Annotated in this window: 59 protein-coding genes (1 of these 59 running past the window's edge); 25 read left to right on the top strand and 34 right to left on the bottom strand. The window is 64.4% G+C overall.

Going from position 1 to position 53,779, the window contains the following annotated elements:
• Together gpt and SO156_RS08490 are read right to left on the bottom strand one after the other, a co-directional pair.
• On the bottom strand, positions 1-392 hold the 5' portion of the coding sequence (gene gpt / locus SO156_RS08495) for a xanthine phosphoribosyltransferase (protein WP_458145461.1). It extends 133 nt beyond the left edge of the window; only the first 392 of its 525 coding nucleotides appear in the window; it begins with the start codon at positions 390-392; its stop codon lies off the left edge, out of view.
• Between the two features lie 31 nt (positions 393-423).
• The gene (locus tag SO156_RS08490) at positions 424-1,161 is read right to left on the bottom strand and encodes a competence/damage-inducible protein A (RefSeq protein WP_498534468.1); all 738 of its coding nucleotides are present in this window, start codon (positions 1,159-1,161) and stop codon (positions 424-426) included.
• A 295-nt stretch (positions 1,162-1,456) separates the two neighbouring features.
• On the opposite strand from SO156_RS08490, the gene SO156_RS08485 reads away from it, so the two are divergent.
• The 3 genes from SO156_RS08485 (at position 1,457) to SO156_RS08475 (ending at position 4,776) form a co-directional block, all read left to right on the top strand.
• A complete protein-coding gene (locus tag SO156_RS08485) occupies positions 1,457-2,875 on the top strand; it encodes a circularly permuted type 2 ATP-grasp protein (RefSeq protein WP_458145459.1) in 1,419 nt (472 codons plus the stop codon).
• Between the two features lie 5 nt (positions 2,876-2,880).
• A complete protein-coding gene (locus tag SO156_RS08480; protein WP_458145458.1) occupies positions 2,881-3,825 on the top strand; it encodes an alpha-E domain-containing protein in 945 nt (314 codons plus the stop codon).
• A gap of 108 nt (positions 3,826-3,933) precedes the next feature.
• The gene (locus tag SO156_RS08475; RefSeq protein ID WP_458145457.1) at positions 3,934-4,776 is read left to right on the top strand and encodes a transglutaminase family protein; all 843 of its coding nucleotides are present in this window, start codon (positions 3,934-3,936) and stop codon (positions 4,774-4,776) included.
• 60 nt (positions 4,777-4,836) lie between these two features.
• Here the strand turns inward: SO156_RS08475 and SO156_RS08470 are convergent, their stop codons facing one another.
• Entirely contained in the window at positions 4,837-5,223 is a 387-nt protein-coding gene (locus SO156_RS08470; protein ID WP_498534467.1) for a hypothetical protein, read from the bottom strand.
• A gap of 158 nt (positions 5,224-5,381) precedes the next feature.
• Between SO156_RS08470 and SO156_RS08465 the strand changes: the two genes are divergently transcribed.
• Positions 5,382-6,140 carry a proteasome-type protease gene (locus SO156_RS08465; protein WP_458145455.1) on the top strand — a complete coding sequence of 253 codons (759 nt, stop codon included), beginning with the start codon at positions 5,382-5,384 and terminating at the stop codon, positions 6,138-6,140.
• A 23-nt stretch (positions 6,141-6,163) separates the two neighbouring features.
• Positions 6,164-6,922 carry an SDR family oxidoreductase gene (locus SO156_RS08460; protein ID WP_458145454.1) on the top strand — a complete coding sequence of 253 codons (759 nt, stop codon included), beginning with the start codon at positions 6,164-6,166 and terminating at the stop codon, positions 6,920-6,922.
• Positions 6,923-7,023: 101 nt separating this feature from the next.
• On the opposite strand, the gene SO156_RS08455 is transcribed toward SO156_RS08460, so the two are convergent.
• On the bottom strand, positions 7,024-8,244 hold the full coding sequence (locus tag SO156_RS08455; protein ID WP_458145453.1) for an MFS transporter: 1,221 nt from the start codon (positions 8,242-8,244) through the stop codon (positions 7,024-7,026).
• 179 nt (positions 8,245-8,423) lie between these two features.
• Between SO156_RS08455 and SO156_RS08450 the strand changes: the two genes are divergently transcribed.
• Complete coding sequence (locus tag SO156_RS08450) at positions 8,424-9,674, top strand: NupC/NupG family nucleoside CNT transporter (RefSeq protein WP_498534466.1); 1,251 nt, start codon at positions 8,424-8,426, stop codon at positions 9,672-9,674.
• A gap of 155 nt (positions 9,675-9,829) precedes the next feature.
• Here SO156_RS08450 and SO156_RS08445 read toward each other — a convergent pair whose 3' ends face one another.
• Positions 9,830-10,363, bottom strand: a complete 534-nt coding sequence (locus SO156_RS08445; RefSeq protein WP_498534465.1) for a cupin domain-containing protein — start codon at positions 10,361-10,363, stop codon at positions 9,830-9,832.
• Positions 10,364-10,543: 180 nt separating this feature from the next.
• The gene (locus SO156_RS08440) at positions 10,544-10,831 is read right to left on the bottom strand and encodes an usg protein (RefSeq protein WP_498534464.1); all 288 of its coding nucleotides are present in this window, start codon (positions 10,829-10,831) and stop codon (positions 10,544-10,546) included.
• A gap of 374 nt (positions 10,832-11,205) precedes the next feature.
• Here SO156_RS08440 and groES point away from each other — a divergent pair, with 374 nt between their 5' ends.
• Together groES and groL are read left to right on the top strand one after the other, a co-directional pair.
• Entirely contained in the window at positions 11,206-11,520 is a 315-nt protein-coding gene (gene groES, locus SO156_RS08435) for a co-chaperone GroES (RefSeq protein ID WP_212407848.1), read from the top strand.
• Positions 11,521-11,610: 90 nt separating this feature from the next.
• Entirely contained in the window at positions 11,611-13,251 is a 1,641-nt protein-coding gene (groL, locus tag SO156_RS08430; protein WP_254105239.1) for a chaperonin GroEL, read from the top strand.
• 131 nt (positions 13,252-13,382) lie between these two features.
• Here the strand turns inward: groL and SO156_RS08425 are convergent, their stop codons facing one another.
• Both SO156_RS08425 and SO156_RS08420 read right to left on the bottom strand, forming a co-directional pair.
• Entirely contained in the window at positions 13,383-13,649 is a 267-nt protein-coding gene (locus SO156_RS08425) for a GIY-YIG nuclease family protein (protein ID WP_458147234.1), read from the bottom strand.
• Positions 13,650-13,746: 97 nt separating this feature from the next.
• A complete protein-coding gene (locus tag SO156_RS08420; RefSeq protein ID WP_458147231.1) occupies positions 13,747-14,589 on the bottom strand; it encodes a LysR family transcriptional regulator in 843 nt (280 codons plus the stop codon).
• A 133-nt stretch (positions 14,590-14,722) separates the two neighbouring features.
• Between SO156_RS08420 and SO156_RS08415 the strand changes: the two genes are divergently transcribed.
• Both SO156_RS08415 and SO156_RS08410 read left to right on the top strand, forming a co-directional pair.
• Positions 14,723-15,316 carry a cysteine hydrolase family protein gene (locus SO156_RS08415; protein ID WP_498534463.1) on the top strand — a complete coding sequence of 198 codons (594 nt, stop codon included), beginning with the start codon at positions 14,723-14,725 and terminating at the stop codon, positions 15,314-15,316.
• A 27-nt stretch (positions 15,317-15,343) separates the two neighbouring features.
• A complete protein-coding gene (locus SO156_RS08410; RefSeq protein WP_498534462.1) occupies positions 15,344-15,973 on the top strand; it encodes a glutathione binding-like protein in 630 nt (209 codons plus the stop codon).
• 4 nt (positions 15,974-15,977) lie between these two features.
• Here the strand turns inward: SO156_RS08410 and SO156_RS08405 are convergent, their stop codons facing one another.
• Positions 15,978-17,141 carry a DUF2778 domain-containing protein gene (locus SO156_RS08405; protein WP_498534461.1) on the bottom strand — a complete coding sequence of 388 codons (1,164 nt, stop codon included), beginning with the start codon at positions 17,139-17,141 and terminating at the stop codon, positions 15,978-15,980.
• A gap of 557 nt (positions 17,142-17,698) precedes the next feature.
• Here SO156_RS08405 and SO156_RS08400 point away from each other — a divergent pair.
• Together SO156_RS08400 and SO156_RS08395 are read left to right on the top strand one after the other, a co-directional pair.
• Entirely contained in the window at positions 17,699-18,238 is a 540-nt protein-coding gene (locus SO156_RS08400) for a FecR domain-containing protein (protein WP_498534460.1), read from the top strand.
• A gap of 9 nt (positions 18,239-18,247) precedes the next feature.
• The gene (locus tag SO156_RS08395) at positions 18,248-20,137 is read left to right on the top strand and encodes a CHASE2 domain-containing protein (protein ID WP_498534459.1); all 1,890 of its coding nucleotides are present in this window, start codon (positions 18,248-18,250) and stop codon (positions 20,135-20,137) included.
• Between the two features lie 14 nt (positions 20,138-20,151).
• Here the strand turns inward: SO156_RS08395 and SO156_RS08390 are convergent, their stop codons facing one another.
• The 4 genes from SO156_RS08390 to SO156_RS08375 form a co-directional block, all read right to left on the bottom strand.
• Positions 20,152-21,654, bottom strand: coding sequence for a glycosyltransferase family 39 protein (locus SO156_RS08390; protein WP_498534458.1), 1,503 nt, complete (start codon positions 21,652-21,654; stop codon positions 20,152-20,154).
• Positions 21,655-21,660: 6 nt separating this feature from the next.
• Positions 21,661-22,806 carry a glycosyltransferase family 2 protein gene (locus SO156_RS08385; RefSeq protein WP_458147224.1) on the bottom strand — a complete coding sequence of 382 codons (1,146 nt, stop codon included), beginning with the start codon at positions 22,804-22,806 and terminating at the stop codon, positions 21,661-21,663.
• A gap of 227 nt (positions 22,807-23,033) precedes the next feature.
• Positions 23,034-23,237 carry a hypothetical protein gene (locus SO156_RS08380; RefSeq protein WP_498534457.1) on the bottom strand — a complete coding sequence of 68 codons (204 nt, stop codon included), beginning with the start codon at positions 23,235-23,237 and terminating at the stop codon, positions 23,034-23,036.
• Positions 23,238-23,331: 94 nt separating this feature from the next.
• On the bottom strand, positions 23,332-23,694 hold the full coding sequence (locus SO156_RS08375) for a hypothetical protein (protein ID WP_449377233.1): 363 nt from the start codon (positions 23,692-23,694) through the stop codon (positions 23,332-23,334).
• A 165-nt stretch (positions 23,695-23,859) separates the two neighbouring features.
• Here SO156_RS08375 and SO156_RS08370 point away from each other — a divergent pair, with 165 nt between their 5' ends.
• Both SO156_RS08370 and SO156_RS08365 read left to right on the top strand, forming a co-directional pair.
• On the top strand, positions 23,860-24,717 hold the full coding sequence (locus SO156_RS08370; RefSeq protein WP_498534456.1) for a DUF72 domain-containing protein: 858 nt from the start codon (positions 23,860-23,862) through the stop codon (positions 24,715-24,717).
• Between the two features lie 8 nt (positions 24,718-24,725).
• Complete coding sequence (locus SO156_RS08365) at positions 24,726-25,187, top strand: DUF488 domain-containing protein (RefSeq protein ID WP_498534455.1); 462 nt, start codon at positions 24,726-24,728, stop codon at positions 25,185-25,187.
• 142 nt (positions 25,188-25,329) lie between these two features.
• On the opposite strand, the gene SO156_RS08360 is transcribed toward SO156_RS08365, so the two are convergent.
• From SO156_RS08360 to SO156_RS08320, 9 genes are all read right to left on the bottom strand, one after another.
• Entirely contained in the window at positions 25,330-26,244 is a 915-nt protein-coding gene (locus tag SO156_RS08360) for a PhzF family phenazine biosynthesis protein (RefSeq protein ID WP_458147220.1), read from the bottom strand.
• A gap of 174 nt (positions 26,245-26,418) precedes the next feature.
• A complete protein-coding gene (locus tag SO156_RS08355) occupies positions 26,419-27,318 on the bottom strand; it encodes an amidohydrolase family protein (protein WP_498534454.1) in 900 nt (299 codons plus the stop codon).
• A 23-nt stretch (positions 27,319-27,341) separates the two neighbouring features.
• Entirely contained in the window at positions 27,342-28,589 is a 1,248-nt protein-coding gene (locus tag SO156_RS08350) for an MFS transporter (protein WP_458147218.1), read from the bottom strand.
• Positions 28,590-28,638: 49 nt separating this feature from the next.
• A complete protein-coding gene (locus SO156_RS08345; RefSeq protein WP_498534453.1) occupies positions 28,639-29,370 on the bottom strand; it encodes a GntR family transcriptional regulator in 732 nt (243 codons plus the stop codon).
• Positions 29,371-29,449: 79 nt separating this feature from the next.
• Positions 29,450-30,757 (bottom strand): adenylate/guanylate cyclase domain-containing protein, encoded by a 1,308-nt coding sequence (locus tag SO156_RS08340; protein ID WP_498534452.1) that lies wholly within the window; start codon positions 30,755-30,757, stop codon positions 29,450-29,452.
• Positions 30,758-30,788: 31 nt separating this feature from the next.
• A complete protein-coding gene (locus SO156_RS08335) occupies positions 30,789-31,952 on the bottom strand; it encodes an ABC transporter permease (protein ID WP_498534451.1) in 1,164 nt (387 codons plus the stop codon).
• Between the two features lie 12 nt (positions 31,953-31,964).
• Positions 31,965-32,903, bottom strand: coding sequence for an ABC transporter ATP-binding protein (locus tag SO156_RS08330; protein ID WP_458147214.1), 939 nt, complete (start codon positions 32,901-32,903; stop codon positions 31,965-31,967).
• On the bottom strand, positions 32,900-33,865 hold the full coding sequence (locus SO156_RS08325; RefSeq protein WP_498534450.1) for an HlyD family secretion protein: 966 nt from the start codon (positions 33,863-33,865) through the stop codon (positions 32,900-32,902). The genes SO156_RS08330 and SO156_RS08325 overlap by 4 nt, the downstream gene beginning before the upstream one ends.
• The gene (locus SO156_RS08320) at positions 33,862-34,554 is read right to left on the bottom strand and encodes a TetR/AcrR family transcriptional regulator (RefSeq protein WP_498534449.1); all 693 of its coding nucleotides are present in this window, start codon (positions 34,552-34,554) and stop codon (positions 33,862-33,864) included. The genes SO156_RS08325 and SO156_RS08320 overlap by 4 nt, the downstream gene beginning before the upstream one ends.
• A 109-nt stretch (positions 34,555-34,663) precedes the next feature.
• Between SO156_RS08320 and SO156_RS08315 the strand changes: the two genes are divergently transcribed.
• Genes SO156_RS08315 through SO156_RS08305 form a run of 3 tightly spaced genes read left to right on the top strand, consistent with a single transcriptional unit; the run spans position 34,664 to position 35,886 of the window.
• Positions 34,664-34,999 carry an ArsR/SmtB family transcription factor gene (locus SO156_RS08315; RefSeq protein ID WP_458147211.1) on the top strand — a complete coding sequence of 112 codons (336 nt, stop codon included), beginning with the start codon at positions 34,664-34,666 and terminating at the stop codon, positions 34,997-34,999.
• A complete protein-coding gene (locus SO156_RS08310; protein WP_458147210.1) occupies positions 34,996-35,457 on the top strand; it encodes an SRPBCC family protein in 462 nt (153 codons plus the stop codon). The genes SO156_RS08315 and SO156_RS08310 overlap by 4 nt, the downstream gene beginning before the upstream one ends.
• A gap of 15 nt (positions 35,458-35,472) precedes the next feature.
• Entirely contained in the window at positions 35,473-35,886 is a 414-nt protein-coding gene (locus SO156_RS08305; RefSeq protein ID WP_458147209.1) for a GFA family protein, read from the top strand.
• A gap of 95 nt (positions 35,887-35,981) precedes the next feature.
• Here the strand turns inward: SO156_RS08305 and SO156_RS08300 are convergent, their stop codons facing one another.
• On the bottom strand, positions 35,982-36,380 hold the full coding sequence (locus SO156_RS08300) for a DUF2000 family protein (RefSeq protein WP_498534448.1): 399 nt from the start codon (positions 36,378-36,380) through the stop codon (positions 35,982-35,984).
• A 196-nt stretch (positions 36,381-36,576) separates the two neighbouring features.
• Between SO156_RS08300 and SO156_RS08295 the strand changes: the two genes are divergently transcribed.
• Entirely contained in the window at positions 36,577-38,400 is a 1,824-nt protein-coding gene (locus SO156_RS08295) for a CYTH and CHAD domain-containing protein (protein WP_498534447.1), read from the top strand.
• Between the two features lie 42 nt (positions 38,401-38,442).
• On the opposite strand, the gene SO156_RS08290 is transcribed toward SO156_RS08295, so the two are convergent.
• The 9 genes from SO156_RS08290 to SO156_RS08250 all read right to left on the bottom strand — a co-directional run bounded on the left by SO156_RS08290 (position 38,443) and on the right by SO156_RS08250 (position 45,817).
• The gene (locus tag SO156_RS08290; RefSeq protein WP_498534446.1) at positions 38,443-38,832 is read right to left on the bottom strand and encodes a DUF4189 domain-containing protein; all 390 of its coding nucleotides are present in this window, start codon (positions 38,830-38,832) and stop codon (positions 38,443-38,445) included.
• Between the two features lie 185 nt (positions 38,833-39,017).
• Positions 39,018-40,622 (bottom strand): NTP transferase domain-containing protein, encoded by a 1,605-nt coding sequence (locus tag SO156_RS08285; RefSeq protein WP_498534445.1) that lies wholly within the window; start codon positions 40,620-40,622, stop codon positions 39,018-39,020.
• On the bottom strand, positions 40,619-41,320 hold the full coding sequence (locus SO156_RS08280; RefSeq protein WP_458147204.1) for an XdhC family protein: 702 nt from the start codon (positions 41,318-41,320) through the stop codon (positions 40,619-40,621). Before SO156_RS08280 ends, SO156_RS08285 begins: the two co-directional genes overlap by 4 nt.
• A 2-nt stretch (positions 41,321-41,322) precedes the next feature.
• A complete protein-coding gene (locus SO156_RS08275) occupies positions 41,323-41,646 on the bottom strand; it encodes an XdhC family protein (RefSeq protein WP_283041710.1) in 324 nt (107 codons plus the stop codon).
• A gap of 10 nt (positions 41,647-41,656) precedes the next feature.
• Positions 41,657-42,859 (bottom strand): vWA domain-containing protein, encoded by a 1,203-nt coding sequence (locus SO156_RS08270; RefSeq protein ID WP_458147203.1) that lies wholly within the window; start codon positions 42,857-42,859, stop codon positions 41,657-41,659.
• Between the two features lie 100 nt (positions 42,860-42,959).
• Positions 42,960-43,868, bottom strand: coding sequence for an AAA family ATPase (locus tag SO156_RS08265; RefSeq protein ID WP_458147202.1), 909 nt, complete (start codon positions 43,866-43,868; stop codon positions 42,960-42,962).
• Between the two features lie 36 nt (positions 43,869-43,904).
• Positions 43,905-44,711 carry an FAD binding domain-containing protein gene (locus SO156_RS08260; RefSeq protein ID WP_498534444.1) on the bottom strand — a complete coding sequence of 269 codons (807 nt, stop codon included), beginning with the start codon at positions 44,709-44,711 and terminating at the stop codon, positions 43,905-43,907.
• A 39-nt stretch (positions 44,712-44,750) separates the two neighbouring features.
• Positions 44,751-45,236, bottom strand: coding sequence for a (2Fe-2S)-binding protein (locus SO156_RS08255; RefSeq protein ID WP_027525325.1), 486 nt, complete (start codon positions 45,234-45,236; stop codon positions 44,751-44,753).
• A gap of 134 nt (positions 45,237-45,370) precedes the next feature.
• On the bottom strand, positions 45,371-45,817 hold the full coding sequence (locus tag SO156_RS08250) for an SRPBCC family protein (protein ID WP_458147200.1): 447 nt from the start codon (positions 45,815-45,817) through the stop codon (positions 45,371-45,373).
• A gap of 169 nt (positions 45,818-45,986) precedes the next feature.
• Here SO156_RS08250 and SO156_RS08245 point away from each other — a divergent pair, with 169 nt between their 5' ends.
• The 3 genes from SO156_RS08245 (at position 45,987) to SO156_RS08235 (ending at position 48,660) form a co-directional block, all read left to right on the top strand.
• Positions 45,987-47,342, top strand: coding sequence for a 3-carboxy-cis,cis-muconate cycloisomerase (locus SO156_RS08245; protein ID WP_498534443.1), 1,356 nt, complete (start codon positions 45,987-45,989; stop codon positions 47,340-47,342).
• Between the two features lie 15 nt (positions 47,343-47,357).
• On the top strand, positions 47,358-48,140 hold the full coding sequence (gene pcaD, locus SO156_RS08240) for a 3-oxoadipate enol-lactonase (protein WP_498534442.1): 783 nt from the start codon (positions 47,358-47,360) through the stop codon (positions 48,138-48,140).
• Positions 48,141-48,267: 127 nt separating this feature from the next.
• Complete coding sequence (locus tag SO156_RS08235) at positions 48,268-48,660, top strand: carboxymuconolactone decarboxylase family protein (RefSeq protein ID WP_498534441.1); 393 nt, start codon at positions 48,268-48,270, stop codon at positions 48,658-48,660.
• Here the strand turns inward: SO156_RS08235 and SO156_RS08230 are convergent.
• Positions 48,622-49,140 (bottom strand): hypothetical protein, encoded by a 519-nt coding sequence (locus SO156_RS08230; protein WP_498534440.1) that lies wholly within the window; start codon positions 49,138-49,140, stop codon positions 48,622-48,624. The genes SO156_RS08235 and SO156_RS08230 overlap by 39 nt on opposite strands.
• A 222-nt stretch (positions 49,141-49,362) precedes the next feature.
• Positions 49,363-49,524 (bottom strand): hypothetical protein, encoded by a 162-nt coding sequence (locus tag SO156_RS08225; RefSeq protein ID WP_458147195.1) that lies wholly within the window; start codon positions 49,522-49,524, stop codon positions 49,363-49,365.
• Positions 49,525-49,813: 289 nt separating this feature from the next.
• Between SO156_RS08225 and SO156_RS08220 the strand changes: the two genes are divergently transcribed.
• Genes SO156_RS08220 through SO156_RS08205 form a run of 4 tightly spaced genes read left to right on the top strand, consistent with a single transcriptional unit; the run spans position 49,814 to position 53,639 of the window.
• Positions 49,814-50,731: an ABC transporter permease subunit gene (locus SO156_RS08220; RefSeq protein WP_458147194.1), complete on the top strand. Its 918-nt coding sequence runs from the start codon at positions 49,814-49,816 to the stop codon at positions 50,729-50,731.
• Positions 50,732-50,743: 12 nt separating this feature from the next.
• Positions 50,744-52,072: a high-affinity branched-chain amino acid ABC transporter permease LivM gene (gene livM, locus SO156_RS08215; protein WP_458147193.1), complete on the top strand. Its 1,329-nt coding sequence runs from the start codon at positions 50,744-50,746 to the stop codon at positions 52,070-52,072.
• On the top strand, positions 52,069-52,902 hold the full coding sequence (locus tag SO156_RS08210; protein WP_458147192.1) for an ABC transporter ATP-binding protein: 834 nt from the start codon (positions 52,069-52,071) through the stop codon (positions 52,900-52,902). The genes livM and SO156_RS08210 overlap by 4 nt, the downstream gene beginning before the upstream one ends.
• Positions 52,899-53,639 carry an ABC transporter ATP-binding protein gene (locus tag SO156_RS08205; protein ID WP_458147191.1) on the top strand — a complete coding sequence of 247 codons (741 nt, stop codon included), beginning with the start codon at positions 52,899-52,901 and terminating at the stop codon, positions 53,637-53,639. The genes SO156_RS08210 and SO156_RS08205 overlap by 4 nt, the downstream gene beginning before the upstream one ends.
• Positions 53,640-53,779 lie beyond the last annotated feature (140 nt).

Below are 53,779 nucleotides of genomic sequence, written 5' to 3'. Positions count from 1 at the left end.
GTGGCGAAATGCGCCTCCGGCAACATTTCGCGGACCAGCTTGCCGGTCTTGCCGGTGTCGACGAGGTCGTCGACGATCAGAAGCCCCTTGCCGGTGCCGCCGCCGAGCTTCATCGCCGCCTCCGAAATGCCCTTGAGCACCTGAAGGTCACCCTGCTTGGTGTGGTCGTAGCTGGCGATGCAGACGGTGTCGATCACGCGCACCCCGAGCTCGCGCGCCACGATCGCGGCCGGCACCAGGCCGCCGCGGGTGATCGCGATGACCGCATGGAACGGGCCGACCTCGTTGAGGCGCCAGGTCAGCGCCCGGCAGTCCCGGTGAAACTGATCCCACGAGACCGGAAAGGCCTTGCCCGCCCGCTCCTGCGCACTCAGTTCCGGTGCCTCGGCCATCGTCGTCTCCATTCCTCTCAAGCGTCTTCTGCTAGCGGCTAACGTTCAACCCTACCAGCATTTCCTTCACCGCCGCCATTGCTGCCGCCAGCTTCTCCGGATCGCGCGAACGCACCACCAGATTGGTGTTCGGCTTCTGCTCCTCGTCCATGAAGGGATAGCTGCCGATGATGGTGTCGGGATGGGCGCCGGCGATCGTCCGCAAGGGACCGCCGATGTCGCCTTCCCGCGCATTGGCGCGGACCGATTCGGAAAGCATGCGGACGCCCGACTTCAGCTTGGGCGAGACAATGTCCATCATTGCCTGCATGATCGACGGTACGCCCGCCATCACGATGACATTGCCGATCTTGAAGCCGGGGGCGAGGATGGTCGCACTCTGGATCAGCTCGGCGCCGTCGGGGATGCGGGCCATGCGCAAGCGGGCCTCGTTGAGGTCCTGCTCGCTCCAGCGCTCGCGGAAGCGGGCGACCACCTCGGGATGGTGGTCGATGCCGACGCCGAAGGCCTTTGCCACGCTGTCGGCGGTGATGTCGTCATGGGTCGGCCCGATGCCGCCGGTGGTGAAGACATAGGTGTAGCGATGCCGCAGTGCATCCAACGCCGCGATGATGTCGGGCTCGTCATCGGAGACGACCCGGACCTCCTTCAGGTCGATGCCGATATTGGTCAGGTATTCGGCGATGAAGCCGATATTCTTGTCCTTGGTCCGGCCGGACAGAATCTCATCCCCAATAACCAGAATGCCCGCCGTGACGATCTCGCTCATAAACCTGTCCCTCACCTGTAACGCCGACTTTGCCGAGGTAACGCGTTGAAGTCACGCGGTTTTGCTGCCGAATTAAGCAGTCCTCAGCCATTTTTTCAGGCACCTCTCCGGTCATTCCCGGCAAATGCCCCGAGACTGTGCTTCGAAGTCCATGCTTATCGCGCTGGCCCGGCCCTTGCTACTACCGGGGTAAGTCATGCACTCTCGCAAGCATGGCCACAGGACGTTGCGGTCTTCACCAAGGCCCATACGACCTGAGCAATGGCGCAACGCCTGGGGAGAACAGTCGGGATCTATGGCAGTCGCGTTTGACGAAATGAACATTCCCGGCGGGGACCTGCGCCCCGCCTATCAGGAGCTGGCACGCTGGCTCAAGGAGACGCCTCCCGAGGCGCTCGAATATCGCCGCCAGGAAGCGGAGCTGCTGTTCCGCAGGATCGGCATCACTTTTGCGGTCTATGGGGATTCCGAGTCCACGGAGCGGCTGATCCCGTTCGACGTGATCCCCAGGATCATGTCGGGCAAGGAATGGGCGCTTCTGGAGAAGGGCCTCAAGCAGCGCGTGCGCGCGCTGAACATGTTCCTGCGCGACATCTATCATGGCCGCGATATCCTGCGGGCCGAGGTCGTGCCCGACGACCTGATCTTCCACAACCCGGTGTTCCGCCCCGAGATGAACGGCCAGCAGGTGCCGCACGACGTCTACGTGCACATCGCCGGCATCGACATCGTCCGGGTCGACGCCAATGACTTCATCGTGCTGGAGGATAATGCGCGCACGCCGTCCGGCGTGTCCTACATGCTGGAAAACCGCGAAATCATGATGCGGCTGTTTCCGGACCTGTTCGCCCGCCACAAGGTTGCGCCGGTCGAGCGCTATCCGGACGAACTGCTCGCGGCCTTGCGCTCCGTCGCGCCACTCGGCGCATCGGCCGAGCCGACGGTCGCCCTGCTCACGCCCGGCGTCTACAACTCCGCCTATTACGAGCACTCTTTCCTCGCCGACAAGCTCGGCATCGAGCTCGTCGAGGGCAGAGATCTCATCGTCAAGAACAACGAAGTGTTCATGCGCACGACGGAAGGGTTGAAACGGGTCGACGTGATCTATCGCCGCGTCGATGACGACTTCCTCGATCCCCTCACCTTCCGCCCCGACTCCGTGCTCGGCGTGCCCGGGCTGATGTCAGCCTATGCGGCCGGCAACATCACGCTCGCCAACGCGGTCGGAACAGGGATTGCCGACGACAAGGCGATCTACTCCTACATGCCGGACATCGTGAAATTCTACCTCGGCGAGGAGCCGATCCTGAAGAACGTGCCGACCTGGCGCTGCCGTGAGCCGAAGGACCTCGCCTACGTGCTGGACAATTTGAGCGAGCTCGTCGTCAAGGAGGTGCACGGCTCCGGCGGCTACGGCATGCTGATCGGCCCCGCGGCGACGAAAGCCACCATCGAAGCCTTCCGCGAGAAGCTCAAGCGCGAGCCCGAAGGATTCATCGCGCAGCCGACGCTGGCGCTGTCGACCTGCCCGACCTGCACCGCAAGCGGCCTTGCGCCGCGCCATGTGGACTTGCGGCCCTTCGTGCTGACGGGCAGCAAGCGCACCACAGTCGTGCCGGGCGGGCTTACCCGCGTGGCGCTGAAGGAAGGCTCTCTGGTCGTGAATTCGAGCCAGGGCGGCGGCACCAAAGACACCTGGATACTGGACGAGTAGAGAGAATGCTGTCGCGTACCGCCGAAAACCTCTACTGGCTCGCACGTTACGTCGAGCGTGCCGAGTATCTCGCGCGCACCATCGATGCGACGTTGCGTGTCACCGCTCTGCCGGCCACCTATGTCGGCAAGACCAACGAATGGGACTCGGCGCTGCTCACCGCCGGCGTCGCCGCGAACTTCTATCAGAACTATGAGGAGGCCAACGAGTACAACGTCGTCGACTATCTTTCGTTCTCGGCGACCAACCCATCCTCGATCAGGAATTGCATCGAGGCGGCGCGGCTGAACTCGCGCTCGGTGCGCACCGCGCTCACCAGCGAGATGTGGGACACGATCAACTCGGCCTGGATCGAGCTCCAGGCGGTCTGGAGCAGGGGCGCTTCGACGCGCGAGGATCTGGCAAAATTCCTGCGCTTCGTGCAGGAGACCTCGCTGCGCTTCGACGGCTCGGCCTACCGCACCATGCTGCGCAACGACGCCTACTGGTTCTCGCGGCTCGGCCTTCATCTCGAACGCGCCGACAACACCGCGCGCATTCTCGACGTGAAGTACCACGTGCTGCTGCCTGAGGAGGAACATGTCGGCGGCCCGCTCGACTTCTATCAGTGGAGCTCGATCCTGCGCTCGGTGTCGGCACTCACCGCCTATCACTGGGTCTATCGCGAAACGCTGAAACCGTGGCTGATCGCAGATCTCCTCATCCTCAACGACACGCTGCCGCGGTCGCTGGCGAGCTGCTACGGCAATCTCGTGCGCAACCTCGACCAGATCGGCGTCGCCTATGGTCGCCAGGGCGCGGCCCAGCGTCACGCCCGCGGCATTCGCAACCGGCTGGAACACTCCAACATGAACGACATTTTCCAGCACGGTGTGCATGAATTCATTCAGGAATTCATCGCTGACAATTCAAGGCTGGGCGAAATCGTCACGAAGCAGTATTTGATCTAGCCGAACAGGGACCCACCTCAGCCCTCGTCATTCCGCGGCGCGAACCCGGAATCTCGAGATTCCGGGCTCGGTCCTGCGGACCGCCCCGGAATGACGGAATCAAACACCATGCGCCTGCGAATCCAGCACACCACGACCTATCGCTACGAGCCGGCGGCGACGAGCGTGATCCAGATCCTGCGCATGACGCCCGGCAGCCATGACGGGCAATATGTGGCGGAATGGCAGATCGACGTCTCCACCGACACCAAGCTCGACATGCACGAGGACGCCTTCGGCAACGTCACCCATGTGCTGTCTTGCGGTCCCGTCGCCGACATCAAGATCAGCGCCGAAGGCCTGATCGAGACGCATGACACCGGCGGCGTGCTGCGCGGCGCCGACGAGCGCTTTCCGTCGGGGCTGTTCCTGCGCTCGACCGAGCTCACTGCAGTCAATGTTCCGATGGCGAGCTTTGCGCGCCAATTGCGCAGCGAAGCCGAGAGCGACACGCTCGGTTTCCTGCACGCGCTGATGTCGGAGGTCAGCGAGCACATGACGTTCGACGAGGACCCGACCAACAGCGGCACGTCGGCGGTCGAGGCGTTCACGCTCAAGCGCGGCGTCTGTCAGGACTACGCGCACATCTTCATCGCCTGCGCCCGCACCGCCGGCGTGCCGGCGCGCTTCGTCTCCGGCCATTTCCTGCGCTCCGACGGCACCGTCCATCAGGACGCCGGCCATGCCTGGGCAGAAGCCTTCGTGCCTGATCTGGGCTGGGTCGGCTTCGATCCCGCCAACTGCATCTGCTCCACCGATGCCCATGTCCGCGTCGCGATCGGGCTCGACTATCTCGGCGCCGCACCGGTTCGCGGCACCCGCTATGGCGGCGGCGCGGAGACGCTGAGCGTCGCGGTGAAGGTGGATCAGGCCGGACGTCCAGGGCAGTGGCAGAGCCAGTCGCAGGGGTAGTTATCTAGCTCGTCATTCCGGGCTCCGGCTTTGCCGCGCCCCGGAATGACGGCGGGGAGACTAATACTCGCAATTCCTGTAGTCCGACGTCTCGCAGGACTGCATCATCTCTTCCGCGCGCGCCATGTCTTCGGCCGTCATCGTCGCGGAGACGGTCTTGAGCTCCGCCTTGGCCTTGGCATCGCCACGGGAGGCGGCCAGACTCAGCCACATGAAGGCGTGCGCCGAGCTTTTCGCCACACCCTGCCCGCGCTGGTACATCGCGCCCAGCATGCCTTGTGCCTTTGCGTTGCCAGCCTTCGCCATGCCGCGGAACACCTGGATCGCCGGCACGTAGTCGCCGCGATTGTAGGCGGCCATGCCGTCTTCCCATGGACCCGCCATGGCTTTAGGGCTCGTCATGCCCAGCGCAGCCGCGATCAGGCTGCTGACCACGAGCTTTCTCATCTCCCCCTCCTCGTCCCCTCGCCTTGCCTTCTATCGGGTTGGTACGGCATGCGCCAAGGGAAGGTTTCACGAGGCCCTCGGCCGGGGGAAATGGGGTTGGAGGGCCACGCGAAATTGGCTACTAGTCTTGCGCCACTGTTCGCGTTCGGGGACTGGAAATGACCTATTGCTGCGGAATCCTGGTTCGGGAAGGTCTGGTCATGATCGCCGACACCCGGACCAATGCGGGGCTGGACAACGTCTCGACCTTCCGCAAGCTGCACATCTTCTCAAAACCCGGCGAGCGGATCATGGCGATTGCGAGCGCCGGCAATCTCGCGATCAGCCAGTCGGTGCTGTCGACGCTCACCGAGGGTCTCGAGGACCCCGACACGGGCGACGTCGAGACGTTGATGAACGCGCCGACCATGTTCCAGGCGGCGCAGCGCATCGGCCGCGCCATCCGCGCCGTGCATTCGACCGAGGCGGCTGCGCTCAAGGCCGAGGACATCAATTTCGACGTGTCGTTCCTGTTCGGCGGCCAGATCAAGGGCTCGCGGATGCGGCTGTTCATGGTCTATCCGGCCGGCAACTTCATCGAGTGCACCACCGACACGCCATATCTTCAGATCGGCGAGCACAAATACGGCAAGCCGGTGCTCGACCGCGCCATGCATTACGACATCGAGCTTTATGAGGCGCTGAAGACCAGCCTGATCTCGATGGATTCGACGATGCGCTCCAATCTCGGCGTGGGCTTGCCAATCGACGTGCTGGTGGTGCGGACCGATGCGTGCGATGCCGACCTCAACCATCGCATCGAGGCGGGCGAGCCCTATTTCCACGACCTGCGCTCGCGCTGGTCTGCGGCCTTGCGCGCCGCGCATCAGAACATTCCGCGGCCGCCCTACAAGAACGACAAAGAATCCAAAACCTGACAGAGAAGAAAAGGCAGGAAACGATGAGCGAAGCGAAAAAGATCGCGGTGGTGACCGGCGCCGGCACCGGTGTCGGACGCGCAGCCGCACTGGCGTTGATGAACGCCGGCTTCACCGTGGTGCTGGCCGGACGCCGGCTCGAAATGCTCGAGGAGACCGCAAAGCTGGGCCCAGCCGGAAAGAGCCTCTGCGTCTCCGCCGACATGACCAACCCCGGCTCGATCGCCGCGCTGTTCGCCAAGGTCTCGGAGACTTACGGCCGGCTCGACGTGCTCTTCAACAATGCCGGCATGGGCGCGCCTCCGGTGAATTTCGAGGATCTCAGCCTCGAGCAGTGGCAGGCGGTGGTGAACACCAATCTCACCGGCCCGTTTCTCTGCACCCAGCACGCCTTCCGCATCATGAAGGACCAGAATCCGCGCGGCGGCCGCATCATCAACAACGGCTCGATCTCCGCGCACGCGCCGCGGCCGTTCTCCGCCGCCTACACCTCGACCAAGCACGCCATCACGGGCCTCACCAGGGCTTCCAACCTCGACGGCCGCGCCTATGACATCGCAGTCGGCCAGGTCGACATCGGCAATGCCGCGACCCCGATGACCGACCGCATGGTCAACGGTCCCGGCGTGTTGCAGCCCGATGGCACGACGAAGCACGAGCCGCGCATGGACGCAAAGGCGGTCGGCGATGCCGTCGCCTACATGGCCGGGTTGCCGCTCGACGCCAACGTGCTGTTCATGACGGTCATGGCGACCAAGATGCCGTTCGTGGGACGCGGCTAACTCTTTGCTCCTGCTCTCCCCGCCTGCGGGGAGCGCCGCACTACAAAAACCGAAAAACAACCCCATGCACAGTAGGCGCAGCGCCGGGTGGCGGTATCATTCTACTCCAGTCGCTCCACCCTGCGCAGGCTCGGGAACAGCTTCATCCATAGCAGCGCCACCGCGATGGTGCCGATGCCGCCGAGCACGGCGGCCGGCATCGCGCCGAACAGCGCGGCGGTGAGCCCGCTCTCGAACTGGCCAAGCTGGTTCGAGGCGTTGATGAAGAGAAAGTTGACCGCGCCGACGCGGCCACGCATCTCGTCGGGCGTCGAGAGTTGCACCAGCGAGAAGCGGATCACGACGCTGATCGTGTCGGCGGCGCCCAGCACCGCGAGCGCGAGCACCGACAGCCACATCCACTGCGACAGCGCGAACACCACGGTGGCGATGCCGAACACGATCACTGCCTGAAACATCCTGATGCCGATGTGGCGCGAAATGGCGTGGCGCGCCAGCACCATGGTCATCAAGAGCGCACCGACCGCAGGCGCGGCGCGCAGGATGCCCAGACCAAGAGGGCCCGCCTCAAGGATATCTCGGGCATAGATCGGCAACAGCGCGGTGACGCCGCCAAACAGCACCGCGAACAGGTCGAGCGAGATCGTGCCGAGGATCGCCGGATTGGAGCGGATGAAACGGACGCCCGCGTAGATGTCGTCGTCGCCGTCATCCTTGGCGATGGCCTGCGGGCCCGGCTGGATCATGCCCGTGAAGATCATGCCGAGAATCCAGAACAGCACCATCACGACATAGGCGAAGTGCGGCGCGACCGCGTAGGCGAACCCGCCGAGCGCCGGCCCGGTGATGGTCGCAACCTGCGCCGCGCCGCTGGAAATTGCAGTCGCACGCTGGAGCGAGCCCTGTGGCGCGATCAACGGCAGCAGCGCCGCGGTGGTCGGACTTTCGAACGCGCCGGCGATGCCGAGCGCGAAAGTTGCGACGAAGATCTGCACCTCGCCGATGGCACCGAGATATGTGCTCGCGGCGAGATAGAGTGCGGTCGCGGCTTCCGCGAGTTGGCAGAGCTGGACGACGCGCTTGCGCTCGAAGCGGTCGGCGGCGTGGCCGGCGACGAACACCAGAAGCGCTGTGGGGAGGAACTGCACCAGCCCGACCATGCCCAGCGCGAAGGCCGAACCCGTGAGATCGTAGATTTGCCAGCCGATCGCGACTGCCGCGATCTGGCTGGAAAAGCGCGACAGGCTGCGCGAGAGCAGGAAGAACAGGAATGGCGGGTGCTTGAGGAGTTCGCCGGCGCTGACCGGCGGGTTCGCGGACATTGGCTGCTCTTGAAGCTGCTCTTGTTCGGCAAGGCTATTGGCGCCCCGCGCGGATGGTGTTGACGCTGTGGCGTGACTGAGGCCGGTAGTCTTGTCAACAACCGGCCGGGCTCCAGTGCGCCCCGGCATTGCCTTTGCAACGGCCCGGCTGCCATAATCATTGCGGGATTGGGGACATCATGCTGCGACTGCAATCGGCACTCGGCATTTTCGCATTGCTGGCGATCGCCTGGGCGCTGGCGGAAAACCGTCGCGCGGTCTCGCTGCGCCAGGCTGGAATCGGCCTCGTCGTCACCTTCCTCACCGCGATCGTCCTGCTCAAGCTGCCGTTCGTCGCGCATGCTTTCGGCGCCATCAATGACGCGGTCGGCGCGATCTCGGCGGCCTCGCGCGCCGGCACGTCGTTCGTGTTCGGCTATGTCGGCGGCGGTCCGCTGCCCTTCGACCTCAAGGCACCCGGTGCCGATTTCATCCTCGCCTTCCAGGCGCTGCCGATCGTATTGGTGATGAGCGTGCTGACGACGCTGCTGTTCTATTGGCGCGTGCTGCCGCCGATCGTGCGCGGCATGGCGTGGCTGCTCGAGCGCACGCTAGGGGTCGGCGGCGCGGTCGGGCTGTCGACCGCGGCAAATATCTTCCTCGGCATGGTGGAAGCGCCGCTGTTCGTGCGGCCGTACCTGGCGCAGATGACGCGCAGCGAATTGTTCCTGGTGATGACCGGCGGCATGGCCGGAATCGCCGGCACGGTGCTGGTGCTCTATGCGACGCTGCTTGCGCCGCTGATCCCGGACGCGGCCGCGCATTTCGTCATCGCCTCGGTGCTCGGCGCGCCGGCCGCGATCCTGGTCAGCCTGATCATGGTGCCGGAGACCAGCGACCGCCTCACCGGCGGTTCGCTCGAAGACCCCGACATGCACGCCTCCGGCACGATGGATGCGATCGTCAAGGGTACCTCCGCAGGGCTCGAGCTGTTGCTCAACATCGTCGCCATGCTGATCGTGCTTGTGGCGCTGGTCTATCTCGTCAATGCCGCGCTCGGGCTGTTGCCGAACATCGGCGGCGCGGCGATCTCACTGCAACGGCTGCTCGGACTGGTGATGGCGCCGGTGTGCTGGCTGATGGGGCTGCCATGGGACCAGGCCGTGACGGCCGGCAGCCTGATGGGCACCAAGACGGTGCTCAACGAGCTGATCGCCTATGTCGATCTTTCGAAGCTCGCCCCCGATGCGCTCGATGCGCGCTCGCGCCTGATCATGCTCTATGCGATGTGCGGCTTCGCCAACTTCGCGAGCCTCGGCATCATGATCGGCGGCCTCGGCGTCATGGCCCCGGAGCGGCGCGAGGAGATCAACGCTCTCGGCCTGAAATCGATCGTATCAGGGACGCTGACGACGTGTTTGATCGGCGCGATCGTGGGGGTGTTGAATTAGTCTCTCTCCGCTCGTCATTCCGGGGCGCGACGAAGTCGCGAGCCCGGAATCCATTTGACAGCAACGCAAGAAGTGAAATGGATTCCGGGCTCGCGCTACGCGCGTCCCGGAATGACAGCGGGAAGGACGTGTCGCTCCCAGGAATGGCGCGAGAATTACGCCGTGATCTCCACCGTCTTGAACTCGGCCGGCAGGATGATCTCCAGCAATTCCACGTCGTCCGAATAATCCAGGATCATGTGCTTGATCTTCGGCGGCTGGGTCCAGGCGCTGCCTTGCTTCATCAGCGTCTCGCCCTGGCCGTCCATGTAGGTCTTCACCCAGCCCTTGAGCACGAAGACCATCTGGAATTCGACGTCGTGGTAGTGGAGCTTCGACACCTCGGCCGGATTGCACGGCGGCAGCAGGCGGATGACGTGGGCTTGCGCGAGACCATGTGTTGCCGCTGCGATGCCGAGATCGCGATAATGCGCGTACGCGCGCAGGCCATCGGCTTTGAAATCCTCTTCGCGGTGATGGCTGACGGCGATGCTCTGCTTGGGCCGGATGCGCGTTTTGGCAGGTGTGGTGCGAGCTTTCGCCTTCACGGCCTTGCGGGCTGAAGATCGCCCGGCGACCTTGTTGCCGTGCCACTTCTTCTTCACCGCTGATTGCGCCGCGCTGCGCGAGGTCACCTTCCGCTTGGCCATTGCTTCCTCCCGTTCTTGTTCTGGAGACAAAGGCTAGCACAGAATTCGGAAATCGTAGGGTGGGCAAAGGAGCGCAAGCGACGTGCCCACCACTTCTGTGACCCCGTCAACAGAAGTGGTGGGCACGCTTCGCTTTGCCCACGCTACAACTCCGCGGAAACTACAACTCCGCGGCCGCGCTCAGTTCAGCCTGAACACGCCGTCGACCGCGCGCAGCTCAGCCGGCTTGATCAGCTTGGAATGCGCCACCGTCACCGAATAGAGCGGACCGTCGAGCTTCTTCTCCCAGAAGGCGAGGAAATCCGTCAGCGCCGGGAATTTCGGAAACAGATCGTAGTTCTGCCAGATGTAGGTCTGGAGCAGCGAGGGATGATCCGGCATCCGGTAAAGAATCTGCGCCGTCGTCAGCCCGTAACCCAGCAACTGTTTCCGGAAGTCGTCGGAAACACCCCCAACCCGCAAGCCCATGCCAGCCTCCTTTGCAGGAGCGCATATTCAAGGGGTGGCTTACTCGGACTGCCCTAAAGAGCCACCCGGTGGAGATGCGCTCACATGAGAGAAATGTGACGCACACTGCCAACCGATCTCAAGCCCAAAAGTTTAACAAGTTGTTGAAATTCAATGCTTTAGCAGCAGATCGCGACGCCTGCTAATAGCTGGGTCCGGTTAAGGATGGAAAATGTTTTTGGCAGGCGAGCCTTCTGAGTGCTGATTTTTCTGCTAGAAGCCCTTGCTCCCGTAAAAAACCTGTCCTATCTCCATTTCGCCTGCGTAGCACTCGCGGGCATCGACTGCTAACAACCCAAAAATCTCCATCTCGTGCAAATGCTTAGGAGGACTGCATGAAATTCCGTCCGCTTCACGACCGCGTCGTGGTCAAGCGCATCGACGCAGAAGAGAAGACCGCTGGCGGCATCATCATTCCCGATACGGCCAAGGAAAAGCCCTCCCAGGGCGAAGTGATCGCCGTCGGCCCCGGTGGCCGCGACGAGAGCGGCAAGCTGATCCCGATCGACGTCCAGGTCGGCGACCGCGTGCTGTTCGGCAAGTGGTCGGGCACCGAGGTCAAGATCGACGGCCAGGACCTGTTGATCATGAAGGAAAGCGACATCATGGGCGTGCTCGAAGCTCCGGCTTCGAAGAAGAAGGCCGCCTAACTCTACCGCTCGCACCGCTCACCCTGAGGAGCGCCTGCCGGGCGCCTCGCCAAGGGTGAGATGAGACCAAGACAACTCAGGGAAACCAATATGTCAGCCAAAGAAGTGAAATTCGGCGTCGACGCCCGCGACCGCATGCTGCGCGGCGTCGAGATCCTTGCCAACGCCGTGAAGGTCACGCTCGGTCCGAAGGGCCGCAACGTCGTCCTCGACAAGTCGTTCGGCGCTCCCCGCATCACCAAGGACGGCGTCACCGTCGCCAAGGAGATCGAGCTCGACGACAAGTTCGAGAACATGGGCGCCCAGATGGTGCGCGAAGTCGCCTCCAAGTCCGCTGACGCGGCCGGCGACGGCACCACCACCGCGACCGTGCTCGCGGCTGCGATCGTCCGTGAAGGCGCCAAGGCGGTTGCCGCCGGCATGAACCCGATGGACCTCAAGCGCGGTATCGACCTCGCCGTCGACGCCGTCGTCGCGGACCTCCAGAAGAACTCCAAGAAGGTCACCTCGAACGAGGAGATTGCCCAGGTCGGCACCATCTCGGCCAACGGCGACCAGGAGATCGGCAAGTTCCTCTCCGACGCCATGAAGAAGGTCGGCAACGAGGGTGTCATCACCGTCGAGGAAGCCAAGTCGCTCGAGACCGAGCTCGACGTCGTCGAGGGCATGCAGTTCGACCGCGGCTACATCTCGCCCTACTTCGTCACCAACGCCGACAAGATGCGCGTCGAGATGGACGACGCCTACATCCTCATCAACGAGAAGAAGCTCTCCTCGCTGAACGAACTGCTGCCGCTGCTCGAGGCCGTGGTGCAGACCGGCAAGCCGCTGATCATCGTCGCCGAGGACGTCGAGGGCGAGGCGCTCGCCACCCTCGTCGTGAACCGCCTGCGCGGCGGCCTGAAGGTCGCGGCCGTCAAGGCTCCGGGCTTCGGCGATCGCCGCAAGGCCATGCTGCAGGACATCGCGATCCTGACCGGCGGCCAGGCGATCTCGGAAGATCTCGGCATCAAGCTCGAGAACGTCACGCTCAACATGCTCGGTCGCGCCAAGAAGGTGATGATCGACAAGGAGAACACCACGATCGTCAACGGCGCCGGCAAGAAGGCCGACATCGAGGCGCGCGTGGCCCAGATCAAGGCGCAGATCGAGGAGACCACCTCGGACTACGACCGTGAGAAGCTCCAGGAGCGTCTCGCCAAGCTCGCCGGCGGCGTCGCGGTGATCCGCGTCGGCGGCGCGACCGAGGTCGAGGTCAAGGAGCGCAAGGATCGCGTTGATGACGCGATGCATGCGACCCGCGCCGCGGTCGAGGAAGGCATTGTCCCGGGCGGCGGCGTCGCCCTGCTCCGTGCTTCCGAGCAGCTCAAGGGTCTGCGCACCAAGAACGACGACCAGAAGACCGGCGTCGAGATCGTGCGCAAGGCGCTGTCCGCGCCGGCCCGCCAGATCGCGATCAACGCCGGTGAAGACGGCTCGGTGATCGTCGGCAAGATCCTCGAGAAGGATCAGTACTCCTACGGCTTCGACTCGCAGACCGGCGAGTACGGCAACCTCGTCACCAAGGGCATCATCGACCCGACCAAGGTCGTGCGCACCGCGATCCAGAACGCCTCCTCCGTGGCGGCGCTCTTGATCACCACCGAGGCCATGGTCGCCGAGCTGCCGAAGAAGGCGGCTGCCGGTCCCGCCATGCCCCCGGGCGGCGGCATGGGCGGCATGGACTTCTGATCCAGCCGTTCAGGCGAACACGAAATGCGAAACCCCGGCAGCAATGCCGGGGTTTTTGTTTGGGGCAGGCTCTCTCCCCTCGTCATTCCGGGGCCCGCGAAGCGCGAGCCCGGAATCCATAACCACGAACGTCAGTTGGATATCCCCGAATAGAGATCATCCCAGTTCGGATTCTCCTCGATCAGCCGCGTTTTCCAATCCCACCGCCACTTCTTGAGCTCTTTCTCGCGAGCGATGGCAGCCGCCGCGTCCTCGTAGACTTCGAACAGCACGAGCTTGTCGACGCCGTACTTTGTCGTGAAGCCGGGAACGGCCTTCGTTTTGTGCTCGCCAACGCGGCGCACGAAGTCGTTGGTCACGCCGATGCAAAGCGTGCCGTGCTTCTTGCTCGCGAGGATCTAGGCATAGTAGGCCATTGCAAGTGCCTGGGGTTATGGATTCCGGGCTCGGCGCTTTGCGCCGCCGCGGGGATGACGAGGTCGATGGTTTAGTACGCTACCTGACCGCCGCCGCGTCCTTGAAGCAGGAGCGCACCCACTCGATCGTCAGGCGCGTCGCGGGATCGCGCTTGAGATGGTTTTGCACCAGCAGCCAGACGTCGCGGCGCCTGGCGAGCAAGGTGGCGCGCAGGCTGCGATCGGCGAGCAACGCCTCGCAGCTATATTCGGGCAGCACGCCGATCGCCTGATGCGACTGGATCAGCGTGCGGATGACGCGGACGTTGTCGGTGACGCAGCGCGCATTCTTCAGCCGCTTCGCGCGCAGGAATTGCGCCTCGGGGATCGCGTCGAGCTCGTCCGGATAGGTACACACGATCGGATCGATATCGCTCCGGTCTGCCGGCTCGAAGAAATACAGGCGCACCTCCGCGAGCTTCGAGATCGTGAAGTCGCCTTTGTCGGGCTTGCGCAGGCGAATGGCGAGATCGGCCTGCCAGCGCGAGAATTTCACGTTCTCGCTCGAGGTGAGGAATTGCAGCGTCAGCCCGGGATTGTCGCGCAGAAAAGCTTGCGCGCGCGGCGCCAGCAGCTCCTCGGCGACCGTATTGGTGGACGCGATGCGCAAGCGGCCGACGGCGCCCGGCTCGCTCTCGCCGATGCGATCGATCGCGGCGACATGCGCCGCCATGACCTTGACGTGCTCGAGCACCGTTTCGCAATGGCGGGTCGGCCGGCGCAATCCGTCGACCGCCTCGAACAGGGGCACGCCGAGGTCGCGCTGGATGCGGGCGAGCCGGCGACCGACCGTGGTCTCATCGATGCGCAACCGTGCGCTGGCACCGGCATAGGTGCCCTCGTCCCGCACGGCCGCGATGATGCGGAGATCATCCCAGTTCATCGCGGAGAGGCTAGCACGGCGCGCCGGTCACCTGCAAATTTGCAGCCGCCGGCTGCAATAGTCCTGCACTACGGCAGGCGGTCACGACACTAGTCTTGCCGGCATCGGATCTCCTCGAAAGGCCCATCCACGCATGACCGCCCCAAAAACCCTGCTTCAACTCGCCGGTGCCGACCTCGCTCTGCCTGAGCTCGCCGAGTCCTGTCTCGTCCTGATCGACATCCAGAACGAATACTGTGCCGGCCCGCTGGCGCTGCCGGACGCCGAGCCCGCCATCGCGCGCGCGGCGCAACTACTCTCCCGCGCGCGACGGGCCGGTGCTGCGATCTTTCACGTCGCGCACAAGGGCCGAGCCGGCGGCCTGTTCGACCGCGCGGCCGAGCGCGGCGCGATCGTCGCTCACCTCGCGCCGCTCGCAACCGAGCCGGTGATCGAAAAAGCGCTGCCGAACGCCTTCGCCGGCACGGACTTGCAAGCGCGGCTGGCCTCGACCGGGCGCAAGAATATCGTGCTCGCTGGCTTCATGACCCACATGTGCGTCAGCTCGACGGCGCGCGCCGCGCTTGATCTCGGCCTGCGCACCACCATCGCTTCGGATGCCTGCGCAACGCGCGACCTGCCTGACGGCCGCGGCGGCGCGATCGCCGCCGCAACCGTTCATGACGTTGCACTCGCCGAACTATCCGACCGCTTTGCCATCATCGCGCGCAGCGATGCGCTGATCTGACAAATCCGAACACGGAGCTACCAAACCATGCTGCAGCTCTATTTCTCGCCCATGGCCTGCTCGCTCGCCAGTCGCATCGCGTTGATGGAGGCCGGCATCGAGGCGCGCTATCATCTCGTCCACCTCTTGACCAAGAAACGCATCGAGGACGACGCCGATTTCCGCGCGGTCTCGCCGAAGGGCGCGGTTCCGGTCCTGATCCTGGAGAATGGCGATCACCTGACGGAGAGCGCAGCCGTGCTGCAATACGTTGCAGACCTCAAGCCGGAGGCCGGTCTCGCCCCACCATCAGGCACTCGTGATCGCTATCGCCTGCAGGAATGGCTGAGCTTCATCGGCACGGAGATCCACAAGGGCTTCCTGTTTCCGTTCTTCTGGTACAAGGATGACGCCTCGCTTGCGAAGCCGCGCGCAAGAATCGACCAGACATTGTCGGTGCCTGCCACGCATCTCGCCGACCGCGAATTCCTCGTCGGCGACCGCTTCACCGTTGCGGATGCGCATCTCACCTGGGCGTTGCTGCTGCTTCGTCCCGCGGGCGTAGACGTTGCGCAATGGCCGTCGCTGGCCGGTTATCTCGCCCGCATGCAGGCGCGGCCCGCCGTGCGGAACGCGATTGCGACCGAAATGGCGCTGCGCAAGACAGCGACGGCTTAAGGACTCACTCCACCCGCGCCAGCACGGCGAGCTTGCGGATGCCCTTGTTGCGGTAAGCGTCGAGGAAGGCGGAGTAGTCGCGGAACGACACGCAGCCGTTGGAATCGCCGTTGGGTCCGAGCATGAAGGTGTGCGCGAGTAGGCCGTCGCGGCCGTAGATCGCGCTCTCGCCGCCGATCGGCGTCAGCCGCAGCGCCGGCACGCCGTGGAACAGCGCCTCGCGCGGCTTGAGCATATAGATGTGCGGCGGTGTCACGCCGCGCATGCGGACGCGCGAGGAGTGCGGGTCGTCGAGATTGGAGCCGAGGCCGGAATGCGCCTCGAGCTTGGTGCCGTCGGGCAGATACACCGTCTTCGCGGTGATGTCGTAGACCGCGGTGTCGCGGTCATAGGGCGGTGCACCACCGAGCATCGGGTTCTGCTCCTTCGGCGCGATGCTCGCGGTCACGCTGGCATCGGCTGACGCGTAAGCCAGCAATCCGCCTGACGGCTCGCGCTTGCCCCAGAGCTTCTCGACCATCGACTGCCGCGGCCCGGTGATCGCCATTACCGCCGCCTTCGCGCGATCGGCGAAAGACTTCGTGGGTTTTGCCTCTGGCACACGCGCGGTCTCGGCCGGCTCGGCCGAGGCAACCTGAACCGGTGCATCCGCGCCGCGCCTGGCCTTCGCGGCGTCTGCGATCTTGGCGGGGCCTTGCGCCTTCGGTGCTTCCGCAACCTTCACGGGCGCGGCGGGCTTCGCAGTGTCCTTGGCTTCGGCAACCTTGGTCGCGGGAGCCACAGGTGCGGCGCTCGCCGCATTCGACTCCACGCTCTGCGGGGCCGCAGCGGCAAAACGCTCGTTGAACATTTCGCGGGTCATCGGCGTAACCATCTGCCCGCGATCGGGCAGCATCGCGAAGACTTCCTTCACCGCTTCGCCGGCCTCGCGCAGCGCGACCTTCGGCGCGCGCTTGATCACGGGCTCGTCGTAGCCGGCGGTACCAACGGTCGGATAGACGTTCGCGCCGAAGACGTTGTTGTAGACGGTCCAGCCGGCGCCCAGCACGAGGCAGCCGATCGCGGCGGCGCCGACGATGGTCTGGGTGGTCACTTTCCGGGAAGACTTCCAAGAAGATTTTTTGGACTTCCGTGCCGCGTTACTTTGCGCAGCGATACTCGTACTCATTCGCCTTGCGTCCAGGACGGTGTCACTCAGTCCCCCTTCGAAGTGCCGCTGCTGGTCACGGTCCGAGAACTGCATCTCGCAGAGGGTCGGAGCGTCATTAAGGCGACTTTTAGTTAAATGCAGATTAAGTTCGGGCGGATGTGGGGCAACCCGCGAAGGCTGTCCCGTTTCGGGAAAAAGTCCGCAGAATTACGGACTTAGCCGAAATCATTAACCATGTTTCTCGACCGGTTTGGCGCGATGACCTGCCCCCTCCGGCCGCCCTCATCACGCATCCAACCACGGCCTTTTCGTGATCTTCAACGCCGCCGGATCGTAGCAACGGGGCGTTGCGCGAGGCTGGTGGATTCCACTCCGACGGGACACGCCGACGCCCATCGCGCGCCGGGCGCTCATCCGACACGGCGCGCTTACCGAGAGTTGATCACACCACGTCTGGAAAAGAGCCCCGCGGCAAAATAGCTCCAACCTCGGCACTTTTCAGCAGCCTCCGCGAATGATACGGTACCGTATCAACATCGCCTTGAAATGTGCCGAGCACGCCGATGGAGGCTGGCATGAGAAGGGTCGCGCACGCCGGATTTTTGGCTCTGGTGTCGTCGTTCTTGTTGATCGGAGAGACGGTCGCGCAGCCTGCCGGCGTGGGTTGCACGTCGTCGCCGTCGGCCGCGGGAACGCAGACCGCTAGTACACAGATCTGGCGCTGCGACAACGGCATCACGATCGTTGCGGAAAATGGCGCCAGATTTGAACTTAAGGACGCCAACCGCGACGGACGTATCGACTCGGTCGAGTTGAGCAGCAAGGCGCTGCTGATCGAGGTTCGCAAGAAGCCCGGCGGCAATCCCTTCAAGGTGCTGACGCCGCAGGCGATCGCCGCAGTGCGCGGCACGAGATGGGCCGTCGATGCCGCCGACGGCAGCAAGACGTCCGTGTTCGTCGCCGACGGACGTGTCGGCGTCAGCCGCAGGGCGCGTGGTCGGGCCGTCGTGCTCGGACCGGGCGACGGCGTCGACGTCGATGCGAACAGCATGACGGAGGTCAAGCGCTGGGGCCAGCCGCGCATCGACGCCTTGATGGCAAGACTCGGACAATAGAGGCTCGGTATGAGTAGCCGACGCGTTCAGACCATCCTTGCGCTCATCCTCACCGCGCTGTGGGGCGGTGCCATTTACGTCGCTCACGCGAACGGCCATCTGCGGTTTCTCGATCGTCTCGAGGCAACGCTGACGGACTTGCGAACGCTGGCGCGCGGCCCGCAGCCTCCCCCCGATCTCGTCACCATCATTGCGGTCGACGACACCGTCGTGAAGCGCGGCGGCCACTATCCGCTTCCCCGCGCCGACCTCGCGCGCGTCGTCGATGCCATCGCACAATTCAAGCCGAAGGTGATTGCCGTCGACCTGCTGCTGGTCGATCCCGGCGCCAGGCTCGGCGATGCCATGCTGGCGCGTTCGCTGGCCGCCGCTTCCACGGTCCTGGCTGCCGCGGCGATCTTTCCAACCGCCAGCGATACCGTGGCAACCAGCAGCGAAGAGCCGCTCGCCGCCCTGCCCCAGGCCGAACGTTTCCTGCTGCCACTGCCGGCCTTCGCCGATCACGCCGAGGTCGGCATCGTCAATGTTGCGACGGGGCAGTCCGGCTCCCCGCTCTCGGTCCCGATGCTGTTCCGGACGAACGACAAGGTGGAGCTGTCGTTTCCGCTGCGCGTGGCGAGCCAGGCGCTCGGCCAGCCGCTGACGATTGCGCCTGATCATCTCATGCTCGGCGATCGTACGGTCTCGACCGACACCGACTTTTCGCTACCGATCACCTACTACGGCCCGCGCCGCACGATCCGCACGCTCAGCGCGCAGAACGTGTTCGACGGCACGCTCGATCGCGGAACAATCGAGAACCGGATCATCGTGATCGGCGCATCGGTCGCCGGCGGCGGCGATTTCTTTCCGACGCCGTTCGATACCCTGATGCCCGGCGTCGAGGTCGTCTCGACCGCGATCACGCATCTCGTCGCCGGCGACGGCATCGTGCGCAACCGCAAGGTTCATATCGCCGACGCATTCGCTGCGATCCTGCTGCCAATGATCCTGGTGGGCCTGCTTGCCTGGCGGCGAAGCGCGATCGGACTCATTGCGGCGACCGTGGTGGTGATGGCATGGGCCGCTCTCAACCTGTTCGCCTTCACACATGGCATCTGGCTCAACGCCGCAACCACGCTCGCAGCCGCGGTGCCGCCGGTTGCGATCTTTGCCGGCGTGCAATTGTGGGCGGGAGGCCGCAGGACGCAGTACCTGACGGCAAGGAGCCGATCGCTGGCGCAATTCCAGGCACCCGCCGTGCAGGAGTGGCTGGCGCGCGATCCCGATTTCCTCAGCGAGCCGGTCCACCAGAATGCCGCCGTCGTCTTCATCGACCTCTCCGGCTTCACCGCGCTCAGCGAGCGACTCGATCCGGACACGCTCCGCGACCTGCTCAAGGCGTTTCATGCGCTGGTCGACAAGACGGCGGTCTCGTCCGGCGGAACGATCACCGGATTCCTCGGCGACGGCGCCATGATCCTGTTCGGCCTGCCCCGCGCTGCGCCCGACGATGCAGCCCGTGCCGTGAAATGCTCGATCGACCTGCACCGCGTCGTGGCCAGCTGGATGGCATCGCTGCCAGCACCATACAGGAGTCAGCTCGGCTTCAAGATCGGCGCGCATTTCGGCCCGATCGTCGCCTCGCGTCTCGGCGGAAGCCACCAGCACATCACCGCGACGGGCGACAACGTCAACGTGGCGAACCGGTTGATGGAGGTTGCCGCCCAGCACGATGCGCGGCTCGCGTTCAGCGATACCCTGCTGGATGCGGCCGACTTCCACGGCGATCCCCGTGGCATTCTGACGGGACCGTTGCAGACGCAGGTTCGCGGCCGCACCAGTGCGGTCACCGTCTGGTTCTGGCACGAAGAGCGGCTGCCTGGACAGGCCGCGACTGAAGCCGACGTCGCGGGCTGAGAGCTTGAAACCCGTTACCGGGCTTCCGGCGGCGGCGAACGATCGAGAACCTCGCCCTTGGCGCCTTCCAGCAAATCGATCCCGTAGGTCTCGACGACGAGCGGTCCCCGCTTGCGCTGCAATTCAGCAACGCGCGTCACCTGCGAGAAGATGTCTTTGAGGAAGGGGTGACCGTCGGCGCGCAGCTCGTCGACATAGAGCAGCTTGCCGGCCAGGAGTTTCGGATCGGGCTCGCCCATATTGACCCAGCGGATACGCTGGTCACGCTGGACTACGCAGGTGCCGCGCGGCAGATAGAAGGCGAGCCAGGCCGTGGTGCCGTAGTCCGGCGCCAGGACGCAGGTCGCGCCGGTCTTGGCGCGGACCGCCTCGATTTCGGATGCGAGCGTGCGCCAGCCGACGCCGACGCTGCGCACGGTGGCGTCGCGGCGATAGCCGGACAGCCAGCCGGTGTTGGCCTGCACGATCAGGGCCGCAAACATCGCGATGCCGGCGGGCGCCGCCCATTTCAGGCAGAAGGCGACGAGCTCCTGCTGCCGCGGCTTCCATTGCGCGATGTGGGCGGCGACCGCGGCCGCCACCGCGAAGGCGGGATAGACCGGCGCGAACCAGTTGGCCTCGACGCGGGCGTGCAGCGAATGCCAGACGAAATAGACGACGATGGTCCAGAACATCGTCTCGACCAGGATGCGCGAGGCAGACGCGCCAATCCGCCGCCAGGTCAGCACGTGAAGACCCATCCCACCGAGGATGAAGACAAGCGGAGTAGCGAACGCGAACTGGGTCGGGATGAGCTCGGCGATGAAGACGGGGCGGAAATCCTCGATCCGCGCGCGGCCGAACTGCTTGAGGAACGACACCCATTGGTGATCGGCATTCCAGAGCACTACGGGCGAGAAGATCGCAAACGCCAGGATGCCGCCGAGATAGGGCCAGGGCGAGATGAACCAGCGCCGCAGCTTCGGCACCGCGGCGAGCCAGATCAGGATCGCGACACCGAAGAACAATGCGGTGTATTTCGACAGCAACGCGGCGCCGACCGCAGCGCCCACCGCCAGCCACCATACGCCGCGGCCGGTCTCCAGCACCTTTGCGAGGAAGAACAGCACGAAGCTGGAGGCGACCAGGAGCGGCGCATCGGGCGTGACGATCAGGGTACCGACCGCGGCCATCAGCGTCGCATTGAGCAGGATCGCGCTGGTTGCGGCAACGCGCACGCCGCCGAACAGGATCGCGGCGGCGCGATACACCGCAAAGCTCATGGGCAGCGCGAGCAGGATCGAGACCAGCCGCACGCCGAGCTCGGTGTCGCCTGCGATCATCGTGCCGGCGCGGATGACGTAGGCGACCATCGGCGGGTGGTCGTAATAGCCGCCCGCCAGATTCTTCGACCACATCCAGTAGTAGGCTTCGTCGAAGGTGATCGGCGTGAAGGCGGCGGCGACCAGCCGCAGCACGACGAGCGCAACGATGATGAGCGCGGTGTTGCGGACGATCCGCGCGTCAGCCCCGCCCATGATGAGCTATTTCTTGCGCCAGACGAACAGTCCGGACATCGCGTAGTTCCACACCACGCCCATCAGCGCACCGGCCATGCCGGCAAGCCACCAGATCGGCTCCTGGTCGTAGACCGAGAAGGCGACGCCGACATTTGCGAACAGGCCGACGCTACAGACGATGTAGAAGGCGATCAGGCCGCGCAGGATCGCAAGGCCCTTCAGCCGCTGGTCGCGATAGGTGAGGAAATTGTTGAGGATGAAGTTGCTGGTCATGGCGACGAGAGCGCCTGCGGCCTGCGCCTCCGCGAACGGCGCCTTGAAGATCTCGAGCCCGATGAACAGCGTCGTGAGATGCACGACGAGACCGATGCCGCCGACCATCGCGAACAGGAGGAAGCGCAGCGACACCGCATCGTTGGTGAGCTTCGCCAGCACCAGGCCCAGGAAGTCGAGCGCGACCATGGAATCGAGCTTGCTCTCGCCATGCTGGCGCGCGCCAAAGGTGTAGGGAATTTCGACGGCGCGCAAGCTGCCTTGCGCGGTCGCGACGATATCGAGGAGGATCTTGAAGCCGTGCACCGAGAGTTTTGGCGCCAGTTGCTCGAACCGGTCGGTACGAATCATGAAGAAGCCGCTCATGGGGTCGGCGATCTCGACCTGCAGCACCTGCTTGGCGACTTCGGTCGCCAGCGCGCTGGCGCCAGCGCGCTGCTTGTTGAAGCCTTCACTCTTGTAGCCCTCGATATAGCGGCTGCCGACGACGAGCTCGGCCTCTCCGCTCGCGAGCAGCGAGAGCATCTTCGGCAGTTGCGTCTCGTCATGCTGGAGATCGGCGTCGATCACGGCCGCATAGGGAGCGCTCGAGGCCAAAATGCCTTCGATGCAGGCGCCCGACAGGCCGCGGCGGCCGATGCGGCGGATGCAACGAACGCGGCTGTCGCGCCGGGCGAGCCCGCGCACCACGTCCCAGGTTCCGTCGGGTGAATTGTCGTCGACGAACACGACCTCCCAGGCGATCCCAGCCAGAGTCGCCTCCAGCCGCCGGTACAGGACCGTGACATTGTCGCGCTCGTTGAAGGTGGGGACAACGACGGAAAGCTCTGGCGACCGCGGCCCCGATTGCGGGGCGTGCGGCGGGGTCTCACGGGCCGGTCTGATAGCTTCATTCATGACGGGCAGCGTATATCCGCCGCGTCCTGCGATGCCAAGCCGGGGTTTTAAGGGGAAAGCCCCCAAAAGGGGGTACAAAAATGCCAACGACCCCAGAATAACGAACCGCGCGTACATCCGGCGCGGCCAAGCTATTCCAAGGTCGTTCCGGCGCCGGAGCGGTAAGCTGCAACGTCGCCGTTATCACCTAGATAGGAACGACATTGGCCCTCCGCAAGGGGGCCGACCTATTGGTTCGGCACTTCGCGGATGACAGGTCCGCGTGGGGCAGGCGCGGCCGGAGCCGCGGGTGCTGCGGCCGCAGGCTGGGCCGCCGCCTTCGGTTTCGGCGGCTTGCCATATTGGCCGATCGGCCCGAACACGACGGCAACCGCCAGCACGATAGCTGCGACGATCGCGCCAAAAATGCCTCCGATCGACTCAGATGTCATGCCTGCCCATTCCCGATGCAATGTATTGAAACAATATCATGGATGCGCCAGCCGCCGGAAGGGGGCCGGGTTCCGACGGTTAATGCACGAACAGCTAACGCTGAGGCGCCCTGTGCTTCGCGAAGGCCGTCACGATGTCCTTCTGCGCCGATTCCACCGCCCTGTTCGCGGTCGCGAGATGAGCGCCGGCATCGATGTTGGGATATTGCGTCGTCAGATAGTCGAGCAACGCGACCCGATAATACTGCCGCTCGGAAGGACAGGCGCCGGCGACCGAGCGCGAAAAATCCTGTTCCGAGAGGCCCTGATTGCTGTCGCGCGAATATTCCCGCGCCAGGCAATGCCAATAGTCGTCGCGGCCCTGGATTGCCAGCTTGTGCGCCCCTCCCGCATCGTCATCATCGGCAATGGCAGCAGACGTCATCATGACCAGCGCCAGCGCGATCAGCATCCGCATCTTGTTCTCCTGTTATCGCAGATCCCGAGGATGAGCTTAGACGGGAGTCCGCAACTGGCCAATCACATCTCGTGACTAAAGCGCGATGAGATCGCGCTTTAGGTTATTGCTTGAGCATGACCTTTACGGAAAACCGCTTCACACTTTTCCGGATCATGCTTTAGGATGCACCCCCTCCCCTCATCCGCGCGAGATCCTCCGGTGGCCAAAGCAAAAACCGCGTCGCAAAAATCGGGCAACATCTTCATCGGCATCGGCGGCTGGACTTTCGAGCCCTGGCGCGGCGAGTTCTATCCGGAGAAGCTCACGCAGGCGAAGGAGCTGTCCTATGCCGCATCGAAGCTGACCTCGATCGAGATCAACGGCACCTATTACGGCTCGCAGAAGCCGGAAAGCTTTCGCAAATGGGCCTCCGAGGTGCCCGACGGCTTCGTCTTCTCGGTCAAGGGGCCGCGCTTTGCCACCAACCGGAGGGTGCTGGCGGAAGCCGGAGATTCCATCAAGCGGTTCTACGATTCCGGCGTGCTGGAGCTGCGCGACCGCCTTGGCCCCGTTCTCTGGCAGTTCGCGCCAACCAAGAAGTTCGACGGCGCCGATTTCGGCAAGTTCCTCGAACTTTTGCCGCGCAAGCTCGATGGCCGCGCGCTACGTCATGTGGTCGAGGTTCGTCACGACAGCTTCTGCACGCCCGACTTCGTCGCGCTGCTGCGCGAGTTCGAGACGCCGGTCGTGTTTGCCGAGCACGGCAAATATCCGGCGATCGCCGACGTGGTCAGCGATTTCGTCTATGCGCGGCTTCAGAAGGGCAATGACGAGTTGAAGACCTGCTATCCGCCCAGGGATCTCGATGCCTGGGGCAAGCGGTTTCAGGCCTGGGCCTCGGGCAGTGAACCGGATGACCTGCCGAAGGTTGACGAGGCAAAGCCCAAGAAGGCGCCGCGCGACGTGTTCGCCTATGTCATCCATGAAGGCAAGGTCCGCGCGCCGGCCGGCGCCATGGAGCTGATCGCCCGGATCGCCTGAGGTTTGCCATGGCCAAAGCGAAAAAGCTCTTCACCATCGGCTATGAACAGACGCCACCCAAGGCGGTGCTGGACGAACTGGAGAATGCCGGGGTCAAGCTCCTTGTCGACGTGCGCGCCGTGACGTCGTCGCGCCGGCCGGGCTTCTCCAAGAAGCAGCTCGCGGCGGGACTAGATGAACGCGGCATCGCCTACGTCCATCTCGCAGCACTCGGCACACCCAAGGAAGGACGGCTCGCCGCGCGCAGCGGCGAGTATTCGGTGCTCGAGAAGATCTACTCAAAGCACCTGAAGACGCCGCAGGCCAAGGAAGAGCTCGACGAATTGTCGGCGCTGGTGAAGAGGGCGGGTCCTGTCTGCCTGCTCTGCTACGAGCGCGACCACACCCACTGCCACCGCCAGATGATCGCTGAGATCATCGAGGAGCGCGATGGGGTGAAGGTGGAGAATTTGGTCGGGCGACAGATTTAACCGCCGTCATTCCGGGGCGCGACGAAGTCGCGAGCTATGATGCGCAATTGCGCATCTGAGAATCCATCGGACCACAGAGTCGCTGGATGAATGGATTCCGGGCTCGCGCTCCGCGCTCCCCGGAATGACGAGTGGGGAGAGCTTAGCCCTCCCCCGCGAGCCGGAAGGTTCCTTCCATCATCTGCACGCAACTGCCGCCGACGTGGGAGGACAGAAGCGCGCCGTTCTGCTTCACCACGCGCGTCAGCAGGATGCTCGGCCTGCCCATGTCAAATCCCTGGCCGATGGTGAGCTTCAACTCACCGTCGCGCCGGGGATCGAGATCGGCGAACAGGGCGGCGGCTGCGACCGTGGCGCTGCCGGTTGCGGGATCCTCGATCAGGCCACTGGCGCCGGGGAAGAACATCCGCGCCTGGAGATCGCAGGGTTTTTCTGCCGCAGGCACGTCGCGCGTATAGAAATAGACAGCGAAGGCGCCATCGAGGGGGAACAGCCGGCCGAACGCCGCAGCGTCGGGCTTCGCCCGCTTCACCGCATCGCGCGAACGCACTTCCGCAACCACGAACGGCGTTCCGACACCCACAACCTGCGGCGCATGCCGATCCAGCCTGATGTCTTCCGCACTCAGCGACAGACAGGCTGCAACGTCGTTTGCAGAAAGCTGCGCGAGGCGGCTCAGCGGCTGCGGCGCCGTGAGCTCGGCGTTGACTACCCTGCCCTGCTCCCGCTGAATGTCCACCGGCACGAGGCCAGCCTTCTCCTCGAACAGCAGACGCGGCTTCGGCTCCTTAGCGATCGTCGCGAGCACGAACGCGGTGCCGACATTGGGATGTCCCGCAAAGGGAAGCTCTCTGACGGGCGTGAAGATGCGCACCTCGGCATCGTTCGCCTTGTCGCGCGGCGGCAGCACGAACGTCGTCTCGGAATAGTTGAACTCGGTCGCGATCGCCTGCATCTGCTGCGTCGACAGCCCGCCGGCATCGAGCACGACGGCGAGCTGGTTGCCGCCGAAGGCGCGGTTGGTGAACACGTCGACGGTGATGTAGCGGCGTTGCATCTTTCTTCCCTCACGCGAATGGCAACCTCGACCGGCTGCATCGGCCTGCATGTTACAGGCCGACGCCAGCAGCCGTCATGCCCCAAAACTCGGAGCACTCGGTGCAATCGCGCAAGGTTCTTGTTTGAGCATGATCTCTTCGGAAAAGCGCTTCACACTTTTCCGGATCATGCTCTAGAAGCGGAAGAGTGGTCGCGGCGAGGCCAGCACTTGCGCGCGCTCGTCCTTGTCCGTGACGAGCTCGTCGAGGAAGCGACGGTTCTTCTCGTAAGTCTGCGTCGCCTCGAACTGCGTGTGCGGCCAGTCACTGCCCCACAACAGGCGATCGAGACCGTAGGCAGCACGCAACAACGGATAGGCTTGCTTCGCAAAATTCTCGCCGGCGGCGCCGTTGCGATACGGCGCGGAGATCTTGACCCAGACGTTTCTGGTCACCCCGAGCTTCAGCACCGCCTGAAACCCGGGATCAGCGACGCCGAGCTTTGGATCGGGCAGCGCGAAGTGATCGAGCACGACGGTGATGCCGCGGTCGAGGAGCTGCGGCGCGAGCGTCGCGAGATCGGAGGCATTGCGCTGGATCTCGACCTGCCAGCCCAGCGATTTGACCGACGCGAGCAGCGCCTTCCATTCGGGCGCAGCGAGATCCGGCAAGGGCTGTCCGACGAGATTGAGACGAATGCCGACGACGCCGGCGCGGTCGAGCGCGGCAAGCTCCTCGGCAGGAACCGCGGGATCGACGACGGCGATGCCGCGCAGCCGGCCGCGTGTCGCCTTCAGGCATTCGACGAGATAGGAATTGTCGGTGCCGAGAAAGCTCGGCTGCACCAGCACGCCGTTGGTCATGCCATTGCGATCGAGCTGCTCAAGATAGAGATCGAGCGGTGCGTCGTAGTCCGGCGCGTAACGCCGGCCGGGCGCAAGCTTGAGGCCGCGATGAAAGACGTGGGCGTGGGTATCGATCGCCGGCATCGTCACCTCACTCACCGCCTTGCCCGCACTGGCGATCACCGAGGCAAGGGCAACAGCGACCGCGCCGAATTGACGGCGCGTCAGGCCGCGTTCGCTTGTCGTCATGTTCGTTCCTCCACATTCGCAGGTCAGGCACGCGTGCCGGCTATGGCCTGCTCGAAGACCTTGCCGCGGGTTTCGGGAAGCAGCAGCACCGCGATCAGCACCAGCGAATAGGCAAAGGCAGCGTCGATGCCGATCGCCGGCCCGAGGCCGATATGGTCGCTGAGATAGCCGACGAGGAACGGGAACGCGGCGGAGACGACGCGGCCGAAATTATAGCAGAAGCCGACGCCGGTGCCGCGCACGCCTGCCGGATAGAGCTCGCTGAACAGCGCAGCCATGCTCGCCGGAATACCTGCGGAGAAGAAACCAAGGGGAAAACCCAGCACCAGCATCTGCGAATTGGTCAGCGGCGCGAAGATGTAGATGAGCACGGTGACGATACAGGCGGTGGCGAAGAACGCGACGTTGGCTCTGCGGCCAATGCGGTCGCTGACGATGCCGCTCGTCACGCAACCGCAGAAGAAGGCGATGATGATGACGGCGAGATACCCGCTCGAGCCAAGCACCGACAGATGCCGCACCTCGCGAAGATAGGTCGGCAGGAACGTCGTCAGCGCGGCGTAGCCGCCATGCGCGCCGATGCCGAACAGACCGCCGACCAGCGTCGAGCGCAGCACGTCGGGATGAAAGATGCCGGCAAGCGTGGCGAAGAACGGCGCCTCCGGCTCGCTCGATGCAGCGCGCTGCGGCTCCTTCAGGCCGCGGCGGATGAAGATGATCAGGAGCGCGGGCAACAGTCCGACCGCGAACAGGATCCGCCAGGCGATATCCGCCGGCGCATAGGTGAAGACCAGCGCCGACAGCAGCACCGCTGCGCCCCACCCCACGGCCCAGGCGCTCTGCACCGAGCCGAGCGCCTTGCCGCGATGCTCAGGGCGGATGATCTCGGCCATCAGCACCGCGCCGCACGCCCATTCGGCTCCAAAGCCGAGTCCCTGAATCGCCTTGAGCACCAGGAGCTGCGTGAAGCTCATTGCGAAGGCGCAAGCGAAAGTCGCCAGCGCGAAGGTCGCGACCGTAATCTGAAGCGCCTTCACGCGGCCGAAGCGGTCGCCGAGCGCACCACCGATCCAGCCGCCGAAGGCGCCGAAGAACAGCGTGATCGAGCCGAGCAGGCCGGCATCGGCCTTGCTGATGCCGAAGGCCGCGATCAGCGCGGGGATCGCAAGGCCGAACATCTGGACGTCGAGCGCATCGAGCGCCCAGCCGCCGAAGCTTGCCCAGAAGGTGCGCCGCTCCAGCGGCGAGCTTTCGCTGTACCAGTTTGCCATCGTCTCTCCCCGAAAATTGGTTATTGCTTGGTATCGTTGTCGCCTGCGCTCACCGGATCTCGGCGTGGTAGCGGAAGCGGTTGGCCGGCCCGCGCGAGCGGCGCCATTCGATCGGACGGCGCTCGAGATCGAGCGCGAGACGCTCGATGACGATCAGCGGTGCGTGGGCTTCGAGGCGCAACAGGCGGGCCTGCATCTCGCTCGCAGTCTCGACGGTCAGGATTTCCTCGGCCGACACCACGACCTCGCCGCAGCGTTCCTCGTAGAGCGGATAAAGCAGGTCGCCGAACTCGGACGGGTCGATGTCGAGAATCGCTGCGAAGCGCGATCGTTGCAGCCAGATCTCTTCGGCAAGCAGCGGCACGTCGTCGATCAGGCGCAGGCGCGACAGGCTGATCACGGGCTCGCCGACGGGAATGCGCAGCGCGGATGCGACGGCGGAGGTCGCCGGCACGCATTTCCGCCTGAGGATGCGGCTCTGCGGCACGCGGCGCTCGCCGCTCTCGGACTGGAAGCGGAAGAAGCGGAACAGCGAAGAGTTGAAGCGCGCGCGGCGGACGAAGGTCCCCCGGCCCTGCTGGCGCTCAAGCACGGCATCGCTGACCAGCTGATCAATCGCCTTGCGCACGGTGCCGATCGCGACGCCGTAGTGCGCGGCGAGATCAGCTTCGGACGGGATCGGCTCGCCCGGCCGCCATTCATTGCGGTTGATCCGCGCGGCGAGATCGTCGCGCAAGCGCTGATAGCGTGGCAGGCGGTCGTCGAGCGAAGCCGAATTCATATAGTCATATAGATGACTAGATGAGGTACGAGTCAAGCGCTACTATAGTACCTCAAGTCCCGCTTTCTGAAGGCTGGTCCTATCCCAACTGAAACACCGCCATCGGCCGCTCGTAGCCGCGCACCTCGACCTCTCCAAGCGCGACTGCATCGTCGCCATCATCGCCGAGGACGTCGCGCACCGCGGACGAGATCAGAAGTTGCGAGCCGAAATCCTTGTTCAGCGCCTCCAGCCTTGAAGCAAAATTCACGGTGTCGCCGATCACGGTGTATTCCTTACGCCGGGGCGAGCCGATATTGCCAGCGACCACCTCGCCGAAGTGGATCCCGATGCCGATCCGCAGCGGCCAGCTCGATTGTGCGTTGATGTGGTCCATCGCGGTGAGCATCTCGCGGCCGGCGGCCACTGCCCGGTGCGCGGCGTCGGACGCGGCGAGCGGCGCGCCGAACAGCGCGAGAAAGCCATCGCCCAAGAACTTGTTCACGATGCCGCCATGGCGATCGAGGATGTCGACCAGCACGGCGAAGGCGCCATCGAGCCGGTCGACCACATCCTGCGGCGATCGCGAGCGTGCACCCGCGGTGAAGCCGCGGAAGTCGACGAACATCACCGCGACGCGCCTGATGTCGCCGCCGGCGCTGGTCCCCTCCGCCATCAGCCGCTCGACGACCTGCGGCGAGACGTGCTGGCCGAACAGGTTTGTGACACGGTCGCGCGCGGTGGCTGCCGTGATGCTTGCCGCGAACTGCCGGCGAAGCTGCGCGCCGACGGCGCCTGCGAGCACGCCGCAGACCAGGATGATGCAGCTGCGTACCGCATGGAAATAGGCCTGAGGCTCGCCGGCGCCACTGACGGGATCAAAATAGAGTGCGACGGCTAGGAGCTGGGCCGCCGCCACGAAACCGGTGAAGGCCGACAACCAGAAATCGAGGCGGAGCGTCGAGAGAATGATGAAGATGAAATAGACGAGAGGCACGGCAAAGCCAAGTGCCGGGATCGCCCCCATGCTCCGGATCTCCAGGACCAGGATGACGGTCGGCAGCGAGGTCTCGATCAGCGTCCCGATGTACCGCCTGACCACCGGCACGTCCCGATCGAGCCTGAGATTTCGCCTGATCTGGGACTGAACCCAGACCTCGAACAGCACAAACCCGATCAGCAGGCCGAAGACCTCGATTAGTCCGGACGCTCCGTGCCAGACCCGGTCCACGACGCTCGGGGCGATCAGGTACATCGCAGTGATGAACAGGATCATGACGCATCCCGTCACGATCAGCGCCTTGACGCGCAACAGCTCGGTCCGCAGCACCTCGCGAGCCAGCTCGTGCTCGAAATCCGCCGATATCGCGGCTTGCTGCCCGGCGGCCCTGCTTGCAAAACTGACCATCTTGCCCCCTGTCGTTGCGGGGCATTTTGCCTCAATCGAGCGTGCGGCGGAAGCGCGTCACGGCGATGACCATGGCGATCAGCATGAGGGCTGCCAGCGCCAACGCGTCGTATTGCAGGTTCTGGACAGTTGCGCCCTTGAGCATGATGGCACGGACGATACGCACATAATGCGTCAGCGGCAGCACCTCGCCGAGATATTGCGCCCAGACCGGCATGCCCGCGAAGGGGAACATGAAGCCGGACAGCAAAATGCTCGGCAGGAAGAACATCATCGACATCTGCATGGCCTGGAGCTGGTTCTGCACGATGGTCGAGAAAGTGTAGCCGATCGCGAGATTGGTGGTGATGAACAGCGTCGAAAGCAGCGCCAGCAAGGTGAGGCTGCCCAGCACGGGCACGCCGAACAGCAACACGCCGATCGAGAGGATCAGGAAAGCCTGGATGAAGCCGACCAGCACGTAAGGGATGATCTTGCCGAACATCACCTCGACTGGCCGGATCGGCATCGAGAGCAGACTTTCCATGGTGCCACGCTCGACCTCGCGCGTGACCGACAGCGCGGTGAAGATCAGCATGGTCATGGTCAGGATGGTGCCGACCAGGCCCGGCACGATGTTCAGCCGCGAGGACGCGGCTGGATTGTAGCGGGCGTGCGCACGGATCTCGAACGGCATCTCCGGGGGATCGCCGATGTAGAGATCGTGCTGGAGCGCGGTCTGCACGATCATGCCGAGCGAGGCGAGCGCGGCGCTTGCCGCGACCGGATCGGTCGCATCGGCGGCGACCAGCAGCGCCGGCTTGTCGCCGCGCCGGACCGCACGCTCGAAGCCGCGGGGGATCTCGACGCCGAACAGCACCTTGCCGGACTTCAGCAGGTTGTCGAACTCGTCGACGTCGTGCACCTCGCGGATGAAACGGAAATAAGCGGTGTTCTCCAGAGCCTTCAGCACGGAGCGTGCGAGATCGCTATCCTCCTGGAGCAGGACGGCGCTCGGCAGATTGTGCGGCGTGGTATTGATGGCATAGCCGAACAGCAGCAGCTGCATCACCGGGATCATCACGATCATGGCGAAGGAGACGCGGTCGCGGCGGAGCTGGATGAACTCCTTCACCACCATCGCATAGGAGCGCCGCCAGAAGCCGAAGCGCTCGCGAATTTCGTGGCCGTGATCTGATACGTCTGTGACGCTCATTGGAAATTGTCCTTATTGGAAATTATCCCTGGAGCGGTTCATGAGTTCGATGAAGACGTCTTCGAGCGAGGGATGCGATTTCTGCCAGTGCGTGCCGCCTTTGTCGCGCCACGGCGCGATGCTGGCCTCGAGCGCGGTGACATCGCGGCCCGAGACGTGCAGCGAGGTGCCGAACGGCGCGACCATGTCGACGCCCGGCTTGCCGGTGAGCTCGACGGCGAGGCCGTTCAAATCATCTCCGGTGACGGTGTAGGTCGTGAGCGCGGATTTCGCGATCACCTCGTCCACCGTGCCGTGGGTGAGGAGATGGCCGTAGGCGATGTAAGCGATCTCGTGGCAGCGCTCGGCCTCGTCCATGTAGTGGGTGGAGACCAGCACGGTGAGGCCTTCGGCGGCGAGCGCATGGATCTCGTTCCAGAAATCGCGCCGCGCCTTGGGATCGACGCCGGCAGTCGGCTCGTCCAGCAGCAGGAGTTGCGGATTGGGCAGCGTGCAGGCGCCCAGTGCCAGCCGCTGCTTCCAGCCGCCGGAGAGCTCGCCCGCAAGCTGCTCCTCGCGGCCGGAAAGGCCGAGCCGCTTGATCATCTCGCCTGCGGCGCCGCGCGCATCGCGCATGCCGTACAGCCGTGCGACGAATTCCAGATTCTCGCGCACCGAGAGATCCTGATACAGGCTGAAGCGCTGGGTCATGTAGCCGACCTGGCGCTTGATGCGCTCGGCGTCGCGCCTGATGTCGTAGCCGAGGCAGGTGCCCTCGCCGCTGTCGGGCGTCAGAAGCCCGCAGAGCATGCGGATGGTCGTGGTCTTGCCGGAGCCGTTGGGCCCGAGAAAGCCGTAGATCGAGCCGCGCTTTACCTGCATCGACAGATCGTGCACGACCTCGCGGCCGCCAAAGGACTTCGTCAGCCCTTTGACGTCGATCGCGATACCGTTGCCGACTGTCCCGTTCATCGCTGGTCCGCTACCGGGGTCTTGGTTTCAGAAGTCTTGGGATTGAGATAGACGCTGATCGGCTGGCCCACGCGCAGCGCATCGGGCCGCGAGGGCCGCGCCTGAATCAAATAGACGAGCTTGTTGCGCTCATCGAGGCTGTAGATCACCGGCGGGGTGTATTCGGCCGTGGTCGCGATGAAATAGATCTTCGCGGTGAGATCATCAGCGCAATTGTCGCAGACCACCCGCACCTGATCGCCGATCGCAAGCTTCGGCAGCTCGGTCTCCGGCACGAAGAAGCGCAGCTTCATGTTGCCGGGCGGCATGATCGACAGCACCGGTCGCTGCGCGGCCACCATCTCGCCCTCACGGAAATAGATCTGCTGGATCGTGCCAGCGACCGGCGCAAAACCCCTGCGCCGCGCCAGCCGCGTCTCCGAGGTCGCAACCCGCGCCTCGGCGACCCGCAAGGCGGAGACCGCGGAATCGAGATTGGCCTGCGTGCCCGACCCCGTCTTGCTGAGCGAAGCCGCGCGATCATAGGTCTGCTGCGCGTTCGCCAGCGTCGCCTTGTTCTGATTGAGATCGGCAAGCTGGAGATCATCGTCGACCGAGTAAAGGGCGTCGCCGACCTTCACCTCGTCGCCCTCGCGGACATTCAGCTTGATCACACGTCCTGCCTCGTCGGGGCTGACGAAGATCATGTCTGCCTCGACCCAGCCCTGGAAGCCGGGATCGCGCTGTTCCTTGCAGGCGGCGAGGCCGGTTGCGAGTACCAGGGCCGCGATCGCACAAGGTCGCGCGAGACGCACCGAAAACTGAAACGCTTGGGGCGGCAGATACCACGGTCGAACCCTCACCCTGAGGAGCCGCGAAGCGGCGTCTCGAAGGGCGACAGGCAACAGTCGGGCCATCATCCTTCGAGACGCGCGCTCCGCGCTCCTCAGGATGAGGTGAGAAATGGTTTGCGACGACCTCATGTCGTCCTCCGTTCGCCAAAAATCAAATCGAGATGGACGCGCAGCATCTCCTGCGCATCGAGCGGGTGATGCCGCGCAAACAGGCTCTGCCAGATCACCGCGATCAGCGCGGGTGCGACCAGGATTTGGGGAAAGCGCGCGAGGTTCTTTTGCTGAATCTCACCGCGGGCGATCCCGAGCTCGATCAACGCGCGCATGCCGGCCATCCCGCGCGACACCACCTCGCGGTAGTAGAAGTCGGCCACGGCCGGAAAGCGCGGCCCCTCCGCCACGATCAGGCGCACGAGATCGCCGCGCCTGGTGTTTGCAACCTCCTTCAGGAAATTGGTCGCAAAGGCCTCGACGAGGTCCCGCACCGAGCCGGTCGGCGGAGGCAGTGTGGTGAGGCGCTCGACCACCGGCACGATGACGATGCGCACCAGCTCCTCGAACATCGATTCCTTGTCCTTGAAGTGCAGGTAGATCGTGCCCTTCGCCACACCCGCGCGCTTGGCGATGTCGTCGAGCCGCGTCGCCGCAAAGCCGCGCGCAATGAACTCTTCCAGAGCTGCCTCCACGATCGCCGCACGCCGCTCCGCTGCGCGCACGGCGCGATTTGATCCGCGAGCGGCACCTTCGCTGGCTTCGAGAGCATGGCCCTTGGCGCGGACTGCCGATGGCACGGCAGGATTGGTCGGCTTCTTTATCATTCGCAATTTATGACTGACCGGTCAGTCAAAGTCAATTGCTCAGTCGCTCACAAGATGTCCAGACAAATTAGCCTTGACTAATGAATTAGCCATTGCTAATTGAATTAACATGCTCGAAGCCGTCCCAAACCCCGTCACTACCGTCATGCGCGCTCTCGCCGATCCGACCCGCCGCGCCGTGTTCGAGCGTGTCTTCGAGAGCAAGGAGATCAGCGTGGCGGAGCTGACGCGCGGCAGCGGCGTGACCCAGGGCGCGATCTCGCAGCACCTGAAATCCCTCAAGCAGGCCGGTCTCGTCGCCGAGCGCGCGGAGGGCCGTAACGTCTACTACCGCGCCGCGCCGCAGGGGCTCGAGCCTCTGGTCGAGTGGATGGATCATTACGGCGTCTTCTGGCGCGAGCGCTTCCAAAACCTGCGTAGCCTGTTGAAGGAGATCGATCCGTGAGTGCCGTTGCGTCCAATGTTCAAACCCAGGACATCGTCATCGACGAGATCTTCCCTCACGCGACCGAGACGATCTGGAAGGCGCTGACCAGCGCGCAGTTGATCGCGCGCTGGCTGATGCCGCCGACCGGCTTCGAGGCGATCGAAGGCAAAGCCTTCACCTTCCAAACCACCCCCGGCGGCGCCTGGGATGGCGTCATTCATTGCCGGGTTCTGGAGGTCGTGCCGAACCGGCGTCTCGCCTATGCCTGGAGGGGTGGCGATGAGCGCAACACCGGCTACGGCGCGCCGCTCGACACGGTCGTGACCTGGTCCCTCACCCCGGTCGAAGCCGGCACGCGAATCCGCCTGGTTCATGCGGGCTTCGTCATGCCCAGGAACGATTCCGCCTACACCATCATGAGCGGCGGCTGGAAGAAGGTCGTCCGGCAGCTTGACGCGATCAGCGGCGAACAGTGAGCAGGAGATATCGCGATGAACAAGCCCTATACCGGCGGCTGCGCGTGCGGCGCGATCCGCTATTCGATCACCAGTGAACCCCTCTTCGCCAACCACTGCCAGTGCCGGGACTGTCAACGTGAAAGCGGCACTGGCCACGGCTCGTACCTCACCTTCGCGCGCCCCGGCGTCACGGTAACGGGCGAGGCCAAGCAATGGGACATGGTCGGCGACAGCGGCAACGTGAAGACGCGCGCCTTCTGCCCCGTGTGCGGGTTGCCGGTCTACATGACCTTCGCAGCACAGCCCGACATCTTCACCGTTCGCGCCGCGAGCCTCGACGAGCCGGCCCGCTACCAGCCGCAGGTGATAACTTACGCCGCGCGCGGACAGGGCTGGGATCACCTCGATCCGAGCCTGCCGAAGTTCGAGACCATGCCGCCGGCGTGAGGTGCCGGCACTAGGTAAAATCGAGCACCATGCGGCCGTCGATCTTGCCGGCCCTCATCTGGTCGGTGACGCGTCCTTTCACGCAGCAGCCGGCGTCAGCTGTGGAACTTCAAACCATCGATAATTTTATCGATCACCTTGCGCTCGGCGCGCATCGCAATGCCGACGAGATTGAGATCGGCGCGGCTCACCGCTCGCACCGCCTCGCGATTGGCAACATCATGCGTGGTCGCGAACATGTCCTCGGTATAGACCGCCGGCGTCACGTTGCGCGATAGCGCGCGGGACAATGCGGGACCATCGGCGCCGTAGATCAGGATCGGCTGGCCGATCAGGGAGAGATATTTCGTGCCTGACGCGTCCTCGTAAGGCTCGCCGATGCATCCCGGAAAGGCGGCAGCGATTCCGCCCGCGAGGAAGGACGCCACGTTGAGTTTCTGCCAAGCCTGAAGATCCGTGCGGATCACCACGGCGATTTTTGTATCAAACTGCATGATTTATCCCACGCGCCCCGCACACAGAGAAGAAAATTCTTCGCGCGAGCGTTGTTTGAGGATGAATGTAACCCAGATTGACCTATTTATTCACAGCGTGAAAATTTCAAACTCGATGCAACCGGGGACCGCTTCCCGGCTCGAATTGAGTCGGCTATACATCATTGCGCTGTCATCAAACCGTCATACAAATCTCATGTCCGAATCTGGCACCATCAAGCCGGCCTTCGAAACCGTGCATAGTTTACCTCGGCCCAATGGCCATCTTGTCCCGGAGGACCGGAAGAAGACCAGAGAGGACAGGAAGAAAACCAGGAACTCGGTGGTTTCCACCACCGAGCAAGAGCTTGGCTCGCAAGAGCGCGTTGACGATATGCTCGCGCACAACGACCTCCCTCACGCTGAAGACCTTCGCGTTGATGAGGCCCAGCTCAGTGAGAAGCCAACACCAGACCTTGCGCCGTCTCGCGAAGGTGCGCCACGCACCACAGAGATCGAGCTCAAGCTGCTCGTCGCGCCCGATCGTCTGGCGGATTTCGGCAATGCACCGATCATCGCGGCGAACGCGCGCAACAAAGGCACGCGAAAGCATCTCAAGGCCATCTACTACGATACAGCCAAGCATGCGCTTCAACGCAACGGCTTGAGCTTCAGGGTTCGCCAGAGCGGCGCGCGATACACGCAGACCGTGAAGGCCGAGGCCGCGAACGATCCGCTCCGACGTGGCGAATGGGAAGCGAATGTCCCCTCCACTGCTCCGGATGTCGCGCTGGCGCTGCCGTTCATCCCGGAGAAGCTGCGCGCCGATTTCGATCGTCGTCCGCTCGAGGCGGTCTTCACCACCGACATCCACCGGCATCAGCGCATCATCGATCTGCCATCCGGCACGGTCGAGGTCGCATTCGACCAGGGATTCCTGAAATCCGGCGATCGATCGATGCCGGTCAGCGAGATCGAGCTCGAGCTCAAGTCCGGCAGCGCGTCGGCGATCTACGAGCTTGCGCTGCGGCTTGCCGAGCATGGGCCGGTGAGACCATCCATCCGCAGCAAATCGGCACGCGGATTTGACCTCGCGGCCGACGTGCCGCCAGCCGCAAGAAGGCCGCGCAGGCTGCGCCTGGATCCATCGGCCTCGCTCGACGAGACCCTTGCCGTGATCCTGCGCGCCTGTCTTCTCCATCTACTTCAATCGCTCCCGGCTGCCGAGGACGGTCGTGATCCTGAGGGAATTCATCAGCTTCGCGTCGCGCTGCGGCGCCTACGATCAGCCCTGCACCTGATGCAATCGGTCGTATCCGTGAGCAAGCTCGACCTGCTGCGCGCAGAGGCCAAGTGGCTGGCGCAGAATCTGTCCGCCGCTCGCGAATGGGATGTCTTCCAGCGCGAGACACTGCGCACCGTCGCGCAAGGCTGCCCCTCGATCGCCGGCTTCGACGCGCTGGAGGGGGCCGCAGAGCAGCGCCGCACCGATTCATACGACAAGGCGCGCCTGGCGCTGGGCGACCGCCGCGCTGCGTCTTTCGTTATCGGGCTTGGCGGCTGGATCGAGTCGCGCGGCTGGCGTAGCGACGTCGCGCCCGAACATCTGGCGCAACTGGCCGAGCCCGCCACGAACTTCGCGCGGCGCATCCTGTCCACCCAGTATGCGAAGGTGCTGAAGCGCGGCCGCCGCTTCAAGTCGCTCACGGCTGAAGAGCTGCACTGCCTGCGGCTTGCCGTGAAGAAGCTGCGCTATGTCGCTGATTTCCTGTTGCCGCTCTACGGACAGCGCAAGTCCGCAAGACGCTTCTCCGACCGGCTGGCCGCTTTGCAGCATGAGCTCGGCCTCTTCAACGACATGGCGACAACGGCCTTGCTGCTCGCGGATATCGGCATGGAATCCGCAAGCGGCAATACTGCTGCAGCGGCGATCGCAGGCTGGCAGGCACACGCAATGGTCGGCACCGAACCGCGCCTGAAGAAGGTGTGGTCGGATTTCGTCAAGGCGAAGGTGCCCTGGTCGATCGAGGCCGAGGCCTGATCGGCCGCACCTCGGCAAGCCAGTCCCGCGAGCTATGCAATTTCAGCCCTTCGCGTCACACGCCCAGGCGCGGATCACGCATTCCTTGCCGCCATATTTGTAGCATTCGCGCGTGGCGGCATTGAGCGTCGTCGAGATATTCGGCTTCACGGCATAGCCATAGGCGCCGCAGGGGTTGGCGAGATCGACCGACATCGCGGCACAGTCGCGCTTCATGGTCACGGTCGTGCACTCGCCCTTGCACTGCTTTTGTGCGGCGGCGCGCGCCGCGGCTTCGCCGGCGAAGTCATAGGCATGGCCATAGGCCCCGCACTTGCCAACTGCGAAGGCGCCCGCGGCATGCGCGTCCGTGACGTAGCGGGCCCCCGCCACAACAATGCTCAGCCCAAAGAAAAACATCGCGCAACGGCGCGCGACGACGTTCGAAGCCATGGAAATTCCCCTCCCCCGAGGCAGGCGGAGGAGACTGTAAGGATCGGTCGTTTCCAGATGGTGAACGAGTGGTTGAAATCGCCACTTCGTAGGGTGGGCAAAGCGAAGCGTGCCCACCGCTTCAGTCGACGCGCGGAAAAATGGTGGGCACGGCGCTATGCGCCATTGCCCACCCTACGGCACCGTCATCCTCGTCTCGCCGCTTCCAGCGCCTGCGGCGTATCGATGTCGAGGAAGGCACTCTCGCCATCGACGGGCACTTCGGCCACGACTTCCGCATGCTTGGCGATCAGATGCCGCGCGCCGATGTCGCCGTCGAGCGTCATCAATTCGCTGAAGAAGCGGCGCGACCACAGCACGGGATTGCCGCGGCGGCCCTCGCTCACGGGCACGGCGATCAGATTGCCGCGGTCGGGGGCAAAACTGTCGATCAGGCGGTCGATCAGGCCGGCATCGATCAGCGGCATGTCGCCGAGGCAGACCAGCGCGCCGTCGCTGCCGTCCGGCACGGCCGCGATGCCGGCCTTGACCGAACTTGCGATGCCGCCGGCAAAATCCGAATTGCGAACGAATTTCACCTTCAGGCCTTTGAGCGCCTGCTCGACGAGCTCAGCCTGATGGCCGGTGACGACGATCACCTCGGACGCCTTCGAAGCCAGCACCTGTTCGGTCGCGATCCGCACCAGCTTCTTGCCCTCGAGCTCGGCGAGCAGCTTGTTGGGCCCGCCCATCCGGGTCGAGCGCCCCGCGGCGAGCACGATCGCCGCGACCTGGCTGTTGCCTTCGGTCTCGGGCTTTGCACGCGGCTGCGGCCGCGTGACGATCTCCATCAGGAGGCCGCCGACGCCCATGCCCATCAGCTCGGCGCGCGTCACCTTGATGCCCGCGAGGAGCCGCATCAACACCCAGTCAAAACCGTTCTCGACCGGCGATCGCGCACAGCCTGGCGCGCCCAGCACGGGCACCTGGCCCGCGCGGCCGATCAGCAGCAGATTGCCGGGATCAACGGGCATGCCGAAATGCTCGATCGCGCCGCCGATCTCGGTGATCGCCGCCGGGATCACGTCACGGCGGTCGGCGATCGCGGAGGCCCCGAACACGATGACGAGCTCGGCGCCGAGTCCCAGCAACTCCTTGATCGCAGCCGACAGCGCCGTCTCCTCATGCGGCACCCGCCGCTCGGCGATGATGGTCGCACCCGCGGGCGCGAGCCTCTCGGCAGTGACGCGCAAGGTCTTGTCGACCACCTTGGAGGACAAGCCCGGCAACAGCGTCGAGACGACGCCGACGCGCTTGATCACGTAGGGCGCAACCTGCAGCACGTCGCGGCCCGCGGCCTTCACGGCGGCATCGCGCAAACTCCCTTCGACGCCGAACGGAATGATCTTGACCGTGCCGACCATCTCGCCCTCGACCACCGGCTTGAAGGCAGAGAGCGTCGCAAAGGTAATGGCTTCGTCGACATTGTTGATACGATCGACTGCAGCGCGGTCGATCACCAGAACGCCCGGGCGCGCCGCGAACAAATTCGCGCGACCGGTGAAGGCGCGCTCGACATGGATGCCCTCGCCTCCGACCGCCTCCGCAATGCTGGCGGCCGCGACGTCCTCGGAGACGTCGCCCTGCTCCATGCGCACCACGACGATGTCCTTGATGCCGGCACGCGTCAGCGCCTCGACTTCGGCAGGGCCGATCGTCGTGCCTTTCTTCAGCACCAGCGGACCCTGGCGCAGGGTGTGGACGGTCACCCCGCCGATCGCATCCTTCGGGCTCGCCGGGCCGAACTTCATGCCGCTTCTTCTCTTTCTTTCGGAGGCAGGCGAAGCACCGACGTGATCTCGGCCATGATCGACACCGCGATCTCGGACGGCGAGACCGCGCCGATCGCAAGGCCAATCGGCGCATGGATGCGCGCGATGTCGCTATCCTTCGCGCCCTGCGCCCGCAGCCGGTCGCCGCGCTTGGCGTGCGTCTTCCGCGAGCCGAGCGCACCGATATAGAAGCAGTCGCGCTCGAAGGCGTGCAGCAGCGCTGGATCGTCGATCTTGGGATCGTGGGTCAGCGCGACGAAGGCGGTGTAGTGGTCGATGTTGAGTGGCGGCAGCGCGACGTCGGGCCATTCTGCGATCAGTGGCACGTCCGGAAAACGCTCGGGGCTCGCAAAGGCCGTGCGGGGATCGACGACCGTTACGTCATAGCCGAGCGAGCGCGCCATCGGCGCCAGCGCCTGGCTGATATGGACGGCGCCAACGACAACCATCTTCGCGGTCGGCGCATAGACGTTGAGGAAGAGCTTCTTGCCATTGGCCTCGACATTGCCGCTCTTGCCCGTGCGGAGCTGTTTCTCGAGCTCGGCACGCAGCGGATCCTTGGCAAAATCCCTGGCCTTCACCAGCCGCTGCTCGCCGCTCTCGGTATCGGTGACGAGAATGACCGGTCGTCGCGCGGCGCGCTCGGCATTGAGTTCGTGCAGGGTTTCCAGCTTCACGGCTAGCCGACCTTCTCGACGAATACGCGGATGGTGCCGCCGCAGGACAGCCCGACGTTCCAGGCGGTCTCATCGGCCACGCCGAACTCCAGCATTTTTGGCTTGCCCGACTCGATCACGTCCATGGCCTCGGTGACCACCGCACCTTCGACACAGCCGCCCGAGACGGAGCCCAGAAATGTGCCGTCGTCGTTGATCACGAGGCTCGAGCCCGCTGGCCGCGGCGCCGAGCCCCAGGTCTCCACCACCGTTGCGAGGGCAACGCCATGGCCGGCCTTCTGCCAGTCCTCCGCCGCCTTCAGGATATCCTCGTCGCGATCGAGCATGGCCTACCTCTCAAGCTGCGGAACGGATCAGGCTGCGGTGATGCGGCGGCAGCGGCTGGGAGAGCGTCTTGATCAGCTCCTGGATCGAACTCAAATTATGTACGGGGCGGAATTCGTCAACGTGGGGCAGCATCATTTTGATGCCCTGCGCCTTGGCCTCGAAGCCGCCGAACCTGAGCAGCGGGTTCAGCCAGATCAGGCGACGGCAGGAGCGGTGCAGACGGTCCATCTCGAAGGCGAGCTTGGAATCGGCCTCCCGCTCCAGCCCGTCGGAGATCAGCAGCACGATCGCGCCCTGGCTCAGCACGCGGCGTGCCCACAATTTGTTGAAGTTGTGCAGCGAGGTCGCAATGCGCGTGCCTCCGGCCCAATCCTCCACCGCCGCCGAGCAGCTTGCCAGCGCCTCGTCCGGATCGCGCTGGCGCAGCGCACGGGTGACGTTGGTGAGGCGGGTGCCGAACAGGAACACGGAGACGCGCTTGCGGGCGTCCGTGATGGCGTGGAGGAAGTGCAGGAACAGGCGGGTGTATTCGCTCATCGATCCCGAGATATCCAAGAGCGCCACGATCGGCGCCGGCTTCTCGATCCGACCGAGGCGGTGGATGTCGATGATGTCGCCGCCGGTGTGCAGCGAGGCGCGCAAGGTACGGCGCAGGTCGAGGCGCAGCCCGCGCCGATCGGGCCGGTGCCGCCGCGTCAGAAGCTCGGCCTGCGGCAGCCTCATCTTCTCGATCGCGCGCAGCGCTTCGCTGATCTCGGCCGCGCTCATCTGCGCAAAGTCCTTCTTCTGAAGGATTTCCTTGTCGGAGACCGACAGGCGCAGATCCTGCTCCTGGTGCTGCGGCGTCTCCGTCATCTGCGGCTGCGACAGCGCCTCCTGGACGCGGCGCGAGGCCGGCGGCGGCTTCTTCTTGGCATGATCGGGCAGCGGCACCGAATCCAGCATGTGCTTCCACTCTTCGGAAGGCCGGAAGAACAGGTTGAAGGCCTGCTTGAAGATCAGCGCATGCTCGTGGCGCTTGACGAAGATCGCCTCCAGCGTGGTGAAGACGTCGGAGCGGCTGCCGATGTCGATCACCTGGAGCGCGTTGACGGCGTCGATCACCGAGCCGGGGCCGACGGGAAGACCGGCGGCACGAAGCGCGCGGGCGAAGCCGACGATGTTGTCGGCAAACTGCTCGGTCTTGTCAGGCGCAAGGTGATTGATCGCCATGGTCTGCTGCCTCTGCCGTCATTCCGGGGCACGCGAAGCGTGAACCCGGAATCTCGAGGTTCCGGGTTCGATGCTTCGCATCGCCCCGGAACGACGACGTTCAATTCTCGCTCGTCGCGTCCTTCAACACCTTCTGCAAGGCATCGCCCTGCATGCGGACGATGTCGTCCTGATACTTGAGCAGCGCGCCCAGCGTGTCGCCGACGACCTGCGCCGTCAGCGAGCGGGCGTCGAGCTCGGACAGCGCGGTAGCCCAGTCGATGGTCTCGGCGACGCCCGGCGACTTGTAGAAATCCTGGTTGCGCAGCGCCTGCACGAAGCGCACGACCTGCTGCGACAGCTTTGCCGAGATGCCGGGCACGCGCGTCTTGACGATGGCGAGCTCGCGCTCGGCGGAGGGATAGTCGACCCAGTGATAGAGACAGCGCCGCTTCAACGCGTCGTGGATCTCGCGGGTGCGGTTGGAGGTGATGATGACGATCGGCGGATGCGGCGCCCTCACGGTGCCGAATTCGGGGATGGTCACCTGGAAGTCGCTGAGGATTTCGAGCAGATACGCCTCGAACGCCTCGTCGGCGCGATCGAGCTCGTCGATCAAGAGCACCGGCGGGCCGGCAACGTCCGGCTCCAGCGCCTGCAGCAGCGGCCGCTTGATCAGATAACGATCGGCGAAGATGTCGGAGGAGAGTTGCTCGCGATCGGTATCGCCGGCGGCCTCCGCCATCCGGATCGCGATCATCTGCGCGGCGCTGTTCCATTCATAGACCGCCGAGGAGACGTCGAGGCCCTCATAGCATTGCAGGCGGATCAGTTTCCGTCCCAGCGCCGCCGACAGCACTTTTGCGATCTCGGTCTTGCCGACGCCGGCCTCGCCTTCCAGGAATAGCGGCCGCCCCATGCGCAGCGACAGATACGTCACCGTCGCCAGCGACCGCTCCGCGAGATAGCCGCGCGAAGTGAGGAGTTCGAGCATCGCATCGACCGATGCCGGCAGTGCCGCTGCAGTCATGAAAGAGCCAGTCTCGCTACGCCCGATCCGGGCCCATCACTCTTTGGCGTTGGCAGCGTCGACGGCGCGCCGCGTCAGCACCCCGATCAGGTGCGCACGATATTCCGCGCTGCCGTGGATATCGCTGTTGAGGCCTTCGGCCGGCACGTCGATGCCGTCGAACACCTTCGAGGAGAAGCGCTTCTTCAAGGCTTCCTCGAACGCAGTAACGCGGAAGACGCCGTCCGAGCCGGCGCCGGTGACGGCGACACGCACATCCGAGGGACGCCGCGCCACGAACACGCCGACCAGCGCATAGCGCGAGGCCTGGTTGCGGAATTTGACGTAGGCCGCCTTCTTCGGCAGCGGGAACATCACCTTGGTGATGATCTCGTCGGCCTCGAGCGCGGTCGAGAACAGGCCCTGGAAATACTCTTCCGCCTTCAGGCGGCGCTTGTTGGTGACGATGGTGGCGCCGAGCGCGAGCACCGCCGCCGGATAGTCCGCGGTCGGGTCGTTGTTGGCGAGCGAGCCGCCGATCGTGCCCTTGTGACGAACCGCCGGATCGCCGATTCCGCCGGCAAGGCTCGCGAGCGCCGGGATCGCTTCGCCGACGATGGCCGACGTCGCGACATCGGCGTGCTTCGCCGTGGCGCCGATCACCAGCGAACGGCCCTTCATCTCGATGGTGTCGAGACCTTCGATATGGGAGAGATCGACGAGATGCGGCGGGCTTGCGAGGCGCTGCTTCATCACGGGAATCAGTGTGTGGCCGCCGGCGATCACCTTGGCGTCCTCGTTCTTCACCAGGAGATTGGCTGCCTGGCGCACGGTCCCAGGGCGATGATACTTGAATTCGTACATAATGGACTTCCTGATCGCGAGATGCGCGCGAGTGTCGGGTTACGCGAGATCGGATTTCGCCATCGCTTTCGCGCCGGCGGCGATCGAGGCGACGATGTTCTGATAGCCGGTGCAGCGGCAGAGATTGCCTTCGAGCTCTTCGCGAATCGTGTGGTCGTCGAGCTCGTGGCCTTTGCGATGGACGATGTCGATCGCGGTCATGATCATGCCGGGCGTGCAGAAGCCGCACTGCAAGCCGTGATGCTCGCGGAAGGCCTCCTGCATCGGATGCAGCGGCGCGCCGTCGGCGGCCAGCCCTTCGATGGTCTTGACCTCGTGGCCGTCGGCCATCACCGCAAGCGTGGTGCAGGACTTCACGGCCTTGCCGTCGAGATGCACGACGCAGGCGCCACACTGCGAGGTGTCGCAGCCGACATGGGTCCCGGTCAGCCGCAGATGCTCGCGCAGGAACTGCACCAGCAGGGTGCGGGGGTCGACATTGGCGTTGACGGGATTGCCGTTCACGATAAGGGAGATTTTGGCCATCAGGACTCTCTGGTCAGCGCCCCGCCGGGTCCCGGCGAAGCGGTTCTTATAGTTATTCCAACCCATCATATGGGCCATTGCACCTTCGGGCAACATCGCCCGAAATGCAGGCAGTTATGCCTAAAGGCGTGGGGCTAACCCTGTACCGCCTTGGCGAAATTCGCAAAAAATTCGTCGGCGAGCTTTTTGGCGGCGCCGTTGATCAGGCGCTGGCCGAGCTGCGCCAACTTGCCGCCGATCTGCGCCTCGACATCATAGGAAAGCAGCGTGCCGCCATCCTTCTCCGACAGCTTCACCGCCGCGCCGCCCTTGGCGAAGCCGGCCACGCCGCCCTCGCCTTCACCCGTTATCTTGTAGCCGTTCGGCGGGTCGAGATCACTGAGCATCACCTTGCCCTTGAAGCGCGCCGACACCGGGCCGACCTTCATCTTGGCGACCGCACGAAAACCGCCGTCGTCGGTCTTCTCCAGTTCCTCGCAGCCGGGGATGCAGGCCTTCAGCACCTCGGGATCGTTGAGCTTGGCCCATACGGATTCGCGCGACGCCGCAAGCTGAACTTCGCCGTTCATTGTCATGGCCATGGGCAGCCTCCCGGGATCATTGACGCAATGCTGCTCAAGTAACGCAGGGCCGCCGCAAAGGAAAGGGCGGCCGACGATCACATGCAATGCATATTCGCAACTGCAACAAGTTTGCGCCAGCGGTTTGGGATTGGCAGACGCCGCCCATGGTGATTAGGTCCGGCGCAACATGAGCACATCCCTCTCCCCCCTGCTTGCGCCGATGCTGTCGAGCGCGGCCATGCGCGCGGTCTGCGATGACCGGGCTTACCTGCAATACATGCTCGAATTTGAGGCAGCGCTGGCCCGCTCCGAAGCTGCGACCGGCGTAATTCCCGCGAGCGCGGCTGGCCCAATCGAAGCCGCCTGCAATGCAGCCGCGTTCGACCTTGCCGCGCTTGCGGACGCCGCGACCAGGTCGGGCAATCTGGCGATCCCCCTCGTCAAGGCGCTGACCGCGAGCGTCGCCAAGGCCGATGCGGAGGCGGCGCGCTACGTGCATTGGGGCGCGACCAGCCAGGACGTCATCGACACTGCGACCATGCTGATGCTTCGCGCCGGGATCGATGCGCTGGACGCCGACCTCAGCCGCGCCATCAAAGGGCTCGCCGCACTGGCGCGCGCCCACCGCAACACCGCCATGGTCGCGCGCACCTGGCTGCAGCACGCGCTGCCGATGCCGTTCGGATTGAAGGCCGCCGAATATGCCGCAAGCCTTGCCCGCGCACGCTGCCGGCTGCGGCGGCCGCGCCGCGAAGGCCTCACGCTGCAATTCGGCGGCGCCGCCGGCACGCTGGCAGCACTCGGCGACAGGGGGCTCGTCGTCGCCGAGCGGCTTGCACAGGAGTTGAACCTGCAATTGCCCGAAGCGCCCTGGCACACCCATCGCGACCGAATCGCCGAGGCGGCATCAAGCCTTGCGATTCTTGCCGGCAGTTGCGGCAAGATCGCCCGCGACGTCTCGCTGATGATGCAGACCGACGTCGCCGAAGCTTTTGAGCCTGCCGGCGAAGGCCGTGGTGGCTCCTCGACCATGCCGCACAAGCGCAATCCGGTCGCAGCGGCAAGTGCGCTCGGGGCCGCTACGATGGCGCCGCAATTGGCCGCGACGATCTTCGCGGCCCAGGTCCAGGATCACGAGCGCAGCGCCGGCCCGTGGCACGCGGAATGGCCGACGCTGCCGCAATTGATGCTGGTCACCTCCGGTGCGCTTGCGGCCATCGTCGATATCGCCGAAGGCCTCGACGTCGATGCGGCGCGCATGCGCGCCAATCTCGACGCGACGCATGGCCTGATCATGGCGGAAGCCGTCACCTTCGCGCTCGCCGAGACGATCGGCAAGAGCGACGCGCATCATCTGGTCGAGGCTGCCAGCAAGAAGGCGGTTGCCGAGAGAAAGCATTTGCGCGACGTGCTCACGGCCGATTCGAATGTCACCGCGCATCTTGCGCCGGAGAAAATTGCGGCATTGTTCGAGCCGATGGCCTATCAAGGCGCTTCCCAGGCCCTGATCGACCGGCTGCTCGACAGCCTCGACCGCGAATAGAACGGAGACCCCGCCATGCCCATGATCGATGCCGACGGGTGCCTGCTCAACGTCTCCGTCGAGGGCCGCGACGGCGGGCCAACGCTGATGCTCTCCAACTCGCTCGGCTGCACGCTGCAGATGTGGGAGCCGCAGATGAAGGCGCTGACGCAGGTGTTCCGCGTCATCCGCTACGACCGCCGCGGCCATGGCAAGTCTACCGTGGCTCCCGGCCCCTATTCGATGGAGCGCTTCGGCCGCGACGTGCTCGCGGTCCTCGACGACCTCAACATCGAGAAGGTGCATTGGTGCGGCCTGTCGATGGGCGGCATGGTCGGGCAGTGGCTGGGGGCCAACGCGCCGGAGCGGTTCGGCAAGATCATCCTCGCCAATACGAGCTGCTACTACCCCGATCCGACCAACTGGCTGAACCGCATCAAGGCGGTGAAGGACGGCGGCATCGCAGCGGTGGCTGATACTGTGATCGCCGGCTGGTTGACGGCCGATTTCCGCGAGCGCGAGCCGCAGATCGCCGCGAAGATGAAGGCGATGCTGGTGGCCTCGCCGGTCGAAGGCTATCTCGCCTGCTGCGAGGCACTGTCGACGCTCGACCAGCGCGCGCTGCTGCCGAAGATCAAGAGCCCGACGCTGGTGATCGCCGGCCGCCACGACATGGCAACGCCGATCTCGGCAGGCGAATTGATCCGCAGCCAAATTCCGGGCGCCAGTATGACCATCATCGATGCCGCGCACATCTCCAATGTCGAGCAGCCGCACGCCTTCACCGACGCGGTGGTCGGCTTCTTGACGCAACGCTAGCCGCTATCACCGTCATTCCGGGGCGATGCGGAGCATCGAACCCGGAATCTCGATCATCATCACGACATCGAGATTCCGGGTTCGCCTCTCCGAGGCGCCCCGGAATGACTCACTCTGGAGAAAACACATGGACGACGAAAAGCGCCGCGATGCCGGCATGAAGGTCCGCCGCAAGGTCCTCGGCAACGCCTGGGTCGACAAGTCGATCGCTAACCGCAATGCGTTCAACACCGATTTCCAGGACCTCATCACCCGCTACGCGTGGGGCGAGATCTGGACGCGGCCGCATTTCGACGAACGGACGCGGCGCGTGCTCGTCATCGGCACCATGGTCGCGCTCGGGCAATGGGACGAATTCCGCCTGCACGTGCGCGCAGCGCTCGCCGAGGGCGACTTCACCCCCGACGATATCAAGGAAATCCTTCTTCAGCAGGCGATCTATTGCGGCGTGCCGGCGGCCAACCACGCCGTCAAGGAAGCCTCAGCGATTGTGCAGGAGCTCGGCCTGCTCAAGCCCTAGCGGTGCCGTGGTTTCGACGCGCGGCCGGACCGGCCGCTCGATCACCAGCACGATTGTCGCGCCGAGCAGCAGCAAGAGCTCGGTCGCATGCAGCCTGAGGGCGGCCATCTCGCCGACCTTCGAGGCCATCACCATGCTCGCAAACGACATCAGGCTACCGATGAGAAGCGCAATGGCCAGTGCCTCGTCCGAGCCGCCGGCCTTGCGGACGCGGGGGATCGAGAGCAGCGCCAGGAAAATGGCAAAGAACGCCACCACGGTGAGGCGCCCGAGCGCCAGCAGCCACGCCGCGCGGACCGTGCTCATGCCCGACATCTGGAGCTGGTCGCTGATGAACAGCGCCACCGCGACGCTCGGCCGCTCGTAGAGCCCGTGCACGGGGGCGACCATGATATCGAAGGCAATCAGCGTCCAGGCCGGGATGAAATAGGCGGCCAGTACCACGCCATTGATTGAGCCGATGCGCCAGTTCTTCAGCATTGCCGCTTCCCGCATGATTTCCGTTGGGCCCGAGCCGGTCGGGCCTTTTGCGGTAGCTAACTCCCCTCGACTTGAGGCGGCAATTTAAACCCTTTGTTTACCTTAACTGCTGTGGACAAGCCTCAGCCGAGCAAAAGGAAAAAGTCCCGCCTTTCGGCGGGACTTTTACAACTTCACGGCTACAACTCCAAGGTGCTTGCACAACTCCAACGTGTTTATGGATCAACGCTGGTCCTGACCATGCTGGCCCGGCTTCTCGCCCTGGCGCATCGGATCCTGCTGCTGCTGTCCGGGTTTCTGGCCGCCGCCCTGCTGCTGCTGATCGGGGCGCTGGCCGGGCTTCTGATTCTGCTGGCCCGGATTCTGGTTCTGCTGCTTCGTCATCGCGGGAAACTCCCTTGTTGGACGTCACAAGAAGAGATAACGGCCCGCATCCATTTTGGTTGCCCGGGAACTTGGTTGCCCGGGAACCGGGTTCCACCCGCCGGTATCGGAACCAGACTGCAAAATGAACTCTGTACAAGCCTTTATGCGGAGGCCAGCCCAGTTGCGGCCGCCAGTTCCCTCCTGTTACAACGATCGGATTGCTCAAGGGCTGCCGGGGCCCAAGAACTCTCTCTCTCTCTCTCAAGAGCTCCCTTTGAGCGGCGTCAAGTTGAGATAACGGCAGCCCATGGATTATTTCGCCCAGCAGCTCATCAACGGCCTCGTCCTCGGTTCGATCTACGGCCTGATCGCCATCGGCTACACGATGGTCTACGGCATCGTCGGCATGATCAATTTCGCCCATGGCGACATCTTCATGATCGGCGGCTTCATCGCCCTGATCACTTTCCTGATCCTGGTCTCGTTCGGCCTGACCGCGGTTCCGATCATCCTGCTGGTCGTGCTCCTGGTCTCGATGGCAATCACCGCGCTCTATGGCTGGACCGTCGAGCGCATCGCCTACCGGCCGCTGCGCCACTCCTTCCGCCTCGCCCCGATGCTCTCGGCGATCGGCATGTCCTTCGTGCTGACCAACTACTCGCAGGTGGCGCAGGGCGCCCGGGTCAAGCCGATCCCGCCGTTGATCACCGGCGGCTACACGTTGCATGAGAGCGCGGACGGTTTCGTGATCCAGCTCTCCAACATCCAGATCCTGGTGGTCGTCACCACGATCGTGCTGCTGCTGATCTTCAACCGCCTTGTATTGCGCACGCGGCTCGGGCGCGACATGCGCGCCTGCGAGCAGGACCAGACCATGGCGGCGCTGCTCGGCGTCAATGTCGACCGCACCATCTCCATGACCTTCGTGATCGGCGCGGCGCTCGCGGCAGTGGCGGGCCTGATGTACCTGCTCTACTATGGCCAGGTCGATTTCAACATGGGCTTCGTCGCCGGCATCAAGGCGTTCACCGCGGCCGTGCTCGGCGGCATCGGCTCACTGCCGGGCGCGGTGCTGGGCGGGCTTGCGATCGGCCTGATCGAGACCTTCTGGTCAGCCTATTTCTCGGTCGAGTACAAGGACGTCGCCGCGTTCTCGATCCTGATCATCGTGCTAATCTTCATGCCGACCGGCCTGCTCGGCCGTCCCGAAGTCGAAAAAGTCTGACGGGTCGCCCGCGTGACAGCTCTTTCGCAAGAAACGGTATCCGCAACCCGCACCGCAGCGGGTATCCCCTTCATCCTGAAAAAGGCCTTCCTGAGCGCTCTCGTCGCGCTGGTGCTGTTTTCGCTGATGATCGGCATCCGCACCGAGGCCGGTCCCGATGGGCAACTGACCTACTGGACGCGGTTCGGCGAACTCGCCTCCATCGTCGGCATCGTGTTCGGAGGATCGATCCTCATCGAATTGCTGCGGCAATGGATCGGCCCTGTCGGCGCCGAGAAGCTGGTGCCACCCGCCGTGCATCGCGGCATGTCGATCGTGGGCCACTATCTGGCGCCGGCGCTGCTGATCTTCACCCTCCTCGTGCCGGTCATCTTCTATAACCAGCGCTACATCCTCGACCTCGCGATCCTCGTGCTCACCTATGTGATGCTGGGATGGGGCTTGAACGTCGTGGTCGGGCTCGCCGGCCTGCTCGATCTAGGCTACGTCGCTTTCTACGCGGTCGGGGCCTATTCCTACGCGCTGCTCGCCACCAATTTCGGCTTGTCGTTCTGGATCTGCCTGCCGCTCGCCGGGATCCTCGCAGCCATGTGGGGGGTTATGCTCGGCTTCCCGGTGCTACGGCTGCGCGGCGACTATCTCGCGATCGTCACGCTCGCTTTCGGCGAGATCATCCGGCTCGTCATCATCAACTGGCAGAGTCTGACCGGCGGGCCCAACGGCGTCACCGGCATTCCGCGCCCCACCCTGTTCGGCATCCCGCTCGACAACAGCGACGACGGGCTGGCCGCAAAGCTCGGCATCGAGTATTCGCCGACCCACCGCATCGTCTTCCTGTTCTACCTGATCCTGGCGCTGGCTCTGCTCACCAACTGGGTGACGATTCGCCTGCGGCGCCTGCCGATCGGCCGCGCCTGGGAAGCATTGCGCGAGGACGAGGTCGCCTGCCGGGCGCTTGGCATCAACACCACGACCACGAAACTGACGGCATTCGCGACGGGCGCGCTGTTCGGCGGCTTCGCCGGCGCCTTCTTCGCCACGCGCCAGGGTTTCATCAGCCCGGAATCCTTCACCTTCCAGGAATCCGCACTGGTGCTTGCGATCGTGGTGCTCGGCGGTATGGGCTCGCAGCTTGGCGTGGCGCTCGCCGCTCTCGCCATGATCGGCGGGTTCGAGCTGTTCCGGGGCCTCGAGATCTTCCGCATGTTGGTTTTCGGCTGGGCGATGGTGCTGATCATGATCTGGCGACCGCGCGGCCTGATCGGCCATCGCGCGCCGACCGTATATCTGAAGAAGGCAAAGGCCATCTCCTCCGACCTCGTCAAGGAAGGCCACGGATGAGCGGCGAGCGTATCCTCAACGTCGATCAGCTCACCATGCGCTTCGGCGGAATCGTCGCCGTGCAGGATCTGTCGTTCTCGGCGAACCGGCGCAAGATTACGGCGCTGATCGGACCGAACGGCGCCGGCAAGACCACGGTGTTCAACTGCATCACCGGCTTCTACAAGCCGACCGGCGGCACCATTCGCCTCACCCACGATGACGGAAAGGAAATCGCGCTCGAGCGGCTCAACGACTTCCGCATCGCCAAGCATGCCAAGGTCGCTCGGACCTTCCAGAACATCCGCCTGTTTCCCGGGATGACCGTGCTGGAAAACCTGATGGTGGCGCAGCACAACATGTTGATGCGCGCCTCCGGTTTCACCTTCCTCGGCCTGATTGGGGCGCCGAACTACCGCAGTGCGGAAGCGCAGGCGATCGCTCTCGCCACCGATTGGCTGAAGCGGGTCAGCCTCCTGGATCGTGCCGACGATGCGGCCGGCAACCTCGCCTATGGCGACCAGCGCCGCCTCGAGATCGCGCGCGCGATGTGCACCGAGCCTGCGCTCCTGTGCCTCGACGAACCGGCTGCCGGCCTCAACGCGCGCGAGAGCGCGGCCTTGAGCGAGCTCCTGCTTTCGATCCGCAACGACCTGGGAACTTCGATCCTCCTGATCGAGCACGACATGTCAGTCGTGATGGAGATCTCCGACCACATCGTGGTGATGGACCACGGCGTGAAGATTGCGCAGGGCACGCCGCGCGAGGTGCGCGACGATCCCAAGGTGATCGCCGCCTATCTCGGCGCCGACGAGGAAGAGGCGATGGCCGTCATGGAGAGCGGATCGTGACGGCAGCATCCCCCCTGCTCGCGATCCGGGGCCTGCGCGCGGCCTACGGCAAGATCGAGGCGCTGAAGGGCGTCGACGTCGAGATCAATTCCGGCGAGATCGTCGCGCTGATCGGCGCCAACGGCGCCGGCAAGTCGACACTGATGATGACGATCTTCGGCAAGCCGCGCGCCCGCGCCGGGCAGATCCTGTACGAGGGTAAGGACATCACCGCCGTCCCGACTCACGAGATCGCCCATTTGCGCATCGCGCAATCGCCGGAAGGCCGCCGCATCTTCCCGCGGATGAGCGTCGCCGAGAACCTCCAGATGGGGGCCGACGTCACCGACAGCACGCCAGCGGAACGGGAGGGCACGCTCGAGCGCGTATTCGCCCTGTTTCCCCGCCTGAAGGAACGTTTCGCCCAGCGCGGCGGAACCCTGTCCGGTGGCGAGCAGCAGATGCTGGCGATCGGGCGCGCCTTGATGAGCCGCCCTCGCCTGCTCCTGCTCGATGAACCCTCGCTGGGGCTCGCCCCGCTCATCGCGCGGCAGATCTTCGACGCGATCCGCACCCTGAACCGGCAGGACGGCCTGACCGTGCTGATCGTCGAGCAGAACGCCAACCATGCCCTGAAGCTCGCCCATCGCGGCTACGTCATGGTCAACGGCCTGATCACGCTCGCGGGCAGCGGCGCCGAATTGCTGCAGCGCCCTGAAATCCGCGCCGCCTATCTGGAAGGTGGCCGGCACGCCTGACCGGCCCCGTCCTGCGCGAGGAAGCGGCTAGATATCTTTGCCTATGCCCGTATTTTGCCGGTGACTTCTCCGTAAATTCATTCAAGAATGGCGGCGGTTAGAACCGGGTCAACCCGGCAACTCCCAACAAACGACCACCC

Source organism: Bradyrhizobium sp. UFLA05-125 (assembly GCF_059803515.1).
Note: the sequence above shows the minus strand (reverse complement) of the source record. Positions and strands in the feature narration are given on the sequence as shown.

Excerpts from the sequence above, each read along its gene's own strand:
- groES (WP_212407848.1), top strand. The coding sequence starts at position 11,206 with ATGAAATTCCGTCCGCTTCACGACCGCGTCGTGGTCAAGCGCATCGAC.
- SO156_RS08315 (WP_458147211.1), top strand. The coding sequence starts at position 34,664 with ATGCTCGAAGCCGTCCCAAACCCCGTCACTACCGTCATGCGCGCTCTC.
- SO156_RS08225 (WP_458147195.1), bottom strand. The coding sequence starts at position 49,524 with ATGACGAAGCAGCAGAACCAGAATCCGGGCCAGCAGAATCAGAAGCCC.
- pcaD (WP_498534442.1), top strand. The coding sequence starts at position 47,358 with ATGCCCATGATCGATGCCGACGGGTGCCTGCTCAACGTCTCCGTCGAG.
- SO156_RS08450 (WP_498534466.1), top strand. The coding sequence starts at position 8,424 with ATGCTGCGACTGCAATCGGCACTCGGCATTTTCGCATTGCTGGCGATC.
- SO156_RS08250 (WP_458147200.1), bottom strand. The coding sequence starts at position 45,817 with ATGGCCATGACAATGAACGGCGAAGTTCAGCTTGCGGCGTCGCGCGAA.
- SO156_RS08255 (WP_027525325.1), bottom strand. The coding sequence starts at position 45,236 with ATGGCCAAAATCTCCCTTATCGTGAACGGCAATCCCGTCAACGCCAAT.
- SO156_RS08455 (WP_458145453.1), bottom strand. The coding sequence starts at position 8,244 with ATGTCCGCGAACCCGCCGGTCAGCGCCGGCGAACTCCTCAAGCACCCG.
- SO156_RS08370 (WP_498534456.1), top strand. The coding sequence starts at position 23,860 with ATGCACCCCCTCCCCTCATCCGCGCGAGATCCTCCGGTGGCCAAAGCA.
- SO156_RS08410 (WP_498534462.1), top strand. The coding sequence starts at position 15,344 with ATGCTGCAGCTCTATTTCTCGCCCATGGCCTGCTCGCTCGCCAGTCGC.
- SO156_RS08420 (WP_458147231.1), bottom strand. The coding sequence starts at position 14,589 with ATGAACTGGGATGATCTCCGCATCATCGCGGCCGTGCGGGACGAGGGC.
- SO156_RS08490 (WP_498534468.1), bottom strand. The coding sequence starts at position 1,161 with ATGAGCGAGATCGTCACGGCGGGCATTCTGGTTATTGGGGATGAGATT.
- SO156_RS08335 (WP_498534451.1), bottom strand. The coding sequence starts at position 31,952 with ATGAGCGTCACAGACGTATCAGATCACGGCCACGAAATTCGCGAGCGC.
- SO156_RS08330 (WP_458147214.1), bottom strand. The coding sequence starts at position 32,903 with ATGAACGGGACAGTCGGCAACGGTATCGCGATCGACGTCAAAGGGCTG.
- SO156_RS08320 (WP_498534449.1), bottom strand. The coding sequence starts at position 34,554 with ATGATAAAGAAGCCGACCAATCCTGCCGTGCCATCGGCAGTCCGCGCC.
- SO156_RS08230 (WP_498534440.1), bottom strand. The coding sequence starts at position 49,140 with ATGCTGAAGAACTGGCGCATCGGCTCAATCAATGGCGTGGTACTGGCC.
- SO156_RS08415 (WP_498534463.1), top strand. The coding sequence starts at position 14,723 with ATGACCGCCCCAAAAACCCTGCTTCAACTCGCCGGTGCCGACCTCGCT.
- SO156_RS08460 (WP_458145454.1), top strand. The coding sequence starts at position 6,164 with ATGAGCGAAGCGAAAAAGATCGCGGTGGTGACCGGCGCCGGCACCGGT.
- SO156_RS08355 (WP_498534454.1), bottom strand. The coding sequence starts at position 27,318 with ATGACGACAAGCGAACGCGGCCTGACGCGCCGTCAATTCGGCGCGGTC.
- SO156_RS08340 (WP_498534452.1), bottom strand. The coding sequence starts at position 30,757 with ATGGTCAGTTTTGCAAGCAGGGCCGCCGGGCAGCAAGCCGCGATATCG.
- SO156_RS08210 (WP_458147192.1), top strand. The coding sequence starts at position 52,069 with ATGAGCGGCGAGCGTATCCTCAACGTCGATCAGCTCACCATGCGCTTC.
- SO156_RS08245 (WP_498534443.1), top strand. The coding sequence starts at position 45,987 with ATGAGCACATCCCTCTCCCCCCTGCTTGCGCCGATGCTGTCGAGCGCG.
- SO156_RS08395 (WP_498534459.1), top strand. The coding sequence starts at position 18,248 with ATGAGTAGCCGACGCGTTCAGACCATCCTTGCGCTCATCCTCACCGCG.
- SO156_RS08465 (WP_458145455.1), top strand. The coding sequence starts at position 5,382 with ATGACCTATTGCTGCGGAATCCTGGTTCGGGAAGGTCTGGTCATGATC.
- SO156_RS08350 (WP_458147218.1), bottom strand. The coding sequence starts at position 28,589 with ATGGCAAACTGGTACAGCGAAAGCTCGCCGCTGGAGCGGCGCACCTTC.
- SO156_RS08290 (WP_498534446.1), bottom strand. The coding sequence starts at position 38,832 with ATGGCTTCGAACGTCGTCGCGCGCCGTTGCGCGATGTTTTTCTTTGGG.
- SO156_RS08475 (WP_458145457.1), top strand. The coding sequence starts at position 3,934 with ATGCGCCTGCGAATCCAGCACACCACGACCTATCGCTACGAGCCGGCG.
- SO156_RS08300 (WP_498534448.1), bottom strand. The coding sequence starts at position 36,380 with ATGCAGTTTGATACAAAAATCGCCGTGGTGATCCGCACGGATCTTCAG.
- SO156_RS08365 (WP_498534455.1), top strand. The coding sequence starts at position 24,726 with ATGGCCAAAGCGAAAAAGCTCTTCACCATCGGCTATGAACAGACGCCA.
- SO156_RS08295 (WP_498534447.1), top strand. The coding sequence starts at position 36,577 with ATGTCCGAATCTGGCACCATCAAGCCGGCCTTCGAAACCGTGCATAGT.
- SO156_RS08470 (WP_498534467.1), bottom strand. The coding sequence starts at position 5,223 with ATGAGAAAGCTCGTGGTCAGCAGCCTGATCGCGGCTGCGCTGGGCATG.
- SO156_RS08480 (WP_458145458.1), top strand. The coding sequence starts at position 2,881 with ATGCTGTCGCGTACCGCCGAAAACCTCTACTGGCTCGCACGTTACGTC.
- SO156_RS08405 (WP_498534461.1), bottom strand. The coding sequence starts at position 17,141 with ATGAGTACGAGTATCGCTGCGCAAAGTAACGCGGCACGGAAGTCCAAA.
- SO156_RS08440 (WP_498534464.1), bottom strand. The coding sequence starts at position 10,831 with ATGGGCTTGCGGGTTGGGGGTGTTTCCGACGACTTCCGGAAACAGTTG.
- SO156_RS08380 (WP_498534457.1), bottom strand. The coding sequence starts at position 23,237 with ATGACATCTGAGTCGATCGGAGGCATTTTTGGCGCGATCGTCGCAGCT.
- SO156_RS08220 (WP_458147194.1), top strand. The coding sequence starts at position 49,814 with ATGGATTATTTCGCCCAGCAGCTCATCAACGGCCTCGTCCTCGGTTCG.
- SO156_RS08275 (WP_283041710.1), bottom strand. The coding sequence starts at position 41,646 with ATGCTCGATCGCGACGAGGATATCCTGAAGGCGGCGGAGGACTGGCAG.
- SO156_RS08325 (WP_498534450.1), bottom strand. The coding sequence starts at position 33,865 with ATGAGGTCGTCGCAAACCATTTCTCACCTCATCCTGAGGAGCGCGGAG.
- SO156_RS08265 (WP_458147202.1), bottom strand. The coding sequence starts at position 43,868 with ATGACTGCAGCGGCACTGCCGGCATCGGTCGATGCGATGCTCGAACTC.
- SO156_RS08270 (WP_458147203.1), bottom strand. The coding sequence starts at position 42,859 with ATGGCGATCAATCACCTTGCGCCTGACAAGACCGAGCAGTTTGCCGAC.
- SO156_RS08390 (WP_498534458.1), bottom strand. The coding sequence starts at position 21,654 with ATGGGCGGGGCTGACGCGCGGATCGTCCGCAACACCGCGCTCATCATC.
- SO156_RS08345 (WP_498534453.1), bottom strand. The coding sequence starts at position 29,370 with ATGAATTCGGCTTCGCTCGACGACCGCCTGCCACGCTATCAGCGCTTG.
- SO156_RS08445 (WP_498534465.1), bottom strand. The coding sequence starts at position 10,363 with ATGGCCAAGCGGAAGGTGACCTCGCGCAGCGCGGCGCAATCAGCGGTG.
- groL (WP_254105239.1), top strand. The coding sequence starts at position 11,611 with ATGTCAGCCAAAGAAGTGAAATTCGGCGTCGACGCCCGCGACCGCATG.
- SO156_RS08285 (WP_498534445.1), bottom strand. The coding sequence starts at position 40,622 with ATGAAGTTCGGCCCGGCGAGCCCGAAGGATGCGATCGGCGGGGTGACC.
- SO156_RS08235 (WP_498534441.1), top strand. The coding sequence starts at position 48,268 with ATGGACGACGAAAAGCGCCGCGATGCCGGCATGAAGGTCCGCCGCAAG.
- SO156_RS08400 (WP_498534460.1), top strand. The coding sequence starts at position 17,699 with ATGAGAAGGGTCGCGCACGCCGGATTTTTGGCTCTGGTGTCGTCGTTC.
- SO156_RS08260 (WP_498534444.1), bottom strand. The coding sequence starts at position 44,711 with ATGTACGAATTCAAGTATCATCGCCCTGGGACCGTGCGCCAGGCAGCC.
- SO156_RS08360 (WP_458147220.1), bottom strand. The coding sequence starts at position 26,244 with ATGCAACGCCGCTACATCACCGTCGACGTGTTCACCAACCGCGCCTTC.
- SO156_RS08305 (WP_458147209.1), top strand. The coding sequence starts at position 35,473 with ATGAACAAGCCCTATACCGGCGGCTGCGCGTGCGGCGCGATCCGCTAT.
- SO156_RS08485 (WP_458145459.1), top strand. The coding sequence starts at position 1,457 with ATGGCAGTCGCGTTTGACGAAATGAACATTCCCGGCGGGGACCTGCGC.
- SO156_RS08385 (WP_458147224.1), bottom strand. The coding sequence starts at position 22,806 with ATGAATGAAGCTATCAGACCGGCCCGTGAGACCCCGCCGCACGCCCCG.
- SO156_RS08375 (WP_449377233.1), bottom strand. The coding sequence starts at position 23,694 with ATGCGGATGCTGATCGCGCTGGCGCTGGTCATGATGACGTCTGCTGCC.